50 protein-coding genes and 2 pseudogenes (2 of these 52 running past the window's edge) are annotated in these 57671 nt (G+C 62.6%); 24 read left to right on the forward strand and 28 right to left on the reverse strand.

What is annotated here, in order from left to right; genetic code table 11:
* Both AC5O5R_RS15680 and AC5O5R_RS15685 read right to left on the reverse strand, forming a co-directional pair.
* A pseudogene (locus tag AC5O5R_RS15680) lies at positions 1 to 62 on the reverse strand (manganese catalase family protein) (its annotated part extends 52 nt beyond the left edge of the window); the annotation flags it as partial.
* A gap of 55 nt (positions 63 to 117) precedes the next feature.
* Positions 118 to 354, reverse strand: a pseudogene (locus tag AC5O5R_RS15685) (PLD nuclease N-terminal domain-containing protein).
* Positions 355 to 404: 50 nt separating this feature from the next.
* Here AC5O5R_RS15685 and AC5O5R_RS15690 point away from each other — a divergent pair.
* From AC5O5R_RS15690 to AC5O5R_RS15705, 4 genes are all read left to right on the forward strand, one after another.
* Positions 405 to 911, forward strand: coding sequence for a hypothetical protein (locus tag AC5O5R_RS15690; protein ID WP_172227203.1), 507 nt, complete (start codon positions 405 to 407; stop codon positions 909 to 911).
* Positions 912 to 920: 9 nt separating this feature from the next.
* Positions 921 to 1364, forward strand: coding sequence for a DUF421 domain-containing protein (locus AC5O5R_RS15695; RefSeq protein WP_172227201.1), 444 nt, complete (start codon positions 921 to 923; stop codon positions 1362 to 1364).
* A gap of 263 nt (positions 1365 to 1627) precedes the next feature.
* Positions 1628 to 3382, forward strand: coding sequence for a glycoside hydrolase family 15 protein (locus AC5O5R_RS15700; RefSeq protein ID WP_172227212.1), 1755 nt, complete (start codon positions 1628 to 1630; stop codon positions 3380 to 3382).
* Positions 3383 to 3519: 137 nt separating this feature from the next.
* On the forward strand, positions 3520 to 3768 hold the full coding sequence (locus AC5O5R_RS15705; RefSeq protein ID WP_172227199.1) for a hypothetical protein: 249 nt from the start codon (positions 3520 to 3522) through the stop codon (positions 3766 to 3768).
* 14 nt (positions 3769 to 3782) lie between these two features.
* On the opposite strand, the gene AC5O5R_RS15710 is transcribed toward AC5O5R_RS15705, so the two are convergent.
* The 3 genes from AC5O5R_RS15710 to AC5O5R_RS15720 form a co-directional block, all read right to left on the reverse strand.
* Positions 3783 to 4835, reverse strand: a complete 1053-nt coding sequence (locus AC5O5R_RS15710; RefSeq protein ID WP_172227197.1) for a zinc-binding metallopeptidase family protein — start codon at positions 4833 to 4835, stop codon at positions 3783 to 3785.
* Between the two features lie 239 nt (positions 4836 to 5074).
* Positions 5075 to 5302 (reverse strand): hypothetical protein, encoded by a 228-nt coding sequence (locus AC5O5R_RS15715; protein ID WP_172227195.1) that lies wholly within the window; start codon positions 5300 to 5302, stop codon positions 5075 to 5077.
* Between the two features lie 70 nt (positions 5303 to 5372).
* Positions 5373 to 6086, reverse strand: a complete 714-nt coding sequence (locus AC5O5R_RS15720; RefSeq protein WP_172227194.1) for a DUF72 domain-containing protein — start codon at positions 6084 to 6086, stop codon at positions 5373 to 5375.
* A gap of 133 nt (positions 6087 to 6219) precedes the next feature.
* Here AC5O5R_RS15720 and AC5O5R_RS15725 point away from each other — a divergent pair, with 133 nt between their 5' ends.
* The 3 genes from AC5O5R_RS15725 to AC5O5R_RS15735 all read left to right on the forward strand — a co-directional run bounded on the left by AC5O5R_RS15725 (position 6220) and on the right by AC5O5R_RS15735 (position 9904).
* Positions 6220 to 6363, forward strand: a complete 144-nt coding sequence (locus tag AC5O5R_RS15725; protein WP_172227192.1) for a hypothetical protein — start codon at positions 6220 to 6222, stop codon at positions 6361 to 6363.
* A gap of 705 nt (positions 6364 to 7068) precedes the next feature.
* On the forward strand, positions 7069 to 8859 hold the full coding sequence (locus AC5O5R_RS15730; RefSeq protein WP_494514523.1) for a thiamine pyrophosphate-requiring protein: 1791 nt from the start codon (positions 7069 to 7071) through the stop codon (positions 8857 to 8859).
* A gap of 187 nt (positions 8860 to 9046) precedes the next feature.
* Positions 9047 to 9904 (forward strand): SDR family oxidoreductase, encoded by an 858-nt coding sequence (locus AC5O5R_RS15735; RefSeq protein ID WP_172232394.1) that lies wholly within the window; start codon positions 9047 to 9049, stop codon positions 9902 to 9904.
* 118 nt (positions 9905 to 10022) lie between these two features.
* On the opposite strand, the gene AC5O5R_RS15740 is transcribed toward AC5O5R_RS15735, so the two are convergent.
* From AC5O5R_RS15740 to AC5O5R_RS15775, 8 genes are all read right to left on the reverse strand, one after another.
* On the reverse strand, positions 10023 to 11276 hold the full coding sequence (locus AC5O5R_RS15740) for a PucR family transcriptional regulator (protein WP_494514524.1): 1254 nt from the start codon (positions 11274 to 11276) through the stop codon (positions 10023 to 10025).
* A gap of 12 nt (positions 11277 to 11288) precedes the next feature.
* Positions 11289 to 12272: a WD40/YVTN/BNR-like repeat-containing protein gene (locus AC5O5R_RS15745; protein WP_172231135.1), complete on the reverse strand. Its 984-nt coding sequence runs from the start codon at positions 12270 to 12272 to the stop codon at positions 11289 to 11291.
* Positions 12273 to 12282: 10 nt separating this feature from the next.
* Positions 12283 to 14697 (reverse strand): efflux RND transporter permease subunit, encoded by a 2415-nt coding sequence (locus tag AC5O5R_RS15750; protein WP_172231138.1) that lies wholly within the window; start codon positions 14695 to 14697, stop codon positions 12283 to 12285.
* Between the two features lie 8 nt (positions 14698 to 14705).
* Positions 14706 to 16352, reverse strand: a complete 1647-nt coding sequence (locus AC5O5R_RS15755; RefSeq protein ID WP_494514525.1) for a DUF1302 domain-containing protein — start codon at positions 16350 to 16352, stop codon at positions 14706 to 14708.
* Positions 16353 to 16376: 24 nt separating this feature from the next.
* Positions 16377 to 17798 (reverse strand): DUF1329 domain-containing protein, encoded by a 1422-nt coding sequence (locus AC5O5R_RS15760; RefSeq protein WP_172230349.1) that lies wholly within the window; start codon positions 17796 to 17798, stop codon positions 16377 to 16379.
* A gap of 488 nt (positions 17799 to 18286) precedes the next feature.
* Positions 18287 to 18949 (reverse strand): hypothetical protein, encoded by a 663-nt coding sequence (locus AC5O5R_RS15765; protein ID WP_172230350.1) that lies wholly within the window; start codon positions 18947 to 18949, stop codon positions 18287 to 18289.
* A gap of 74 nt (positions 18950 to 19023) precedes the next feature.
* Positions 19024 to 20391: an NAD(P)/FAD-dependent oxidoreductase gene (locus AC5O5R_RS15770; protein ID WP_172230351.1), complete on the reverse strand. Its 1368-nt coding sequence runs from the start codon at positions 20389 to 20391 to the stop codon at positions 19024 to 19026.
* Between the two features lie 66 nt (positions 20392 to 20457).
* Entirely contained in the window at positions 20458 to 21345 is an 888-nt protein-coding gene (locus AC5O5R_RS15775; RefSeq protein WP_172230352.1) for a phytanoyl-CoA dioxygenase family protein, read from the reverse strand.
* A 302-nt stretch (positions 21346 to 21647) separates the two neighbouring features.
* Here AC5O5R_RS15775 and AC5O5R_RS15780 point away from each other — a divergent pair, with 302 nt between their 5' ends.
* The 7 genes from AC5O5R_RS15780 (at position 21648) to AC5O5R_RS15810 (ending at position 30464) form a co-directional block, all read left to right on the forward strand.
* Entirely contained in the window at positions 21648 to 22229 is a 582-nt protein-coding gene (locus AC5O5R_RS15780; RefSeq protein WP_172230353.1) for a TetR/AcrR family transcriptional regulator, read from the forward strand.
* Between the two features lie 320 nt (positions 22230 to 22549).
* Positions 22550 to 24076: a flavin-containing monooxygenase gene (locus AC5O5R_RS15785; RefSeq protein ID WP_172227090.1), complete on the forward strand. Its 1527-nt coding sequence runs from the start codon at positions 22550 to 22552 to the stop codon at positions 24074 to 24076.
* Positions 24073 to 24948, forward strand: coding sequence for an alpha/beta fold hydrolase (locus tag AC5O5R_RS15790; RefSeq protein ID WP_494514526.1), 876 nt, complete (start codon positions 24073 to 24075; stop codon positions 24946 to 24948). The genes AC5O5R_RS15785 and AC5O5R_RS15790 overlap by 4 nt, the downstream gene beginning before the upstream one ends.
* A gap of 219 nt (positions 24949 to 25167) precedes the next feature.
* Positions 25168 to 26325, forward strand: coding sequence for an iron-containing alcohol dehydrogenase (locus AC5O5R_RS15795; RefSeq protein WP_172227096.1), 1158 nt, complete (start codon positions 25168 to 25170; stop codon positions 26323 to 26325).
* A 12-nt stretch (positions 26326 to 26337) separates the two neighbouring features.
* Positions 26338 to 27669 carry an APC family permease gene (locus tag AC5O5R_RS15800; RefSeq protein WP_172227099.1) on the forward strand — a complete coding sequence of 444 codons (1332 nt, stop codon included), beginning with the start codon at positions 26338 to 26340 and terminating at the stop codon, positions 27667 to 27669.
* A gap of 80 nt (positions 27670 to 27749) precedes the next feature.
* Positions 27750 to 29174, forward strand: a complete 1425-nt coding sequence (locus AC5O5R_RS15805; protein WP_494514527.1) for a gamma-aminobutyraldehyde dehydrogenase — start codon at positions 27750 to 27752, stop codon at positions 29172 to 29174.
* A 36-nt stretch (positions 29175 to 29210) separates the two neighbouring features.
* Positions 29211 to 30464 (forward strand): aspartate aminotransferase family protein, encoded by a 1254-nt coding sequence (locus tag AC5O5R_RS15810; RefSeq protein ID WP_172227102.1) that lies wholly within the window; start codon positions 29211 to 29213, stop codon positions 30462 to 30464.
* Between the two features lie 243 nt (positions 30465 to 30707).
* On the opposite strand, the gene AC5O5R_RS15815 is transcribed toward AC5O5R_RS15810, so the two are convergent.
* From AC5O5R_RS15815 to AC5O5R_RS15845, 7 genes are all read right to left on the reverse strand, one after another.
* Complete coding sequence (locus AC5O5R_RS15815) at positions 30708 to 32366, reverse strand: cation acetate symporter (protein ID WP_172227104.1); 1659 nt, start codon at positions 32364 to 32366, stop codon at positions 30708 to 30710.
* A complete protein-coding gene (locus tag AC5O5R_RS15820) occupies positions 32363 to 32686 on the reverse strand; it encodes a DUF485 domain-containing protein (RefSeq protein WP_172227107.1) in 324 nt (107 codons plus the stop codon). Before AC5O5R_RS15820 ends, AC5O5R_RS15815 begins: the two co-directional genes overlap by 4 nt.
* 56 nt (positions 32687 to 32742) lie before the next feature.
* On the reverse strand, positions 32743 to 34395 hold the full coding sequence (locus AC5O5R_RS15825; RefSeq protein WP_218584531.1) for an acyl-CoA synthetase: 1653 nt from the start codon (positions 34393 to 34395) through the stop codon (positions 32743 to 32745).
* A gap of 96 nt (positions 34396 to 34491) precedes the next feature.
* Positions 34492 to 35259 carry an SDR family NAD(P)-dependent oxidoreductase gene (locus AC5O5R_RS15830; protein ID WP_172227110.1) on the reverse strand — a complete coding sequence of 256 codons (768 nt, stop codon included), beginning with the start codon at positions 35257 to 35259 and terminating at the stop codon, positions 34492 to 34494.
* On the reverse strand, positions 35259 to 36431 hold the full coding sequence (locus AC5O5R_RS15835; protein WP_494514528.1) for an acyl-CoA dehydrogenase family protein: 1173 nt from the start codon (positions 36429 to 36431) through the stop codon (positions 35259 to 35261). Before AC5O5R_RS15835 ends, AC5O5R_RS15830 begins: the two co-directional genes overlap by 1 nt.
* Before the next feature lie 49 nt (positions 36432 to 36480).
* Positions 36481 to 36837, reverse strand: a complete 357-nt coding sequence (locus AC5O5R_RS15840; RefSeq protein WP_172232986.1) for a DUF6285 domain-containing protein — start codon at positions 36835 to 36837, stop codon at positions 36481 to 36483.
* On the reverse strand, positions 36834 to 37892 hold the full coding sequence (locus tag AC5O5R_RS15845) for a phosphotransferase family protein (protein ID WP_256678567.1): 1059 nt from the start codon (positions 37890 to 37892) through the stop codon (positions 36834 to 36836). The genes AC5O5R_RS15840 and AC5O5R_RS15845 overlap by 4 nt, the downstream gene beginning before the upstream one ends.
* Before the next feature lie 199 nt (positions 37893 to 38091).
* On the opposite strand from AC5O5R_RS15845, the gene prpR reads away from it, so the two are divergent.
* The gene (prpR, locus tag AC5O5R_RS15850; protein WP_494514529.1) at positions 38092 to 40038 is read left to right on the forward strand and encodes a propionate catabolism operon regulatory protein PrpR; all 1947 of its coding nucleotides are present in this window, start codon (positions 38092 to 38094) and stop codon (positions 40036 to 40038) included.
* A 179-nt stretch (positions 40039 to 40217) separates the two neighbouring features.
* On the opposite strand, the gene AC5O5R_RS15855 is transcribed toward prpR, so the two are convergent.
* The 3 genes from AC5O5R_RS15855 to AC5O5R_RS15865 all read right to left on the reverse strand — a co-directional run bounded on the left by AC5O5R_RS15855 (position 40218) and on the right by AC5O5R_RS15865 (position 44203).
* Positions 40218 to 41588: an MFS family transporter gene (locus AC5O5R_RS15855; RefSeq protein WP_172227362.1), complete on the reverse strand. Its 1371-nt coding sequence runs from the start codon at positions 41586 to 41588 to the stop codon at positions 40218 to 40220.
* 280 nt (positions 41589 to 41868) lie between these two features.
* Entirely contained in the window at positions 41869 to 42792 is a 924-nt protein-coding gene (locus AC5O5R_RS15860) for a LysR family transcriptional regulator (protein ID WP_172227360.1), read from the reverse strand.
* 118 nt (positions 42793 to 42910) lie between these two features.
* On the reverse strand, positions 42911 to 44203 hold the full coding sequence (locus AC5O5R_RS15865) for a dicarboxylate/amino acid:cation symporter (RefSeq protein WP_172227358.1): 1293 nt from the start codon (positions 44201 to 44203) through the stop codon (positions 42911 to 42913).
* Positions 44204 to 44691: 488 nt separating this feature from the next.
* On the opposite strand from AC5O5R_RS15865, the gene AC5O5R_RS15870 reads away from it, so the two are divergent.
* The 9 genes from AC5O5R_RS15870 (at position 44692) to AC5O5R_RS15910 (ending at position 52446) form a co-directional block, all read left to right on the forward strand.
* Positions 44692 to 45222 carry a thiamine pyrophosphate-binding protein gene (locus AC5O5R_RS15870; protein ID WP_110744360.1) on the forward strand — a complete coding sequence of 177 codons (531 nt, stop codon included), beginning with the start codon at positions 44692 to 44694 and terminating at the stop codon, positions 45220 to 45222.
* Positions 45210 to 45806, forward strand: a complete 597-nt coding sequence (locus AC5O5R_RS15875) for a thiamine pyrophosphate-dependent enzyme (protein WP_172227356.1) — start codon at positions 45210 to 45212, stop codon at positions 45804 to 45806. The genes AC5O5R_RS15870 and AC5O5R_RS15875 overlap by 13 nt, the downstream gene beginning before the upstream one ends.
* A gap of 71 nt (positions 45807 to 45877) precedes the next feature.
* A complete protein-coding gene (locus AC5O5R_RS15880; protein ID WP_172227354.1) occupies positions 45878 to 47041 on the forward strand; it encodes an acyl-CoA dehydrogenase family protein in 1164 nt (387 codons plus the stop codon).
* A gap of 56 nt (positions 47042 to 47097) precedes the next feature.
* The gene (locus tag AC5O5R_RS15885) at positions 47098 to 48294 is read left to right on the forward strand and encodes a CaiB/BaiF CoA transferase family protein (protein ID WP_172227352.1); all 1197 of its coding nucleotides are present in this window, start codon (positions 47098 to 47100) and stop codon (positions 48292 to 48294) included.
* Positions 48295 to 48344: 50 nt separating this feature from the next.
* Complete coding sequence (locus AC5O5R_RS15890; protein WP_172227350.1) at positions 48345 to 49094, forward strand: electron transfer flavoprotein subunit beta/FixA family protein; 750 nt, start codon at positions 48345 to 48347, stop codon at positions 49092 to 49094.
* Positions 49094 to 50023 carry an electron transfer flavoprotein subunit alpha/FixB family protein gene (locus AC5O5R_RS15895; RefSeq protein WP_172227348.1) on the forward strand — a complete coding sequence of 310 codons (930 nt, stop codon included), beginning with the start codon at positions 49094 to 49096 and terminating at the stop codon, positions 50021 to 50023. The genes AC5O5R_RS15890 and AC5O5R_RS15895 overlap by 1 nt, the downstream gene beginning before the upstream one ends.
* A 14-nt stretch (positions 50024 to 50037) precedes the next feature.
* A complete protein-coding gene (locus AC5O5R_RS15900; protein ID WP_172227346.1) occupies positions 50038 to 50880 on the forward strand; it encodes an HTD2 family dehydratase in 843 nt (280 codons plus the stop codon).
* Entirely contained in the window at positions 50877 to 51692 is an 816-nt protein-coding gene (locus AC5O5R_RS15905) for an HpcH/HpaI aldolase/citrate lyase family protein (RefSeq protein ID WP_172227345.1), read from the forward strand. Before AC5O5R_RS15900 ends, AC5O5R_RS15905 begins: the two co-directional genes overlap by 4 nt.
* 184 nt (positions 51693 to 51876) lie before the next feature.
* Positions 51877 to 52446, forward strand: a complete 570-nt coding sequence (locus AC5O5R_RS15910) for a TetR/AcrR family transcriptional regulator (protein WP_172232676.1) — start codon at positions 51877 to 51879, stop codon at positions 52444 to 52446.
* 52 nt (positions 52447 to 52498) lie between these two features.
* Here AC5O5R_RS15910 and AC5O5R_RS15915 read toward each other — a convergent pair whose 3' ends face one another.
* The 5 genes from AC5O5R_RS15915 to AC5O5R_RS15935 all read right to left on the reverse strand — a co-directional run.
* A complete protein-coding gene (locus AC5O5R_RS15915) occupies positions 52499 to 53542 on the reverse strand; it encodes a hydroxyacid dehydrogenase (protein ID WP_172232673.1) in 1044 nt (347 codons plus the stop codon).
* Positions 53543 to 53554: 12 nt separating this feature from the next.
* On the reverse strand, positions 53555 to 54910 hold the full coding sequence (locus AC5O5R_RS15920) for an MFS family transporter (protein WP_494514530.1): 1356 nt from the start codon (positions 54908 to 54910) through the stop codon (positions 53555 to 53557).
* 126 nt (positions 54911 to 55036) lie between these two features.
* The gene (locus tag AC5O5R_RS15925) at positions 55037 to 55693 is read right to left on the reverse strand and encodes an alpha/beta hydrolase (RefSeq protein WP_172224682.1); all 657 of its coding nucleotides are present in this window, start codon (positions 55691 to 55693) and stop codon (positions 55037 to 55039) included.
* 27 nt (positions 55694 to 55720) lie between these two features.
* Positions 55721 to 56833: an MFS transporter gene (locus AC5O5R_RS15930; RefSeq protein ID WP_172224679.1), complete on the reverse strand. Its 1113-nt coding sequence runs from the start codon at positions 56831 to 56833 to the stop codon at positions 55721 to 55723.
* A 296-nt stretch (positions 56834 to 57129) separates the two neighbouring features.
* On the reverse strand, positions 57130 to 57671 hold the 3' portion of the coding sequence (locus AC5O5R_RS15935; protein ID WP_172224676.1) for an RraA family protein. Its footprint extends 121 nt past the window's final position; the window shows 542 of its 663 coding nt (coding positions 122-663); its start codon lies off the right edge, out of view — the gene reads right to left on this strand; it ends in the stop codon at positions 57130 to 57132.

Consider the following 57671-nt stretch of genomic DNA (forward strand, 5'->3'; position numbering starts at 1 on the left):
ATGGCTTTTAATGCCGCGAGATCGGCGGCGGACGGTTCAACCGAAGCAGTTCCGTCACCACCCGTCAATAGATGACGATGAAAGAAGCACTGAGAAAAGTTCCAATTGGTTGATTACCTACCCCTTACTGTGTTCAGGAGATGTCGGCCCGGTATCGCGTTTGATGCCACGAGGACCGGCCACACCCCATATGCCGAGACCGATAACGGGCAAGACCACCAGAATCAGCGACCACATCACTTTCGTCACGTCGGACTTGTCGCTACGGAACACACTGACTATTGCTCACAGGTCAAGCAATACAATGATCGCTACCAGTGCGTGACGGCCGGGCGCAAAGTGCGCTGAACCAATCACACGGGATTGCGTCCACCGGTAAACAACAAGCGAGATGTCCGAAGATCATGTCCGAAGAGGAAATGGTGTCCAGGCGTCATCCTGTTCAGGAAGACATGCCGATGCAGCAGCGCGTCTGGCGCTTCGAGCGGCTCGGCTGGTATGCGCTGGTCATTATCGTGCTGTCAGGTATGGCAGGGCTATTCGGCAATGGGCCATTAAGCGATGCCGAGGTGACAAGCCATGATGGACGGCTGAAGGTCGAATACCAACGACTCAGTCGCAGTGGCACAACCGACAGCCTTTTCATCACGGTGCAAGGCACTCCAGGCCAGCCCGTGATGTTGCAGCTTGAGGGATCTCTGCTTCGCCAAGCCAGCATCGAGACGCTACAGCCGCAACCACAAGTCTCGATGTCTCATGCCGCGGCGCTGCTATTGCAGTTGGGCACCAGCAGCGACGGCATGGCCACCCTCTACCTGACGCTGCGAAGCGACCATGTGGGCCTGTTGGAGGGGAGCGTCAGCGCCGGCTCCAACCGTGCCGTGCACTTTTCCACCTTCCTGTTCCCATAGGAGAGCATCATGGATTCGGTCCTCCGTGCAGCCGGCATGTATGTAGCCCTGATGCTGCTGTTTCGTGTAGCCGGTAGAAGGTCGCTGGCTGACCTGACAACATTCGACTTCGTACTGCTGCTGATCATCGGCGAGGCCACCCAGCAGGCTTTGCTAGGAGATGACTTTTCATTCACCAACGCGATGCTGGTCATTGCCACGCTGATCGTTGTGGATGTCGGCCTTTCGCTCGCCAAGCTCAACTCGAAGCCTTTGGCGCGCCTTCTGGATGGGCACGCCACCTTGGTCGTTGAAAACGGAAAGTTCCTGCACCATCGCATGCGTCGGGCGCGCCTCACCGAGGACGACATCCTGGAGTCGGCACGGGATAGCCAAGGGATTGAGAAGATCGAGCAAATCAAATTTGCCATTGTCGAGCGCAATGGCAAGATTTCAGTCATACCTGCCGATTAAACCATCCAGATGACCTCGCTGCGGTCGATGGCGGGAACCGGTTCCAGATCCCGTTGAGCTGCGAGCCAATCTCGCATCAGACCAGTATCGGAAATCTGCCACGGCATCATTTGGTTCCGTCCGTTATACCGGGCCTAGCCAAGCCGAACTACGCCCTTCGACAGTGTGTCCCAAACAAAACACGCCAAGAGGGGCATGCGATGGAACAAGACCTGACGGAGCGAACGCAACAAGGAGCACCTCAGCGTGATGAGGGCGGCTGGTTGCCACTGGAGCAATACGGCGCGTTGGGAGATGGCCGTTCCGTAGCCCTGATTGGTCTCGATGGATCCATCGATTGGTGGTGTGTACCGCATATGGATTCCCCTCCCCTGTTCGACAAGTTGCTTGCCCCGCGAACAGGCGGTTTCTTCTCCGTGAAGCCCACTGAAGCATTTACTGCTCAGCGGCGGTACTTACTTGGCAGTAACGTTCTCGAAACGACTTTCATTACGTCGCAAGGACGCGCGAGGCTGACGGAATCCCTTAACAGCGGGCCGGCAGGCCGACTGCCCTGGGCCGAACTCGCCCGCCGCATCGAAGGCGTAGAGGGTAAAGTCGACTTTGAGATCGCCATTGATTTCGGTACGCAGGCAGATACGGTGAGCCCCTACGTATCGCCAAATGACAACGCCTGCGTTTTTCATGCAGGCCGAATCCTCGGCATTTTCCTGCACGACAAACACGTGCAGATTCAGCGCAAGGACGACATGGGCGTGCGTGCAACAGTGAGCATCGTTGCTGGGCACCGCTCGGTGGTGGCCATTGTCGCCGGTCGGGATGAACCGTTGGTAGTACCGCCGTTGGCGCTGATCGATGACCGTATCGACGGCTCGCACCGGGAATGGTGCCAATGGTCGAAGGGCCTGATCTACGAAGGCCCGTATAAGCCCCTGGTCGTTCGCAATGCCCTGGCGCTCAAGCTGCTGCTGTCCTCCCCGAGCGGCTCGATCATGGCGGCAGCAACTTCGTCCTTACCCGAGCGGATTGGCGGCAACAAAAATTTCGACTACCGATTCGCCTGGATACGCGACGCTGGTTACACCATCGAGGCCTTCCTCGCTATCGGGGCTCAGCCTGAAGCCAAAGCTGCCTTCACCTGGCTTTTGAATCGGCTGGGCGAGCATGGCACAAAGGTGTTCTACACGCTCGATGGGGCACTCGGCGATTGCACGCGCCCGGTTGACCTACCTGGCTACAAGAACTCCCCACCGGTGGTGGGCAACGACGCGCGTGACCAACTCCAACATGGCGTCTTCGGTGACATCTTCGAGACCGCTCGCTGCTTCATTGACAGCGGCAACATTCTGGATGCTCCCAGTGCGATGATCCTTTCCGGCCTCGCCGACCAATGCGCCGATTGCTGGAGGCAGGCCGACGCAGGGATGTGGGAATTGCACGACACGCGTCATTACACGATGTCCAAGATCAGCTGCTGGCAGGCTTTGAGCCGGGCCATCGAACTCGCTGATGGCGGGCACCTTCCCACAACCTGTCGAGAACGATGGAATCGAGAACGGCAACGCATCCAGGGATGGATCGAGGAGAACTGCTGGAGTGAAAAACGCCAGGCCTACGTCTTCTACCCTGGCGCAGATCGCCTCGACGCCTCTGTAGCGCTTGCCGTGCGTATCGGCTATCCCTCGGACAAACGCCTGCGAAGCACCTTGGAAGCCGTGCAGACCGAGCTGGGCGCGGGAGCGTTCCACTACCGGTACAGCCAAGCCCATGAAGAGGAAGGCTGCTTTCTGGCTTGCACCTTCTGGATCATCGAGGCCTGGGCGCTGCTTGGCCAGCGTGAACGGGCCGAATCAGCGTTCCACGCCGCTGTAAAGGGACTTCATCATGGTGTAGGGATCTACTCCGAAATGATCGATCCACGCACCGGAGACTTCCTCGGCAATTTGCCGCAAGGGCTGACTCATCTTGCCGCGTTGCGCGCCGCGCTGGCCATCGGCGGTTACGGCCCCGAGCGCTGACCGGGCACGGCAGTATTTGATGTGGAACCCAGTGCTGTTGGGGGACTCCAAATCCCAAGAGGATTCTGGCAACCGGGCAGCTGGGCTAACCGCCACACAATGGCACTGAATTCAATGAACACAGTTGGAATGATTTGATGGAACACTGGATTGGATTGCTGGAATGGCCTGCGATGGCGATTACCGTATTGGCAGCTTGGTGGATTGGTTCGCGGCGCCCCGGGCGGCGAAAAATAGGCTTCTGTTGCTTCATCACAAGTAACGTTTTATGGGCTGTCTGGGGGTGGCACGCCCAGGCGTGGGCGTTGATTGTGCTGCAAGTGGTGCTGTGTCTCATGAACCTCAGGGGCTGGAAAAAGAACACAGCGGTTGAGGTGCAGTCGTGATCAACCCGGAACAGTCAGCCTGACGGGTTGATCAGATATTCCATGAGCGTGGCCGAGCAGGCTGATATTCCCTGCGAATGGATCAACTCGAACCCATGCGTGTTTTCGGTTGGAATGGCTATGCAGCCAGCGCGGGCGCAGACGCCTGCGCTCATCACGGCACTTGCATCCGAGGCGAAATCCACCAGTAAAGCAGCCTGGGGTTCGTAGCCCGCGCGGCGGGTAGCCTGAAGCAAGCCGTGGATCACCGACCGGCTGTAATAGCCCTTCTGGTCGCCCGTATTGATGATCGGATCGGCGCAGAGCCGCGTACCGTATTCGCCCAGCACAGGCCCCACTTCAACCGCAATGGTGGTGTTTCCCGGCAACGTTCGGGCGGCGTACATGGCACCAGCGTTGGACTCCTCCTCGAGTGTGGTCAACACCATCCAGACATCCTGCCTGAGCAAATGCCGACGCTCGCTGAGCAAGGCGGCGCAGTGAATCACGGCGGTCACCGGCGCTCTGTCGTCGAGGAAATGCGCCGCAATGCTGTCGTTGACGCTGAATGGCTTGCGCCAATGTTGGCTGAGCACCACTCTCGACCCGGGCCGGATACCCGCCTCTTCCAAGGCCGCTTTGGTCAGGCGGGTAATGACGTGCACATCATTCCAGTGGACGTCGCCGGCCAATACATCCCTGCCAGTTGGGGTGCTGCCACTGTTGTGCATCGAGCCGTAAGAAAGAACGCCCGGAAGCGTTGTTCGGTCACCCAGCAGGTCGACCGGGCAAGCGCCGAAGCAGATCGGCTGAGCACCGCCGAGCGCAACGACCCTGAGCGTCCCGTCAGCCTCGACCTTTTTCACGATCATGGCGATTTCATCCAGGTGCGCCATGACCCTGATTGCCTCACCAGGATCGCTGTCTTGCGCGGCCTTGATCAGGCCTATGACGTTCCCCGCCTTGTCTACCTTTACCGCATCACAGACTGCAGTGAGCTCGCGCAGACAAATCGAACGTACCTCATCTTCCTGCCCACCGGGGCCACGCGCCATCAACAGCTCTGTCAGCAGCGGCTCGACTTCCATGACTACCCTCCAAAGCAAAGTTGTCTCGGCACCGCGCCCCATCCCGAACAGCCAATTCGCACACCTCGCTCCTTTGCAGCCGCATGGCTACCGATTGCCCTTCAACGAAGACAACGCTGGCTGCAACTGGACTCAAACGAAATCGGGAATGATGACAGCAACTCCGTTACGCAAGCGCAGTGCTCAACCCTGAACGCATCAATCAATCTGCCAATGGCTGAATGCCAGGGCCGGTTCGATCAAGGCATCTTCTTTTCGGCCTCGGCAAGATGCTGATTAATCTGGCGGGTCTGTTCTTCCTGTTTCTTGATGGAGGTAGGCGTAATCACCTTGTCCACTGCCTCGGTATTGCGGTCCGGGCGCTCGAGCACCGGATTTGGGGTTCGCTCGCCTTGCTGCGCCTCTTCAGAAGAAAGCACCCGCGGGACCTTATCACCATCGCCAGTCTTGCCATCGTCATGTTTCATGGGCTGCTCCTCACATTGCAAAGTGTTCTCAGAAGAGCCCGACGGCAGCAAAAAGTTTGATCCGATTGCGTCAACGCAGATACCGCTCGAGCCTCAGCGCGTTACCCAATGCCGCCCCGGAGGCCGTATTGTCAAACACGCACCAGGTCGCTGCACCTGCAGCGTGGCTGTGCTGCAGCCGCTCAGCCAGCTGTTGCAGGTAGTGCTGCGAATACTCGCTGTGGTAGATCCTCGGTTCGCCGTGCAGTCGCCAGTAAACCAACCCAGGCCAGCCAGCAGGTTGCGCATCGGCAGCGAAGCGTGAAGGGCTCGCCGCCACCTGGGCAATACGCAAGTCGATCAGCATCGGCTGCGCCGCTTGCCAACTGGCGTGCCTTGGCTCTACCGCCACCGGCCCGGCATGGCGTTGGCGCAGGCGTTCAAAGAAACGCCGGTCTCGGCTGGCATCATGGGCCAGCGATGGCGGCAGCTGTACGAGCAGGCAGCCCAGGCGGTCACCCAATTGCTGGCATTGGCCAAGAAACACATCCAGCGCAACCTCACAGCCTTCCAGACGCAGCTCGTGGGTGATGATCCTGGGCAGCTTGACGGCGAAGCGGAAATACTCCGGTACCGAGTGAGCCCAGCGGGCGTAAGTGGTAGGCAGGTGCGGCCGATAGAACGAGGTGTTGATCTCCACGGCACCAAACCGCGCAGCATAGCGCTGCAAGTGGCTACCCGACTGCTGGAACTCATCGGCGTACTGACGGGACAAGCTCCAGCCCGCGCATCCCACGTGGATCATCATGGCACTCCTAGGCACGCTGTTGCTGCAATGGAGTCGCCACGGCCGGTTGTCGTTCCGTTCACGCAATCGGATGGAACAGCCACTTCATCAGGGCGACCTAAGCGGGGTAACCACCGTAGAGGATCCCGCCATGATTGACCCTGACCGCCCCGACCCTTACATCGACGAGGTACTACATAACCCCGGCGAGCCGGCCCCCAGGCCTGAACCGGAGCAAGAGGCACCAGACTGGCCCGACGGCCAGGTTCCACCGGAGGAACAGTCCGACGGTTGATCCCCTCGATGACCTGACAAGTCGGCCCGTCCGTCGACCGCATTGCACGGACCACTCTTCCCCCTGGCCGAACGCTAGGCAATTACCGCAAACAGGAGATTCATCATGAAGATAATGAAGCCTCATACATGGCTACTGGCGCTGTGCCTGGGCGCAAGCGCCCCCATTGTGCTGGCGGCTACCAACATGAACGATCAGCGGGCCCCTGGCACACAGACACAAGACGATGGCCAGATGAACGGCGGCGCCAGCGGGTCTGGTACACCGGGTGATGGCATGGGTACCGGGTCAGGCGGTACCGGTAGCAACGGCACTGACAATACCGGCGGAGATGGCACTACCGATGGCTCGGGCAGTGGCAGCGGGATGGGCGGTTCGGATAGCAGCGGCACAGGGACTGGCACGGGCACTGGTTCAGGTAGCGGAAGTGGAGGTTCGGGCGGTGGTGGCACGGGAGGTGGCGGTTCAGGGGGATGATGCCCGCTGACCCGCGCGAAACTGACGCGATGTCTGTGGGGCGGCAATCCCGCGCCCACAGCGGGGTAAAGCATCCCAGCCGACACCTTGCGCATGCTCTTGCGCGATGAAGGCCTTGAGAAGCCATACCCATCAGAGGTTCCTGCAGGCTGACCACGTACAACCTGTTGAAACTTTCCACTTTGCGGCCCAGTCCAGACCCTATCGATCACAGACAGGGAAAAGACGATGACAACGACAGTAGGCGACTTCCTGGTCGAGCGTCTGTACCAGTGGGGCGTTCGACGAATCTTCGGCTATCCCGGGGATGGCATCAATGGCGTATTTGGTGCATTGAGCCGCGCCAACGGCAAGATTGAATTCATTCAGGCCCGCCATGAAGAGATGGCCGCGTTCATGGCCAGCGCTCACGCCAAGTTCACCGGCGAGCTCGGCGTGTGCATCGCCACTTCCGGCCCCGGCGCCTCACACCTGCTGACCGGCCTCTACGATGCTCGCATGGATCACCAACCGGTACTGGCCATCGTCGGGCAGCAAGCGCGTGCGGCGCTTGGCGGGCATTACCAGCAAGAACTCGACCTGTTGTCGATGTTCAAGGATGTGGCCGGCGCCTTCGTGCAGCAGGCATCGACCCCGGAGCAGGTGCGGCACCTGCTCGACCGCGCAGTGCGGACGGCCGTCGGCGAACGCCGGGTCACCGCCATCATCCTGCCCAATGACGTACAGGACCTGCCCTATCAGGAGCCGGCAAGGGCACACGGCACGGTGCATTCGGGCGTTGGCTACAGCAAGCCCAAGGTCGTGCCGTTCGACGCTGACCTGCAACGGGCGGCCGAAGTGCTCAATGCCGGGCGAAAGGTGGCAATCCTGGTCGGTGCCGGCGCCTTGCAAGCGACCGAGCAGGTCGTAGCCGTGGCCGAAAAGCTCGGTGCCGGCGTGGCCAAGGCGCTGCTCGGCAAGGCCGTGCTGCCTGACGATTTGCCCTGGGTCACCGGCGCCATCGGCCTGCTCGGTACTGAACCGAGCTACCAGTTGATGAACGAGTGCGACACCTTGCTGATGATCGGCTCCGGCTTCCCCTATGCCGAGTTCCTGCCCAAGGAAGGCCAGGCCCGTGGGGTGCAGATCGACTTGCAACCAGACATGCTCAGCCTGCGCTATCCAATGGAAGTCAACCTGGTGGGCGATGCCGCCGAAACCCTGCGCGCCCTGCTGCCGCTGCTCGAGCGCAAAAGCGAGCGACGCTGGCGCGACAAGGTCGTAAGCTGGCGCGCGCACTGGGACAAGACCCTGGAGAAACGCGCGCTGGTCAAAGCCGACCCGATCAACCCGCAACGCGTGGTGCATGAACTCTCCCCTCGCCTGCCTGATCAGGCCATCGTCACCAGCGACTCGGGGTCATGCGCCAACTGGTTTGCCCGCGATCTGCAGATCCGCCAGGGCATGCAGTGCTCGCTGTCCGGCGGACTGGCGAGCATGGGCGCGGCGGTGCCCTATGCCATCGCCGCCAAATTCGCCCACCCGCAGCGAAGCGTGGTGGCGTTGGTAGGTGACGGTGCGATGCAGATGAACAACCTGGCCGAACTGATCACCGTGGCCAAGTACTGGCGCCAGTGGGATAACCCGAAGTGGATCTGCGCGGTGTTCAACAATGAAGACCTCAACCAGGTCACCTGGGAACAACGCGTGATGGAAGGCGACCCCAAGTTCGAGGCGTCACAGTCGATCCCCGACGTGCCCTACCACTTGTTCGCCATTTCCATCGGTTTGCAGGGCATCTATGTGGAGCGGGAGGAAGACATTGCCGGCGCTTGGGAACGCGCGCTGGCGGCTGACCGGCCGGTGTTGATCGAATTCAAGACCGACCCGAACGTGCCTCCCCTTCCCCCGCACATCAAGCTGGAACAGGCAAAGAAATTCGCCAGCACCTTGCTCAAGGGCGACCCGGATGAAGCCGGGGTCATCGTGCAGACAGCCAAGCAGGTCCTGAGCTCAGTACTGCCCGGCAAAAAACAGTGATAGCAGCAGCCCGCGCGCAGGCGCGGGTTAAGCTTTACGCGGCGTGCTTCAATATCGTTCGCAGTGGCGGTACCGCCACGCGCCGCAGCGTGCACCGCTCGTCGAACCAATCACACATTCAACCCAACGCGCAGCAAGCCGCTGGCTCGAAACGGTAAGAGCGTTCTCAACTGCAGGAGCTTCTACCATGCGCGACTTTCCTACTCCGCCGTTTCCGTCCCAACCGCAAAGCGTACCCGGTTCACAACGCAAGATGGAGCCCTACCCAGACTGCGGAGAGCAGTCGTATACCGGACGCAACCGCCTGGAAGGCAAGACTGCGCTGATCACCGGTGCTGACAGTGGTATCGGGCGCGCGGTTGCCATCGCCTATGCACGCGAGGGTGCTGACGTTGCCATCGCTTATCTGAATGAGCATGAAGACGCGCAGGAAACTGCGCGCTGGGTAGAAGCAGCTGGCCGACGGTGCCTGCTGCTACCCGGCGATCTGGCGCAGAAACAGCACTGCATTAACATCGTCGGTAAAACCGTCGAACAGTTCGGGCGCATCGATATCCTGGTCAATAACGCCGCCTTCCAGATGTCACATGAGAGCCTGGAGGAAATCGACGATGACGAATGGGTGAAAACCTTCGATACCAACATCACCGCTATCTTCAGGATCTGCAAGGCAGCATTGCCTTCCATGCCTAAGGGCAGTTCGATCATCAATACCAGCTCGGTAAACTCCGACGATCCGTCTCCAAGCCTACTGGCGTATGCCGCCACCAAAGGTGCCATCGCCAACTTCACGGCGGGGTTGGCTCAGCTTCTGGGGAAAAAGGGAATCAGGGTGAATAGCGTCGCGCCTGGCCCCATCTGGACGCCTCTGATCCCGGCCACCATGCCCGATGAGGCCGTGAAAAACTTCGGCTCCAGCTACCCTATGGGGCGGCCAGGGCAGCCGGTGGAGGTCGCGCCAATCTATGTACTGCTGGGCTCCGATGAGGCCAGCTACATCAGCGGTTCCCGGTACGCTGTCACTGGCGGTAAACCGATCCTTTGACGTGGCTACCAATAGACGAATACGGTGCGCTCGAAGGCGGGCGCTCCGTTGCGCTCATCAGCCTGGACGGATGTTCCGGGCATCGGTGCGCAGCCAGAAGCCAAGTCTGCCTTCACCTCTATTTCTCGTCGTTTGCTAATGGGGTATTCCAGATCACCAGTTCGAGTGCGGCAGCGATCTGGATGCGATGGTCGGCAAACGGGATAGGCAGCAGGTCCTGTGCGCGCTCGAGCCGGCGCAGCAAGGTATTGCGATGGGTACCCAGCACCTCCGCGGTCTGGGTGACGTTGCAGCCATTGGCCAGAAAGGCGTGCAACGAATGCTGAAGCACCGAGGGCTCGGTCGCCAGGCGCCCCAGCGTGCTCAAGACGAACTGCCTGGCTGCGCGGGCATCCTGTGTCATCAACGACACCATCCTCACCTGATCGATCGTGGCGACTGCGGGTGAACCCGCCAAACGCCCCATCAACCGCTGGGTGGTCAAGGCTTCCAGGTGCGAGCGCCGGAAGCCATTCACCCCCGCGCCCGCCGAACCGATCGCCGCGCGAATCTTCGGAAATTGCCGGGCGACGCCTTGCAGCAGGTTCAGATCCAGCGGCTTTGCCGCATTGCTCCAGGCCCACAGGGTCGCTGGGCCCGCGAATACGATCAGAGGCGCTAGCGTGCCCGTGAGCTGCGCCAGGGCGCGCGCCATATCCTCCAGAGGACCAATCTCGGCGTCCGGGATTTCGCTCCAGACGAGGCAGGCATGGTGCCTCTGAGCCAGGCTGTAGCCCAGTCGTCTGCCTAACTGCTCCGCATCCACATCCCTGCCATCGAGCAGCCGAGTGACCAGGCTGCGTTTGTCGATCGGATCGTCATGCGCCTGGGCGCTCTTTACTTCCAGAACAATCTGGGTCACCACACGCATGTTGCTGTCGATGAATTCCGAGATCGACCGCGACGAAACCTCCAGGAACTCCTCGAGCTCCAGTGGATCCTGTGTCAGGCTGAACGCCATCTTCATCCACAGCTCCCAGGCTGCGTTTTGTGTCGACCTTGCCACATTCATCAGCAGTTCGGCCCCCCCCCTGCGGGCAAGCTCCCTGGCCGTGTCCACCATATCAGCAGACACGTAGGGCTCCACCGGCTCTCCAGGGCGCTGCAGATTGGCGTTTGCCCAATGCAGCAACTCTGCCCGGTTGGCGCGCCGGCATGCCGCGAGGATGACCGGGTCCTCCAGCAGTTTGGCATCTTCCGCTGAAGAGAAAAGCGCCTGATTGAGGCGCTCGACCCACTCCGAGGGCAGCGCCTGAGCGAGTTCGGCGCCTTTGCGCATGAGCGCGCGAACGGCTTCCGAGGGGCGTGGCCAGGGCGATGGTGTGCTGGTCATGGGCAGGGCAAATCACTCAAAATCGTCTGGTAAATGGTGCTGTTCAGGCATTACCCCTCGGCGTGAAAACAATACAGGCACGCCTTCGGCGTTGAACAACGCCGCCGTCAGTGAGAGGCCATCAGCGCTCTGCGTTTCCTGGAAACTGTGCCCGCCATCGTTGCTCTTGACGCTCAGCCCATCCAGCCCGACCGCCAGCACACCAGAGCCGGCTACCGCGACGCAAGTGACAGAGCCCTTGCTTTGCGTTGGCACTCGGCGAAAGCCCTTGCCGTCCGCTGAACCCAGCAACAGGGTACCGCGCTGGCCACCCAGCAGCAGACGTCCATCGGCCATTACCGCGCCTGACCACAGTGTGCCTTCGTAGCCAGTATCCAGGTAACGCCAGTTTGTCCCCTCGTCCTCGGAGTACAGTACCTGCCCATGCTCGGCCGGGGCGTACAGCGTGCCGCGACTGTCGGCAAAAAGCCCCATCAGGTTGAGGTCGGCCCGCTTGGCCCCAGGGGGGGCCTGCACCGGCTGCTCGGCCCACGTCTGGCCTCCATCCATGGTGGTCAGCACCAACGACCAGAGGCCTACCGCCACACCCTGCCGGGCATTGAAGAAGTGCACCGCGAACAGTGGCCGGTCTTCTTCGGTGGCCAGGCGCTGGACCTGCCAGGACTCCCCACCATCGGTGGTGGCCAGGATCGCGCCCCAGTGGCCAACCGCCCAACCACGTTTGGCATCCACGAAAGACACGCCCGTCAACGGTGTGGACAGCGGTACCGACCTTGCCTGGCGCCACTGCATGCCGTGATCGTCGGACAACAGCACGACACCGTGGTCGCCAACGGCCACCATGCGCCCTCCCGCCAAGCCGGCGGCCAGCATGGTGGCCTGCGTGGCATTGCTCACCTGTATGGCCGGCACGGCCTGCAACGGCGCGGCCTGAAGCGACATCAGCGGCAATGCGGCTGCGAGCAAGGCCGCGGTTAATGAAACCCTGAACTTCATGCTTCTCTCCTCAGTGCACCAGCGCACCGATCATGCGCACAGGGCGCTTACGTGGGAATACCCGTTCCAGCCAGACGGCGAAGGCCGGCAGCACGGTCATGGCCATGACCATGTTGACGATGAACATGAAGGCCAGCAGCTTGCCCATGTCGGCCTGAAACTTGAGGTCCGAGAACGCCCAGGTGGCCACGCCCACGGCCAGGGTGATGGCGGTGAAGATCGTGGCGACGCCCACCTCGAGCAAGGCGTGCTCGACCGCCTTGGTAATCGGCTGGCCGTGGGCCAGGTGCAATTGCAGGCGGTTGTAGATGTAGAAGGCGTAGTCGACACCAATGCCCACGGCCAACACCATCACCGGCAAGGTGGCAATGGTCAGGCCGATCTGCAGCTCTTTCATGAACCAATAGCCAATGAAGGTGCCGATGGTCAGCGGCAGGCAGCACACCAGCACCGCCCGCAGGTCGCGGTAGACGGCGAACACCAGCAGCGCGATCGCGGCATAGACGTAGAGCAGCATGGGGGTTTCGCTCTTCTCCACTTCCTCGTTGATGGCGGCCAGGACACCGGCGTTGCCCGAGGCGAGGCGGATCGACAGGCCGGGCTGCGGATACTCGCTGCGGAACGCCTTGGCGGCCTCCACCACCCGGTTGATGGTCGTGGCCTTGTGGTCGGCCAGATACAGGTGCACGGCGGACATGCTGCAGTCGGTGCGCACCAGCCCGGGCGTACGCGCCACCTCGGTGGCCAGCGCGGCGTAGTTCATAGGGTCGATGGGCACCGCGGCCATCTTGGGATTACCCTCGTTGTACCCTTCGTTGAACTGACGCATGTTGCTGGAGAACGAAGCCACCGACAGCACTCCGGGCACACCCTGCATGGCCCAGACGAAACGATCCTGGTATTGACCCGCCGCGACATCCTCGCAGGCCGCCGCCCCGCCTTCACCAGAGGCCCCCTGGCCGGCTTCGAAAACCACGCTGAGCCAGTCCAGGCCAATGTCGTAGCTAGTGGCGATGGAGACGGCATCGCGATTGAAGCGCGAGTCCTCACGCAACTCCGGGGCCCCCGCCTGCAACGAGCCGACGACCCGGTCGTGGCTTTGCCAGATCGCCACCAGAAAGATCGCCAGGGCCACGCCAAGCACCCACTGTGCGTTACGCCACTCGGCGAGCCGGGACAGGCCTCGCAGCCAGCGGGTACGGCGCTGCCGGGAAACTTCCTGGGTAGCCGCATAGCGGTCATCGACCCGCAGCATGGAAGCCAGCAAAGGCAGCATCAGCAGGTTGGTAATGATTTTGTACGCCACGCCCAGCGAGGCCGTGATGGCCAGCTCCCGCACCATCGGGATAGGAATCAGCAGCAGCGTCACGAACGACACCAGTGCAGTCACCAGGGCCAGCGTTCCCGGGATCAGCAAACCGGTGAAGCTCGAACGCGCCGCCGCTTCTGCGCTCTTGCCAACCGCTATCTCGCGTACGATGAAGTTGATCTGCTGCACCCCATGGGACACCCCGATGGCGAACACCAGAAAAGGTACCAGCACCGCCAGCGGATCAAGGCCGAAGCCCAGCAAGCGCAGGCTGCCGAACTGCCAGACCAGCGAGGCCAGTGAACACACCAGCGCCAGCAGCGTGAAGCGCAGCGAGTGGCAATACCAATAAACCGCAGCGGCGGTCAGCAACAGTGCCAGCAGGCAGAACTCCAGCACGGCTGAAGCGCCATCGGCAATGTCGCCGATCTGCTTGGCGAAGCCGATGATCTGGATTTCGAAGTCGCCGTCCTCGAACTGCTGACGAATCGCTTGCTCCAGCCGATGATTGAACGCGACATAATCAAGGTGGGTGCCATCAGCCTCATACTCATTGAGCTCCGCCGTGATCATCGCACTGCGCTGGTCACGGGACACCAGCGTGCCAATAAAGCCCCCTTGCGAGGTGGAGCTGGCGATCGCCCCGATGACCTGGTCGTTCAAGTGCTCGGGAGAAACCGTTCCCGGCACCAACGGATCGGCGCGAAAACCTTCTTCGGTGATCTCGTTGACGAAGGCATTGGGCGTCCACAACGAACGCACACTGCTGCGGGAAACCCCTGGCAGGAAGCTCACCGCCTGGGTCACGTCATACAGCCGCTTCAGGCCTGGGGCGCTCCAGATATCACCTGTGCGCGACCTCACCACGAGGGTCAGCCGGTTGGCGCCCATCAGGTCATTGCGGTACGTCTGGAATGTGTCGATGTATTCATGGCCGACCGGCAGCTGCTTTTCGAAGCCGGCATCCATGCGCAGCTGCACAGCGAACCACGCCATGACCAGGGTGAACACGGCCAGGCTCGCCAGCACCAGCCGACGATGCCCGAACAGGACACGCTCGACGCGCGGCAGCACGCCTCGCGCCTGGATTTCAGTGAGTTTCACGGAACCGTTCACGGCAGGCCTCACAAGGTGCGGGAGATCGCGACGCCGACATAATCGCGGTCACGGTACAGCTGGTCGTAAGGGGTATCGCCGCCCATGAACTTGGCGTAGTTGAGGGAAATCTGCCAACTGGCCGGGTTGCGCACGAAGTTCAGGTACAGGTTCATGCTGCTCGCATCTTCGGTGAAGGTGGCAGTGAGGTTCGGCGTGCGCCCGCCTAGCGACCGCGCGTAGAAGATGCCCGGGGTGACCTGCCAGCCCGGCAACAATGTGCCGTCGTAGGTCATGCTGAAATCCAGGTTGATACCCGATGAGGTCTTGTCGCCTCGCGGCTTCGGCGCGGTTGCAGGGTCCAGCTGCCAGGTATTGAGCCCCGCAGCCAATGGCTCGCCATTCACTTCGTCATGCAGCCCCGGGTACCTGATGACCACCAGCTCGGTCACCAAGGTGCCCGAGCTGGCCCCGCTGAAATCGAGCAGCGTGGGGGAGTTGGAAGGTGTGAAGCTGTACAGGCCGGTCAGGTGCCACTGGAATTTCTTTTCGTCCTTCCAGCACTTGCCGTCATTGCTCGCACACAGGTCGACGACCGGGTTGAGCATGACCGAATCCTTCGGCCGGTACGAAAGCTCCGTCCCCACCGCCCAGTCGCCGATCGGCATGTTGGCGCTGATGCCGTACATCATCCGGTCTTCCTGGTAGCGCCAAGTCGGTACCGCCGCGAAGGTGTCCGGGTCAAGAATATCCACGCGCAAAGACGGCAACTTGTCGTGATAGCGCATCACATAGAAGCCATAGTTAACGTCGCTGTCCTCGGGTTGCCAACGCAGCGAAAGCCCCCACTGGCCGCTGTCCTTGGCCTTTTTCTCAGAGTACCCGTAGTCTCCCCTGCCCTCGCCGAGGGCGTTGGTGGTGGACCAGTAGCTGCCCACTGGCGGCAGCTCGCTCTTGTTCCAGCGGAACTGGTAGTAGGCCTCGACATTGACCCCAGCACCCAGGCCCGAGGCAACACTGAGCATCGGTGCCGGCAACACGGCCTCCTTGAGCTGCACGCCGGGGCGCGCCAAGGCCTGATAGTCGTAGGCATTGGTGTTGTTGATACCGCCCGCCACGAACAGGCTCTCGCCCCAGTTGATCACCTGATTGCCCAAGCGCGCCCGTACCCGCTGCCCGCCCACGTCGAAGCTTTTGCTCACCCAGAGGTCCAGCAGACGTGCCTTGAAAGCGAGGTCGTCACGGGCGTTGTCGCTGAGCCCGTTGCTGCCGACACTCTCAGGGGTGTTGAACGACAGCGTGCCGGTGGTATCGGTGGCGGCGAAGTCGCGGATCCAGGTGCCACGCGCCATGAAGGTGACGTCCTCGGGCATCTTCAGCAACAGCTCGTGGGTGCCCTTGAGGTAGTTGGTGAACATATCGCCGCGGTCGTAGTTCAGGTCGCCCTGATCCGCCACGCCCGAGCTCTGCGCCAGGCAGCCGGAGGGCACATTGTGCCCGGTCGGTCCCTGGTTGATCAGGTTGCAGCCGCGCGACTCGGTACGCAGGCCCATGCCTGCGGTGATGGTGGAGTCGAACGAGCCATGAAGGGTTTCGGTTTCGAAGGTGAACCCCATTGCCAATGGGGTCGCGCACACGATGACAAGGCCTGATGCTTTGCTAATTATTTTTTTCATGCTGGCTCTCGATCTGACGTCGTTTTAGCGTTCGCTGATGGCTCGCAGGTTGTCGGAGGTGAAGAAATCGCGTTTGAGGCGGGGGCTGCTACCGTCCTCGGTGAGCCAGCGGATATCGTTCTTGCCCGCGCCGATCGAGCTCATGTCGAACAGATAACGGCCATCGACCAGGTTGTACTGGACCTGGGCCTGCACATCGCAAGCACCTGTCTCGTACACGGGGATAGAGAAGCCTTCACGCACCTTCCAGATCTGCCCTTGCTTGTCGTAGTCGACAGCCAGCAGGGGGTTCCAGCTGTCCTCATCGATGTAGAACATGCGCTTGGGCGCTTGGTGGCGCATGCCCTCGCGGACCTTGGCCTCGACCACCCAGACGCGGTGCAGCTCGTAGCGGCGCGACTGCGGCGCAAGCGAATCGTTGCCCGCGAAGGTCTCTGCCTTGGCGCTGGTGTCATAGGCGCCGAAGGCGTTGTACGGCACCAGCAGCTCCTGCTTGCCGACCAGTTTCCAGTCGAAGCGGTCCATGGTGCCGAAGAACACATTCGCCTCGTCGACGTTGTACTGGTTATCCAGCCCGATCTGCGGCGCGTCGTAGGAATACGACGGCATGCGCCGCACGCGCCGCTGGCCGGGGAAGTAGTAGAAAGTCGTCGCCTGCTCGCCGGCCACGGCCGTCTGCACTGCAGCCTGGCCGGCCAGTGCGGCGGGCTCCAGGTAACTGAAGAAACCGGCGTTCTCCAGACGGCCAACGGATGAGAACAGCGTGCTGCCTTTTTTGCCCCAGGGCGTATAGAAGATGAGGTCGGTGGACTGGCGCAGCCACTCCCCGCCTTTGCGCGGGGAAATGCCCGAGATGCTTTTTGGCAGTTCAACGCCAACGCCGCGGTAGCGCATCTTCATGTTCCACATCACCTCGGCGCCGCTGCTCGGCAAAGGAAACGGCGCACCCGGCAAATGGGCTTCCTCCAGCGCCAGTCCAGTGCCATCGAGTTTGGCGAAACCCACGTTCTGCCGAGTGTTCTGCGCCACGAAATTCGGCGCGTCGCAGGTGCGGCGGGTCGGGTAGACGTCCATCCGGTAGCCCGGAATCTTCTTGAACAGTTCCAGCTGGGCGGGGGCAAGCTTGCTCGCGTGCTGCGCCACATTGCTCGAGTCGATGCTGTACAGAGGTTTGTCGCCCTTGAATTTCCAATGCTCCCCTCGTACCTGGCCATAGCTCCAGCCCGCCCCTTGCGGCCCCGGCGCTGTCCAAGCCGGAATATCGCCGCTTGGGCTGGCGGCGACCTCCCCGCCCAGTGGCGTCAGCTTCGAACCCAGCGCCTCGGCCCCCTGGGGCGCGGCCTGCACCGAACAGATGGCGGCCGATGCCGCCAGGGTAACCAGCAGCTGCCTGAAAATACGGCGGGCGGAAACTTCACCTTCCGGCCGTGCAGTGACTTCTTTCATAAGGGGTTCCTCGAACATAGGGCTTGGGCCGGCTGCTCGATCTTTCCGGGCGGAAAAATCGGTGCCTGGCACATCTTGATCATCCGACATGGTCATCTGACCATGTCGGATGATCAACACGCAAACCACATGCCATAATGCTTGACAGGTGGATTACATCAGGTAAATCAGCTAGTTAACATTGGTGGTCGTTTAATACGTGCCAGGCGCCTGCCCTTTACTGGGAATTAAAGAAACATGTGTTACCGAAAGATGCTCGTTTATAATGCACCGCCTGAACACTTCGCCAACTAGCGCGCCCGCACACCCTAGGCACGCCGCTTATCCAGGCTCATTATCAATACGAATGGATCACCCATAAAAAAACCGCCCCGAGGGGCGGCAAAAAAGCAGGCCTACGGCCCGCCATGGAGTAACCGCGAGTCCCGAAAAACATACCCTGCACACACGGAAACCATCTTCAAAAAGATAGGGCGCTGCTGCTGATATCAATTGGAGTGAGACATGGCCTGGGCGGAAGCTTTAGTGGAACGCTGAAGTGCACGGTAGGCATAGAACAACTGGGCCATGGAATAAGACCAGACCAGAAACGCGCTGGTCATGAATATCATCTTCGTCTCATCCCCCGGAATCGGGAAGAAATCGTACCGTAGCGCTATGGTCAGCCCCGCGACCGCGCCCAGGAGCGTGGCCAGCGCGTGCCGAAACTCGCCCGCCCGCGCCAGCCGCCACATGAAGTAGAGCAGGTACAGCGTGGCGAGCAACCACATCAGTACATAGAAATAGGGAAGCCAGGCTTTGAATGCCGACGACATGAAATAGATAGCCGTAGAAATAAAAGCCGCCAAAAACAATAGGACATCCTTCGTCGGCGACGGTTTGTAATTATGCGTCACGGCCATCAAACCGAGTGTGACAATAATCGGCACGCCGACCCCGCGGGAAAACGCATCGAGAAAAATGGCAATATTATAATTAGCCTGCCACCCCGTCGCGATAAACGCCGTAAAGTTCGTTGCAGAAATACCCACAATCAAGAACTCCACACCCAGCAGATAATTTTTGCGCCTGATAAATGCTGTGCCATAACCCAAGCCACACACCACCAGCAACACGCATGAGATCAACGCGAATACGTCTATGAGTTCCACAATAACAGCCTCTGTCAAAAGGGGCGCGCCGTAGTTTTAAAATGCCGGGCATAGAACAAGCACAGCAAATGCAATCAGCCCTTATTGGCGTTGCTTTTACGCACTTTTCTATCGGTCCAGTCATCCAGCAACTTGGCTGCCGCAAAGCCAGAGTGGATGACGCACCATTGCAAGGGTTCAGGCAACATGGAGGGCGTTTTGTGTTGCAATGCCGCCAGCAGTTCAGGCGCCTTGCCGTTGATTTGCTCGGCAAAGAGCTTCCCGATCAAGGATTGAGTGCCCAGTCCGTGGCCCGAGCAGCCAGTGGTGTAGTAAATATTCTGTGTCGCGCCCATGGTGCCGATCACCGGCAGGAAGTCGTAGGCGCCACTGACATAACCACTCCAACAGTGCTTCACACCAAGGCCTTGCAGTGCCGGATAGCGCTCGCGCAGCACCTGGGCCAATGCCGCGTAGGCGGTATGGTCAGGGATATTGGGCGTGTTCGAACCGTAGGCATAACCGAGTTTCTTGACGGTCAGTACCATCGTGCCGTGCGCCGTCAGGCGGTGGCTCTCCATGGTGTAATGCGGGGTGATGATCCCTTCCCGTCCTTGCCAGCCCAGATCAGCCAACTGCTGCGTCGACAACGGTTGAGTTTCGATTGCCGACACCCGAATCGCCGCGACCTTGTTGCGCAACACCCCCAACTGTGGCGTATAGGCGTTGGTTGCCAGCACCATCACCGGGGCGCTCGCACTGCCCTGCGCGGTTTTGCAGGTAATGACCGGCCCTTCGCTGAAGGACTGCAGCGGTGTGCGTTCGTAAAGCTTCACCCCTGCCTCGATGGCCGCACGCCGCAGGCCGGCGACGTACTTACCTGGGTTCAAGGTGCCGCCACACTGCTCGGCGGCAAATAGAAAGGCGGGGGGGATACCCCGCGCGCGCATCTCGACACCGTCCACAAAGCGGCTCACCGCGCCCAGCTTGCGACCCAGCGCCATGCTTTGCAGCAAGCGCTTCTCCTGGCTGCGATGAACACATGCCCGGAGCACGCCCGAAGGGTTGTAGTCGCAGTCGATACCCAGCGTCTTGAATCGGCCTTCCACGTAGGGCACAGCCTCGTCATAGAACCTGACGAATTGCGTTGCCTGCTCCATGCCCACGCGCTTGACGAACATATCGTACTCAATCCCCATGCTGCCCAGCAGGTAGCCCGCATTGCGGCCACTGGCCCCGAAGCCGGCGAACTCCTGTTCCAGCACGATGACATCCGCGCCGAGCGCCCTCAGCTCCAACGCGGTCGACAGGCCGGCAAAGCCGGCGCCGACCACGATGACATCGGCCTGCGCCTGCCCTTGGAGCGTCGGCTGCAAATCGCCTGGCCGCTCCACCCATCCACCCAGGCTACGAAACGTCAACGGTGCTGCATTGCCCTGGGCTGCTTTGTTCAACGCATTCATTTACATGGCTCCCGGAAAATCGACTGTGGCTTGCCCCCTGAGCCGCCACATGGCGGCCCAGAAGCGTCAGAACCCTTTGCCCGGTTCGGTGAAGTCCGCCATGCCCAGCAACTCTTGCGGGTCGCGCATCTGGCCATCGATTTCCACCCACCCCAGCAATGTGGAGCTCGCACTCCAGCCCAGCAGGCGTTGCATTTCTGCAGGCAACTGGCGCACGCGCTCAATGGGAATGGACAGGAAGTGATTCTCTTCAAGGCGCAGGAAGGCCAGGTCGTAGGCCATCGTCAGGCCGGTGCGTGGAGCGTCGGACGTGTTGGCACCGCCGCCGTGATACACCGACCCCATCCAGAGCAACACCGAGCCGGCCTTCATTTGCGCGGCAACAGTCTCTTCCTGAGTCGGCATACGCTCGTCATCCCACAAATGACTACCGGGGATGACCCGGGTCGCACCGTTCTCTTCGGTGAAATCCGAGATGGCCAGCATCATCTGCAGCCGCGCCTCACGCCCGTACTGGGGGTGGCGCCACAGCGAAGTCGCATCGTCACGGTGCAGGGGCTGGAGACCTTGGCCCGGCCCGATCTGGATGGCCTGGGTAATGCTGAGTTGAATATCAGGCGCGATCTCCATGCGGTCGCTCCCTACCCAGACGTGAGTAGGTGTCTGCAGGATCTGCCGGGCCGCGCCGATGAACAGCGGGTTCAGCGCCACCTCCACCGCCGTGTCGCTGCGCCCGATGATACGGGCGACACGCCGGGTCTGCGTGCCTGCGAAGTAGGGGTCGACACCGCAAGGCGTGGCCTTCAAGCAGGTGTCCAGCTCTTCGGTGAGGGACTTCAGTGTGGCGGGCGAGACGAAGTCGGAAATGATGACCCCACCGTCACGCCGGATGATCTCCACCACTTGCTCGACCGAGGCATCGCTGCCGACCGTCGAGAGTTTTCGTGTATCCATCTGCGTTCTACCTGTCTGGTTTTGTCGTTGTTCTGTCCAGTGAGCCTCGGCCACCCGGCTTAGCCCACCGGTGCCAACCACAGTGTTCGCGACCTTCGTCCAGCGATGCCACGGTGGAGAACTCATCATTACCGAACATGGTCAGCTGATCAAGTCGTTTGATTAAACTAATTTTCGTGCTGTGCTATCCCTAGGGCATGGGATTGCATCGACGCATGGATCCAGACATGACCTTGCGATAGCATTCGTCACCGCCGACACCCGACCAAGGGCTGGCGGCACTACCGAATAGGGAGAACTCAATGGCTCGGATTGGCGCTGAAGAGCGCAGGCAGGACTTCATCGAGGCCACCGTCAAGGTGATCGCGGAACATGGCGTGGCCAACGCCACCACCCGGCGTATCGCAGCGGCGGCAGACTCGCCTCTGGCGTCGTTGCACTATGTCTTCCACACCAAGGACGAGTTGTTTTATGCGGTCTACGAGTCCTTGATCAACATGCCGCAACAATCGTTGCAACACGTGCCCACAGGCGCCACGGCAGCGGAATCGGTCGGCGAGATGTTGCGCCAGTTGGTCAACTGGTTCACGGCTCACCCGGAAATGGCCACCACCCAGTTCGAACTGTTTTGCTGGAACCTGCGCAACAACCCGCAGATGGCGACCAAGATCTATGCCGTTTCCCTCGACGCGGCCCAGCAGGCCATCGTGAAAGTCACCGACGGCGCGCTGGATCAAACCGCACTGACCACCATCAGCCGCTTACTGATCAACCTGTTCGACGGCTTGATGCTCGCCTGGTCCGCCCACGGCGACCGCGCGCGCCTGGAGGCCGAAACCGACACGGCCTGCCAGGCGGTCAAGCTGCTGGTGGCCAGTTACTGAGGCACCTTGCGGATGCGCTGTGCTGCAACCAGGCGCGGCGCATCCGAGAGGTTTGTGACAATTCACCAGCGAGCATGCCGCTCACCGCCCTGCCCGCGAATACATCCACCCCTCATGGAACAAATCGTAAATCTCTGATTCAACGGGGTCCCGGGACATCCCGAAAGTCAGCGCTCCGCCGCCCACGAATGTGCAAATCATCCTAAAACGATGGCGCCCTGGTGCATTTTGCACCTTGTCGCGCATTGTTGGCCGTCCTATTCTGGTCACTTGATCAAGTCATAAGATCAGTCTCTACAACACAATAATCAGGAGGCGAGATGTCCTCTCACACTGCTCTTCCGGTTGAGCCGCTCGATATTTTGATCATTGGGGCCGGTGTGTCTGGCATTGGCGCGGCGGCCTACCTGCGACGCAATCAACCGAACAAGACCTTTGCCATTCTCGAGTCCCGCGAGCGCATGGGGGGTACCTGGGACCTGTTCCGTTACCCCGGCATCCGCTCCGACTCGGACCTGTACACCTTCGGCTTCGACTTCAAGCCTTGGACCAAGGCCAAGTCGCTGGCGGACGCCGCGGATATTCTCGAGTACCTGGGCGAAGCCATCGACGAGCACCAGTTGGCCCCCTTCATCCAGTACCAGCAGAAAGTCGTCTCGGCCAACTGGCAAAGTGAAAAGGGCCTGTGGGCGGTGCGCATCGAAGAGGGTCAAACGGCGCAGGTGCGCACCCTCGAGTGCCGCTGGCTGTTCAGCGCAGGTGGCTACTACCGCTACGACCAAGGTTTCACCCCTCGCTTCGAGGGCTCGGAACAGTTCAAAGGCCAGATCATCCATCCGCAACACTGGCCGGAAAACCTCGACTACAGCGGCAAGCGCGTCGTGGTCATCGGCAGTGGCGCAACTGCGGTAACCCTGATTCCGGCCATGGCCGACAAGGTCGCCAGCATCACCATGCTGCAGCGCACGCCCTCATACATCATCAACCAGCCGGCCAATGATGGGGTGGCAGCGTTCCTGCGCAAGATCCTGCCCGCGCAAACCGCCTATTCCCTGACGCGCTACAAGAACGCCAAGATCACCCTGGCTTTCTGGGGCTTCTGCCAGCGCTTCCCCAAGCTTTCAAAAAAACTGCTGCTGTGGCTGACCCGCAAGGAGCTGCCAAAAGACTACCCGGTCGACGAGCATTTCAACCCGCCCTACAACCCTTGGGACCAGCGCCTGTGCTCGGTGCCCGAAGGCGATCTGTTCAAAGCCATCAGCGCGGGCAAAGCCGATATCGTCACCGATCATATTGAGCGGTTCACCGAGTTCGGTGTATTGCTCAAGTCAGGCAAGATGCTCAAGGCCGACATCATCGTCACCGCCACGGGGCTGAACGTGCAACTTTTCGGTGGCATCAGCCTGCACAAGGACGGCAAGCCGGTGGTGTTGAGCGAGACCCTGGCCTACAAAGGCATGATGCTTTCCGGCGTACCCAATTTCGCGTTCGCAGTGGGCTACACCAACTCGTCCTGGACCCTGAAAGTCTGCCTGCTGTGCGACCACTTCTGCCGCTTGCTGGGTTTGATGGAGCGCGAAGGCTACAACGTCTGCGAACCCCGGGCGCCGGATGGCATCGAAACCCGCCCCTTGCTCGACTTTGGTGCCGGGTACGTGCAGCGCGCGTTGGACAGCATGCCGCGCCAGGGCCCGTGCGAACCCTGGGTGATGTCGATGGATTACTTCCGGGACGTCAAACTGCTGCGCCGCGGCACAGTGGCCGACAAGTGCCTGAAGTTCACTGCAGTACCCAATGCGCACTCGCACGCCGATGTTCAATTGCAGCAGCAAGGTAGCCGCCGATGAGCACCGACCGCTTCTGCGAGCTGGCGGGCACGCGCAAGCTCTGCTATCGCAGCCATGGCGACGAAACCGCCCCGGCAGTCGTGCTCATCGTCGGCCTCGGGCTGCAGCTGACCTACTGGCCACAACCGCTTATCGACGGGCTGGTCGCGCAAGGCTTGCGGGTCATCACGCTGGACAACCGTGACGCGGGCCGCTCGTTCTTCACGGATGTGGTGCCCCCCACGAGCCTGCAGCAGTTCCTGCGCAAGCGCACACCCGGCTATGACCTGGGTGATATGGCCAACGACGTGATCGGGCTTATGGACAGCTTGAAGCTGGAAACGGCACATGTGGTGGGGATGTCGATGGGCGGCATGATCGCCCAGACCCTCGCTGCACGTTACCCCGAACGCGTCCGCACCCTGACCTCGATCTTCTCTACCACGGGTTCGCTGCGTGTCGGCCAGCCGGCGCTCAAAGCCCTGCTCCAGCTCCTGCGCCGCCCACCGCGCAACCAGCACGAAAGCGTTCGCGACTACCTGGACATCATGGGGCTGATCGGTTCGCGGCTGGAGTGGAACGAGCCGGCCTTGCGTGACTATGCCACGCAGGCCTGGCCGCGCGGTGGCGGTGAGGCCAGCAATCTCGGCACCGCCAGGCAGATCGGCGCGATCATCAACTCCGGTGACCGTACCCAGGAGTTGCAGCGGATTCGCTGCCCCACGCTGGTCATTCATGGCGACAAAGACCTCATGGTCGCCACCAACGGCGGGTTTGCCACGGCGTCAGCGATCCGCGGCGCCAACCTGGTGCTGCTGCCCGGGATGGGGCATGACTTGCCGACGTGCCTGTCGGGCACGCTGCTGTCCCTGCTGACGGGACACATGCGATAGCACAGATTTTCTTTTAGGGGCCCGTCGCTTGGTCGCCCCTCTTTTTATTCCGCTGGACCCTTTTCGCAACTGGTTTACGCAAGACCCAAAACAACAACATTCCGGCCCGTGCCTAACCGCCAGGCCCACATTACACGCCCGAGCCGTTAAACACGGCCAGGCGCGGATGCTCCTCCACTGCCCTTTCGACAATGACAACAATTTGAGCAAGAGGTACGTATGGAATTCAAGTTTTTACTCCCCAGCAAAATCGTGATGGAACCGGGCCTGCGCGAGCGCACCGGTGAACACCTGCGGCAACTCGGCCTGGCCCGCGTGTTGATCGTGACCGATGCCGGGGTCAAGGCCGCAGGCCTGCTGGACAGCGTCTACGCCAGCCTCGACAGGGCCGGCATCGCCTACGAGGAAGTGGCGGACATCAAGGCCAACCCGCGCAGCGAAGACATCAACCACACCGCCCAGCGCTATCGGGGCACGGGTATCGACGGCCTGCTGGCCGTGGGAGGCGGCAGCGCGATGGATGCGGCCAAGGCCATCAGCCTGCTGCTCACCCACGACGGCCGTATCGAAGACTACGAAGGGTCGTTCACCCTCACCCATGCCATCGCGCCTATCGTCGCCATTCCCACCACGGCCGGCACCGGTAGCGAGGTGACCTGCTTCTCGGTGATCACCGACACCGCCCGCCACTTCAAGATGAACGTGCTGGATTACCGCATCGGCCCGGTACTGGCCCTGCTCGATTCCCACATCACCGACACGCTGCCATCGTCGATTGCCGCCGCGACCGGCATGGATGCCCTGACCCATGCCATCGAAGCCTACACCTGCCGCGTGGCCAACCCGATCAGCGACGGCTTGGCGCTGCATGCCATCCGCCTGATCAGCCAGCACCTCAAGGCGGCCGTGCAGGAGCCCGACAACCAGGCGGCCCGGGAGCAGATGCTGGTGGCCAGCCTGATCGCCGGCATGGCCTTCGGCAACGCCGACGTCGGCAGCGTGCACTGCATTTCCGAAGCCATCGGCGGCATGTACGACACGCCCCACGGTGTGGGCAACGCGATCTTCCTGCCCTTCGTGTTCGGCCACAACCGTGATGCCGATATCGTCCGCCATGCCCAGGTCGCCTACGCATTGGGGGTCGACCCCAGGCTGTCGCCGGTCGACGCTGCCGAGGCCGCTGTGGCCCATCTGTTCAAGATGAGCAAGGAGCTGGGCATCCCCCGATTCGCTGAGGTCAAGGGCGTGCGCGAGGACGACTTCCTGACCATCGCCGAAAAGTCCAAGCAAAACTTCTCGGATGCCAGCAATGCCAAGGCGATGTCCGTAGCGGCCTACCACGACATCATCACCACCGCTTACCACTCCGTCGCGTAAGGGGGCACCGTCATGAGTCAGTCAACCTCCGGCGCCTCGTTGAGGCGCACCCTGGGGCCGTTTTCCGTGCTGCTTTTCGGCCTGGCATTCCTGGCCCCGCTGATTGTCTTCGGCACCTACGGCGTGATCACGCAGGCCAGCGGCAACACCACGGCAATGGCCTACCTGATTGCAGCCACCGGCGTGGTGTTCACGGCCTTGAGCTATGGCCGACTGGTCAGGGTGTTCCCGGTGGCAGGTTCGGCCTACACCTACACCCGCAAGATGCTCAATGCCAACCTCGGTTTCATGGTGGGCTGGGCCGCCCTGCTCGACTACTTCTTCATCCCGATGCTGATCTGGCTGCTCGGCGCCAGCTACCTCAACATGGCGTTCCCTGAGGTGCCCCAGTGGGTGTGGATCACCGGCTTCATCGTCTCCACCTCGCTGCTCAATGTGCTCGGCATCCAGGTGGCCAACCGCTTCAACGTGCTGTTGATGGTGGTGCAACTGGTCATCATCGTCGTGTTCATCGGCCTGTGCGCGCACTACATCGTAGCTGCCAACGGCCCTGGCGGGCTGCTGTCGGCCAAGCCGTTCTTCAACCAGGACGTGCCCTTCGCCACCAGCATGGCCGGCGCCGCCATTGCCGCGTACTCGTTCCTGGGCTTTGACGCGCTGTCCACCCTGAGCGAGGAAACCCGCGACCCTGGCCGCACGCTACCGCGCGCCATCCTGCTGGTTGCCTTGATCGGCGGCTCGGTCTACGTCGGTTCCTCGTACTTCATGTACCTGGCGCACCCCTCCCCCACGTTCGAACGGGTGGACGGGGCCGCCTTCGAGATTGCCCGGATGATCGGCGGCGACCTGTTCTTCGCCGTGGTCCTGGCCGGGATCATCGTCGCCCACTTCGCGGCGGGAATGTCGTTCCAGGCCAGCGTGGGCCGGCTGCTCTACGCCCTTGGCCGGGACAACCAACTGCCCCGCCGGTTGTTCGGCGCGCTGCACCCTCGCTACAAGACCCCGGCATTCAACATCCTGCTGTGCGGTGTGTTCGGCACCGCCGGTTTTGGCCTGACGATCGCCACCGCGACCTCCCTGGTCAACTTCGGCGCGTTTCTCGCCTTCACTGCCGTCAACCTGTGCGCCTTGCGGCTCACCTTCGATGCGCGCGTCAAGGACGGGGCCGGGTTGCTGCGCGGCGTGGCGTTCCCGCTCATCGGCCTGGTCACGGCCGGGTGGATGCTGGCCAGCCTGGACAAAGACGCGCTGATCATGGGCAGTTGCTGGCTCGGCCTCGGGCTGGTCTACCTCGCCTGCCGCACCAGCCTGTTCCGTAACCCGGTCCCCGACGCCCTGGCGTAGCGCCCCTCCTTTCCATCGAACCCTCTGACGACAATCCCAAGGCAGGCCACAGGCCTTGCCGTTCAAACACGAGAATCGACATGCAAACAAAGCTCCTGATCAATGGCGCCCTGGTGGCCGGCGAAGGCGACGAGCTGGCGGTATACAACCCGTCCCTGGGCAGCGTCCTGGTACAGACCCACGAGGCCAGCCGTGCCCAGGTGAATGCCGCGGTGCAGTGCGCGGATGCGGCCTTCGAAGCCTGGTCGCAAACACCACCCAAGGACCGTGCGGCACTGCTGCTCAAACTTGCTGATAGCATCGACGCCCAGGCACCGGTGTTCGCCCGCCTGGAAGCAGATAACTGCGGCAAACCCTTCACGGCCGTGCTACAGGACGAACTGCCCGCCGTCTCGGACGTGTTCCGCTTTTTTGCCGGCGCCGTTCGCTGCCTGCAAGGCTCGGCGGCGGGCGAGTACATCCCGGGGCACACCTCGATGATCCGCCGCGACGCGATCGGTGTCGTCGCTTCCATCGCGCCGTGGAACTATCCGTTGCTGATGGCGGCATGGAAGCTCGGCCCGGCCTTGGCCGGCGGCAACACCGTGGTCCTGAAACCCTCCGAGCACACCCCGATGAGCACCTTGAAACTGGGGGAGCTGCTCGCCGACATCTTCCCCGCCGGTGTGGTCAACATCGTCCATGGCCGCGGCGCCACGGTAGGTGAACCGCTGACCAGCCACGCCCAGGTGCGCATGGTGTCGCTGACCGGCTCCGTGCGTACCGGCAGCCGCATCATCGAAGGCACGGCCGACAGCGTGAAACGGATGCACATGGAGCTCGGTGGCAAGGCACCGGTGATTATCTTCGACGATGCCGACATCGATGCCGCCGTCGAGGGCATCCGCGCCTTCGGCTTCTACAACGCCGGCCAGGACTGTACCGCCGCGTGTCGCCTCTATGTGCAGAAGGAGGTCTACCCGGAATTCGTTCGCAAGCTTGGCCACGCCGTGTCCAGCATCAAATGCGGGTTGCAGGATGACCCGGCAACCGAAATGGGCCCGCTGATCACCCAAGAGCATCTGCAGCGTGTCGAGGGCTTCGTGAACCGTGCCCGGGAGCTGCCCCATATCGAGGTCGTCACCGGCGGCAAGCGCGCCTCAGGGGGCGGGTTCTTCTTCGAGCCCACGGTCCTGGCCGGCACCCGCCAGGAAGACGAGGTGGTGTGCCGTGAAATCTTCGGGCCGGTGGTTACGGTCTCTTCCTTCGAGGACGAGGCCCAGGTACTGGCGTGGGCCAATGAGTCGGACTACGGCCTGGCCTCTTCGGTGTGGACCGCCGACGTGGGGCGGGCACATCGCCTGGCCGCCCGCCTGCAATACGGCTGCACCTGGGTCAACACCCACTTCATGCTGGTGAGCGAAATGCCCCATGGCGGCGTGAAGCTGTCGGGGTACGGCAAGGACCTGTCCATGTACGGCCTGGAAGACTACACCGTGGTCCGCCACGTGATGTTCAAGCACTGACGCCCCACGACACCCCATCATTGCCAGAGGTTATGCATGAACAACATCGAAACGTTCGAAAGGCTCGAGTCCAATGTGCGGATGTACTGCCGCGACTTGCCGCTGGTGTTCGATACCGCCCAGGGCAGCAAGATCCGCGGCGAAGATGGCCGCGAGTACCTGGACTTCTTCGCCGGCGCAGGCGCCCTGAACTATGGCCACAACGACCCGCGCATGCGCGATGCCTTGATCGCCTACCTGTCGGCCAACGGCGTGACCCACGCCCTCGATCTGCACACCTCCACCAAGCGCCAGTTCCTGGAGTCGATCGAACGTGACCTGTTCCAGCCACGCGGCTGGGACTACAAAGTGCAGTTCACCGGCCCGACCGGCGCCGACGCTGTCGAGGCGGCATTGAAGCTGGCGCGCAAGGTGACGGGGCGCACCAAGGTCGTCTCCTTCTACGGGGCCTACCACGGCATGACGGCCGGCGCCCTGGCGGTCACCGGCAACCGGACCCGCCGAGGCCCCGGGCTGTCCAACGACGTGGTGTTCGTACCGTACGAAGACAGCCCTTACGGTGAGTTCGACAGCATTGGTTTCCTTGAGCGCCTGGCCAACGACCAGGGCAGCGGATCGGAACTGCCGGCCGCCGTGATCGTCGAGTCGGTGCAGATCCAGGCCGGTGTCTACCCGGCTTCCAACCTGTGGTTGCAGCGCTTGCGCCAATGGACCCGCGATCACGGCGTCGTGCTCATCTGCGACGAGATCCAGGCCGGCTGTGGCCGCACGGGCGATTTCTTCGGTTTCGAGCGCTCCGGGATCGTGCCGGACCTGATCACCTGCGCGAAATCCATCGGCGGCTTTGGCCTGCCGATGGCGATCGTGTTGATCCGCGCCGGGCTGGATGCCTGGGAACCAGGCGATCACATCGGCACCTTCCGCGGCAACCAGCTGGCCTTCCTGACCGCGCAGATCGCGCTCGGCTATTGGCGCGACGAGCAGTTCTTGAAGCTGCTGGCCGACAACAGCGCGGCCATGACCCGTGCGGTTGCCGGTTTCGCAGAGATCCCGGGCGTGGCGTCCGCACGCTCGCGCGGCATGATCGCCGGCATCGATTTCGGCCGCGGCAACGTGGCCTTGGCCAAAGATGCCCAGCAGCGCGTACTGCAAGCGGGCGTACTGGTCGACCGCTGCGGACCGAACGGCGAAATCATCAAGCTGATGCCACCGTTGAATACCCCGACCGACCAACTGGAGGAAGGCCTGAAAGCCTTTGGTGAATCGGTCGCGGCAGCGCTGCGCCAGTAAATGCAGGGGCCTGCTGTGCGGCCTGTATCGATGCAGGTGCCGCACGCAGGCCCATCGTATGCAACGGCGTGCGGGTCTTCGACCCGGTGTGCAAGGTTGTGCAGCGCGCGGCGGCGATGGGCTACGGCGACCAGGACATCGTGGCCACTACCAAGTCATGCGCCCGTGAACAGGAGCCAGGGCAAGGGGATACCAAGCAGGGAACGCGGCCGCAGGCACTCATCCGCCAGCGGCCGTTTTAAGTCAATGATCGACTGCACCGCTGGCACCGAGGCCGGTCTGGCCCCGTACGAACTGGTCGGCGAAAGCCGCCCTTTCCGCCTTGGCCCGTGCCGTCCGGTCCAGCCGGGAAACTGCGTAAGCCAGCAAAAACGCCAGCGGCATGGAGAACAGCGCAGGCTGTGTATAGGGGAACAGCGGCTCGGCGAAGTTCAACACATCCACCCACACCAGCTTGGAAAACACCACGAAGCCCATGGCACTGAGCAACCCGACGTAGCCACCGGCCAACGCACCACGGGTAGTCAGCCCCGACCAGAACATCGACAGGAACAGCACCGGGAAGTTGGCCGAAGCGGCAATACCAAAGGCCAGCGCAACCATGAACGCCACGTTGATGTTTTCGAATACCATACCCAAGGCTACCGCCACCAACCCAAGGCCCAGGGTAGCCAGCTTGGTCACCCGCAGTTCCTGCCGCTCGCTGGCCGCGCCTTTCATGATCACCCGCGCATACAGGTCATGGGCGATGGCGGACGCCCCGGCCAGGGCCAGGCCTGAAACCACGGCCAAAATGGTGGCGAAGGTCACTGCAGACAAGAAACCCAGCAGCAGGTTGCCGCCAACGGCCTGGGCCAGGTGCATGACCACCATGTTGCCCCCGCCCAGCAACTTGCCACCCACCTCCCCGCCCTCGAAGAATTGCGGCTGCTGACTGACGATCACGATCGACGCCAGGCCCAGCAGGAAAATGACGTTGAAGAAGTAGCCGATGAACCCGGTGGCATAGAGCACCGACTTGCGCGCCTCCCGGGCATCGCTGACAGTGAAGAAGCGCATCAGGATATGCGGTAGCCCGGCGGTGCCGAACACCAGCCCCAGGCTCAGCGACAGCGCGGTCAATGGGTCGGCCAACAGGCTGCCGGGCGCCAGCAGGCGTTCGCCCAGGGCATGGGTGTCCATGGCCTTGCTGACCAGTGTGTCATAGCTGAAGTCGAACTCGCGCATCGCCAGGAACAGCACCAGCGACCCGCCGACCAACAGCAGGAACGCCTTGATGATCTGCACCCAGGTGGTGGCCACCATGCCGCCGAAGGTCACATACAGCATCATCAGCGCACCGACGATCACCAAGGCGATGTGGTAGTCCAGGCCGAACAGCAGCCTGATCAACTGCCCAGCCCCGACCATCTGCGCCACCAGATAGAAACACACCACGGTCAGCGAGCCGATAGCGGCCATGGTGCGCACCTTGCCTTGGTTGAGGCGGTACGAGGTGATGTCGGCGAAGGTGAAGCGGCCAAGGTTGCGCAGTCGCTCGGTCATCAACAGCAGCAACACCGGCCAGCCTGCGAAGAAGGCGATGAGGTAAATGTAACCATCCATGCCGGAGGTGTAGATGAGCGCGGTGATCCCCAGCAGCGTCGAGGCGGACATATAGTCACCGGCCAGCGCCAGGCCATTCTGCCAGCCCAGTATGCCGCCACCGGCGCTGTAGAAGTCCGCCGTCGAGCGGGTGCGCCGCGCTGCCCACCAGGTGATGCACAGCGTGAACAACACGAACACCATGAACATGCCTATGGCATGCAGATTGAGCGGCTGACGCTGGCCCGCGTCGAGCGCAGGTGAAGCCAGCGACAGGCCCGAGTGCAGCAACAAAGCCAGAGGCAGTAGTTTCTTCATGCGCCCTGCTCCCCTTCCAGTCCGGCGACCAGCGCCTGCGTCAGGCGATCGAACTCGCCATTGGCCCGGTACACATAGAACGCCGACAACGCGCAGAAGAACACGAACAGGAAGGCGCCGGCCGCGACGCCGAAAGTCATGTTCGACCCCTCGGTCAGCCGCCTGGCGATCAGCTCGGGCCAGAGCGACACCAACGCGATGTAGCCATAGAACGTGGTCAGGATCAGCAGGAACAGGCTCAGGGTGAAGCGGTTTCTGCGCGCCACCAGTTGCTGGAACTGGGCACTGGCGCGAACACGCGCATATAACAGGCTGGACATGAGACACCTCGGTCAATGTACTTGTTGTTATGGGATGTGCAGGTGTTACAGCTCGATCAGTGCTCGGCGTCGGCGGTCGGCGCCTCCTGTTGCCGGGCCCACTCACGCAGGACGAACTTCTGGATCTTGCCGGTGGCGGTCTTGGGCAGTTCCGTGAGCGACACATGTCGCGGAGCCTTGAAATGCGCCAGACGTTCACGGCACCAGCGGATCAGGTCGCCTTCCGTGACCGTGGCGAGCCCATTCGAGCGCAGGGTGACAAACGCATGGGGTGTCTCGCCCCAGCGCGAATCCGGGCGCGCCACCACTGCGGCCTCGACCACCTCAGGGTGCTGGTACAGCACTTCTTCGATCTCCAGCGAGCTGATGTTCTCGCCGCCGGAAATGATGATGTCCTTGGACCGGTCCTTGATTTCCACATAGCCGTCCGGGTGCAGCACGGCCAGGTCGCCCGTGTGCAGCCAGCCATTGGCCAATGCGGCCCGGGTGGCCTCTGGATTGTGCAGGTAACCTTTCATCACGGTGTTGCCGCGCACCACCAGCTCGCCAAGGGTAAGGCCGTCGGCCGGGACCGGACGGCCGGTGTCGGTATCCAGCACCGTAGCCTCTTCAAGCATCGGGTGGGCGACGCCCTGGCGGCTCATGAACCGGGCGCGAGCCTTCAGAGGCAATTCGTCGACGCCCGGCTGCCACAGGCACAGGGTGCTGGGGCCGTAGCTTTCGGTCATGCCGTAGGCATGGGTGATGCTGAAGCCGCGTGCTTCCATCGCCGCGATCACCGCGCTGGGTGGCGCGGCGCCGCCGGTGATCACCGATACCGGCCCGCTCGGCGCGCCAGCGTGCTGGGCATGGATCAGCATCGACATCACCACCGGCGCGGCGCTCAAATGGGTCACACCATGCACGGCGATCGCGGTGTGGATCGCTTCGGGCTGGACCTTGCGCAGGCACACATGGGTGCCCCCGGACAAGGTCACCGCCCAGGTGTGGCTCCAACCGTTGCAGTGGAACATCGGCAAGGTCCACAGGTAGACGCTGCGCGGCCCCAGCTGGAAGATCAGCGCCCCGGCGCAGGCATTGAGGTAGGCGCCACGGTGATGCAGCACCACGCCCTTGGGGTCGCCGGTGGTGCCAGAGGTATAGTTGATGGCGATCGATTGCCATTCATTCTGCGGCGCGCTCAGCGGCCTGGCCGGATCGCCCTGGGCCAGGAATGCCTCGTACTCCAGGTCATCGGCCAGCTCGCCCGGCTCGGACGCGTCATCGTCGATGGCTACCAGCAATGGAGGCGTGTCGAGCATGGCCAGTGCCTGTTGCACCACCGCGCCAAACTCACGATCGCAGATCAGCACCTTGGCCGCGCAATGACGCAGGATGAAAGCGATGCTGCGCGCCTCCAGGCGGATATTGATGCACACCAGCACGGCGCCCGCACCGGGCACGCCATAGTGCGCCTCGAGCATTTCAGGGATGTTCGGCGCGAGTATCGCCACCCGCTCGCCCGGCTGCACGCCGACCCGCTCCAGCGCACTGGCCAGGGCACGGCTGCGCTTATGCAGCTGCTGGTAGCTGTAGCGCCGCTCGCCGTACACCACGGCATCACGCTGCGGGTACACCTGGGCGGCGCGTTTGAGGAACGACAACGGTGAAAGGGGCACATGGTTGGCTTCGTTGGGGGCAAGCTCATGCTCGAAGGTTGGGTGAATCATCACTGACACCCCATCGACAGGTTATCCAGGCATTGAAGGTACATACACATCTCCTGCTTATTGTTGTTCTCGCATCAGGGTTGTGGCCGGGTCAGATCACAGGCTGCTGCACAGGTGCCCGCCATCGACCACGATTTCGGTGCCGCTCATGGCCCGCCCGGCGTCGCTGGCCAGCAACAGCAAGGCGCCGTCCAGGTCCTGTGGCTGGCTGAAGCGCCGACTGGGGATACGCGAGCGCAGCTTCTCTCCGGCCTCGCCGGCCAGGAAGGCATCATTGAGCTCGGTCATCACGTAGCCCGGCGCCAAGGCGTTCACCCGGATGCCATGGCGCGCCAGTTCCAGGGCCATGGCGCGAGTCAGGTGGGCAAGCCCGGCCTTGGCCGCCAGATAGGGGCCGACGGCGCCAGCCACGCGGCTGGCGAGGATCGAGGTCACATTGATCAGGCTGCCGCCCTGCCCCGCGGCGACCATCCGCCGGGCGCACTCCTGGGCCACAGTCCAGGCGCCCTTGAGGTTGGTGTCGAGCACCCGGTCCCAGCTCTGGTCGTCGCAGGCCAGCAGCGACTGGCTGTCGCTCACCCCGGCGTTGTTGACCAGCACATCCAGCGGGCCGGCGGCATCGAGCACCCGGCATACATCGTCGCGGCAGGTCACATCCAGGGCCAGGGCCCGCGCGCGACCACCGGCCAGCTCGATAGACTCGACCAGGCTCTGCAGCGGCCCCAGGCGCCTGGCCGTCACCACCACCTCGGCACCGGCCGCCGCCAGGGTAGTGGCGAAATGTCGGCCAAGGCCGCTGGAGGCGCCGGTCACCAGGGCGCGCCGCCCATCAAGGGCGAACAGTCGGGCAACAGTCGGCTGCATCAGTGGGCTCCCGGGCGCTGGTCGAGGAGTTTCTTCGCCAGGCTCATGCGGTGCACTTCGCTTGGGCCGTCGTAGATGCGGAACGGGCGAATGTCGCGGAAGATCCGCTCCACCACGGTCTCCCCGGTCACGCCACGCCCGCCCAGCACCTGCACGCAGCGATCGACCACCCGCCACAGCGCCTCGGCGCTGATCACCTTGGCCATGCTCGAATCGACATTGGCGCGCTGGCCTTGGTCGAGCACCCAGGCGCAGTGCCAGACCGCCAGGCGCACCACATGCAGGTCCATCATGTTGTCGGCCAGCATGAAGCCTACGCCCTGATGCTCACCCAGCGGCTTGCCGAACGCATCGCGGGTGCGTGCGTAGTCACAGGCGATGTCATGGGCCCGTCGCGCGGCACCGAGCCAGCGCATGCAGTGGGTCAGGCGCGCCGGGGCCAGGCGTACCTGGGCATAGCGGAAGCCCTTGCCGATCTCGCCCAGCACATCGCTGGCCGGTACCCGCAGGTTGTCGAAACGCAGTTGCCCGTGGCCGCCGGTGAAGCAGCTGTCCAGGGTATCCAGCTGGCGCTCGTGGATGATCCCTTCGCGCTGCATGTCGGACAGGAACATGGTCGCCGAGCCATCCTCCATGCGCGCCATGATGATCGCGAACCCGGCGCCGTCGGCCCCGGTGATTAACCACTTGCGGCCGTTGATAAGGTAATCGTCGCCATCGCGGGTGGCGGTGGTGCGCAGCATCGACGGATCTGACCCCGAGCCCGGCGCCGGTTCGGTCATGGCGAAGCACGAGCGCATGTGCCCCTGGACCAAGGGCCGCAGCCAGCGGTCCTTTTGCGCTTCGGTGGCCACCACGTCCATCAGGTGGATGTTGCCTTCGTCCGGGGCATGGATGTTCAGCGCCACCGGGCCCAGGGGCGAGTAGCCGGCCTCTTCGAAGACGATGGCCTTGGCTGCATGGCTCAGGCCCAACCCGCCCATTTCGCGGCTGGCGTGGGGCGTCAGCAGGCCCGCTGCCTGGGCGCGGGCCTGCAGGTCCCGACGCAGGTCGTCGCTGGGGCCGTGGCCATCCTGGCGTGGGTCGTTCTCGAACGGGATGACCTGTTCGGCAATGAAAGTGCGGGTTCTGGCCTGCAGTTCGAGCAGTTCGTCTGGGAGGGTGAAGTTCATGAGGGTCCTTGTTGGTGCTTGTCGGTCTTGAAACAGGGGGGCGCCTCGCTCAGCGCACGGCCTTGGGGTTACTGATCGTCAGCCGGTCGAGCGTCACCTGGCGCAGCGTCTCGACCAGAGTGCGAGCGCTGTGCGGGGTATCGTGGTGACCTTGGCGAATCGCCCGTGCCAGCTGGCGTCGGGCTTCCTGCAATGAAGGGGCCGGCGCATCGATCAGCGCGGCCAGGTGCGCCTGCTCCTGAAGGCCGAGGACGGCGCCCAGGCGGTTTTCGCGGGCGGCGATGGCCATGGCGTTGGCGATCATCAGCGTCGGGTAGCGCAGCTCGCCGGGCAGAGCCGGCAATACCTGCTCCAGCAAGGTCTGGCGGGCGATTTCGAGTAATTGATGGGCGTGCGGCTGGGTCATGGCGCATCGGCTCCGGTCATGTTCAGGATGTCGAGTTCAAGCTCCGGCAGCAGGCGCGCGGTCAGTGCCAGCTCCAGGGAAGGCTCTTCGCCGGACAGATGGCGCTGCCCCTGCTGCAGCGCGATTACCGCCCAGCGCAGGGTCGCCATGACCTGCCAGTAGTGCAGTTGGTGGGGCTCAACCCACAGTGGCGATACCTGGTGGTAGCCACGCAGGAAGTCCGCCAGCTGGCCAATGCCGCCAGCTTCCAGGTCAGGGCGCGTGAACCGCCAGCACGGGGCGGTAAACCAGCCGAGGTCCTCGCAAGGGTCGCCCCAGCCGGTGAATTCCCAGTCCAGCACCGCTTCCAGCCCCTGCTCGCTGGCCAGGTAGTTGCCCGTGCGGTAGTCGCGGTGCAGCAGACACAGACGGCTGTCTCGCGGTGCATGCAGTTCGCACCAGCGCAGGCCCCACTCCAGTGCCGGGTAGGCATCGTCGAGGGTGTCGAGGTAACGCCGATAGGCATCGACGGTGGCCAGGGCAGGCGAACGCTGCGGCACGGGCAAGAAGTCCAATGCCGCACTCGGCGGGCGGATCTGATGCAGGCGCGCCAGGTTGGCGCCGAGCTGCTCCGCCAGCCGGGCCAGGCCCTGGGCGCCCGCTCCTGCGCTGAGCACCCGCCCGGCAGCGACACCCGACACATACTCCATCAGGAAGAACACCCGCCCGTGGACCTGCGTATCGCGGCACAGCCAGAGTGGCCGCGGAACTTTTACCCCGGCCTGGTGGGCCACCTGCAACACGGCGAACTCCTGGGCGCGGTCGAGGCTGGCCGGCAGCGCCGACAGCGCGTCGCTGCGCAACACCCAGCGCCGGGTACCGGCCCAGGGACCGCCCTCGATCAGCAGTTCGAGCAGCCAGTTTTCCTGGATGGCACCGCCGCTCAGACGCTTGCGGGCTTGAATCTCAACACGCGTTGCCGTTGCCTGCTCACGGATGAAGTCGACAAGGCGCTGCTCATCGGTCGCGACCGCGAGCATGTCGCCTGCCGGACAAGTCGTAGAGGAACTGATCATGAATCAATGGTCCTGCCTTCGGTTTGAAGTGGGCAGGTCAACTGGAGCAACCCCCGGGCCAACTTTCTCAGGATCATCTGCAAGCCCCGTCATGCCTGGCCTGCAGCGGCTCATGGGAAAGGCTGGCGAAGCGCGGAATTGCATAGATGAAACAAATTGGTTCAGGATGGAAACAATTCATTTCTGAACAGGCGCCGCCATGCATTCCCCCACCTCCCAGGTCGTCGTGCTGATCAGTCACCTGCAGCGCCCCCTGCAACGCAGCCGCCTCGCGCAAATGGTGGCCGCGCTCGCCGCGGACTACCCCGACACCCACATCGAAGTGCTCGACACCTCGGTGACCGAGGTACTGCAAGCCGCCCGCGAACTGGAATTGCGCGGAGAAGCCGACGTGTTCATCTGCGCCGGGGCCACTGCTGCCTACCTGCGTAAGCACCTGGCGCGCCCGGTACTGACGATGCGTGTGGGCGGCGGTGACCTGCTGCGGGCACTGGGGCAAGCGCGCGAGCATGCCTCGCAAGTGGCCTTGCTCAGCTACAACCGCATCGACCAGGGCCTTCAGGCCATGGCCGGGCTGTTCACCGTGCAGGTTCACCAGGCTGCCTACACCTCCCTGGAAGAAGCGCGCCAGGAAGTCGAACAGGCCGCACGGATGGGGTGTCGCAGCATCATCGGCTCATCGACGGTGGTGGAGCTGGCGGAACAGGCCGGCCTGCACGGCGTGCTGTCACTGAGCGAGGACACTGTGCGCAAGGCGCTCGAGGAGGCCGTGGGCATCCTTGATAGCCAACGGATCGAGATCGCCAAGCGCCGGCACTTGAACGCCGTGCTGCAACACATCCCCACCGGCGTGGCGGCGGTCGACAACCAGGGCGTGGTGCAGTCGCTCAATCCGGCCCTGGCTCAGCTGCTGGATTTGCCGCTCAGCGCGGCGCTGGGCCGTCCGCTGCAGCAGCTGTGCCCGGAACTGGACCTGCAGCAGGCGTTTGCAGAGGGCGGCGAAGAAAACCGGGTGATCCGGCTCGGCTCACATGCAGTGGTCAGCAACCTGCTGCCGATCCTCGAGAACGGCCAGCGCACCGGCCTGGTCCTGACCTGCCAGGACACCACCGCCGTGCAGCGGGCGGACCAGCGCATCCGTTCCACCCGCCGGCCCGGCGCCTTTACCGCCCGGTACCGCCTTGAGCAGCTCGACGGCAACAGCCGGGCCAACCGCGAAATGCTGCAGCTGGCCAGGCGTTTTGCCGCCAGCCAGTCAACCATCCTGATCACCGGTGAAAGCGGCACCGGCAAAGAGTTGCTGGCCCAGGGCATCCACAACGAGAGCCCGCGCCGACAAGGCCCCTTCGTCGCCATTAACTGCGCGGCGTTCCCGGAGACGCTGCTGGAAAGCGAACTGTTCGGCTACGAGGAAGGCGCCTTCAGCGGCTCACGCAAGGGCGGCAAGCCTGGCCTGTTCGAAGTGGCGCACCGGGGCACACTGTTTCTCGACGAGATCGGCGACATGCCCGTGCCGCTGCAAACGCGCCTGCTGCGTGTGCTGCAGGAGCGCGAAGTACTGCGCCTGGGCGGCACCGAGCCGATCGCGATCGATGTGCGCATCATCGCCGCTACCCATCAAGACCTGCGAAGCGCGATAGTCGATGGCGACTTCCGTACCGACCTGTATTACCGACTCAATATCCTGCGCCTGCAGACCACCCCTTTGCGCGAGCGCCCCGAGGATATTGCCCTGATCTGCCGGGGCATCAGCCAGCGCCTGCTGGTCCAAGGCCAGCCACCGGGCGCGGCGGACGTGCCAGGCGCCCTGTTGCCTTACCTGACACGCCATGGGTGGCCGGGCAATGTGCGTGAGCTGGAGAACGTAATCGAGCGGGCGATGCTCTCGGCCCGCGAGCTGCTGGGGGAGCATGGCGTAGACGAACAGTACTTGGCGCGGGTGCTGCCCGAGCTGTGCGAAGGGGTTACGCCAACCAGCCGTGCCAGGCCCTCCCGGGAGTCGGACCTGCACAGCATCGGCAAGGCCGCTCAGTTGCGCCATGTGCAGGAAACCCTGGACAACTGCCAGGGCAATCTCGACGAAGCGGCGCGGCAGCTGGGCATCAGCCGGACCACGTTATGGCGAAGGCTCAGGGCAGTGCGGTGAATCTGGTAGTTAGCCACCTGACGGCCGATTACCGACTCAGTATCTGCTCCGGGTCGATGGAAGACGTTCGTCACGAGCGCTCCAGTACGGGCCCGTACTGTCTCCAGACACTGCATCGAGACACTACAGGACCGGGCAGCATAGTGGTAAAGATACCCGGCGGCTGCCCGAGCCAGGATTCAGCCCCTCGCGTTGGAGTACGCAGCGCCGCCGCGCAAGCCGGTGTTCTCCTCCACCGCCCCGGTGCCGTCGAGGTAACCATGTTTGCGCAGGTCGGGCATGAGTACGGCAGCCAGCAGCGTAATGGCGCTCATGGCCGCCACGTAATAGTAGAAGTACGACTCCACCCCCGCGCCGCGCAATGACAGTGCCACGTACTCGGCCGTGCCGCCACACAACGCATTGCCCAGTGCGTAAGGTAAGCCTACTCCCAGCGCGCGAACGGTGGCGGGGTACAGGTCAGCCTTGAGCACGCCGGTCACTGGCGTATAGAACGCTGCAATCAGCAGCCCTAGCATCACCAGCGCAAAGGCCTCGTACGGGTTGCTGACGCTCTTCAGGCCCGTGAGCAATGGCACGATCAACACGCTCGACAGCAGGCCGAAGGCAATCATGCTGTTACGCGAGCCGATACGATCGGCCATCATCCCGAACACCGGCTGCAGACACATGAACACCACCAGCGCGGCGGTCATGATGAAGCTGACCGTCGAGGGATCGAAGCCGGCCGACACCACCAGGTATTTCTGCATATAGGTGGAGAAGGTGTAGAAATGGAGCGAGCAACCGGCCGTAATGGCGATGGTCAGCAACAGAGCCTTCTTGTGCTTCATCAGCGCTTTGATCGAGCCGGCTTCCTTGTGTTTCGCGCCCTGAGCATGGGCGGTCTCAAGCATTGAACGGCGCAGATATACCACCACCAGTGCGCTCACCGCACCGATGAAGAACGGAATACGCCAGCCCCAGGCCTTGAGCTCCTCGATCGGCAGCACGTTCTGCAGCACCACCACCGTGAGCAGCGCGAGCAGCTGGCCGGCGATGATGGTGAAATACTGGAACGAGCCAAAGAAGCAGCGCTTGCCCTTGCGGGAAATCTCGCTGATGTAGGTGGCTCCGGTGCCATATTCAGCACCGACCGAGAGCCCCTGCATCAGGCGGGCTATCAGCAGCAGCACAGGAGCTGCCATGCCTACGGACTCATAAGTGGGCAGCACGGCGATCATCAGCGAGCCGCCACACATCAGGAACACAGAGATGATCATGGAAAACTTGCGACCACGGGTGTCGGCCAGGTAACCGAAGATCCACCCGCCCAAGGGGCGCATGAAGAAGCCCACGGCGAAGATCCCGGCAGTCGCCAGCAACTGCGTGGTCTGGTCGCCCTGGGGGAAGAACAGGGCCGCGAAGTAGATCGAGGTATAGGCGTAGATGAAGAAGTCGTACCACTCCACCAGGTTGCCGGAGCAGGCACCGAGAATGGCGCGGATTCGTTGGCGGTTGGTCAGGTTGTGGATATCAGGCGCAGCGGGATTGTTATTGTTGGCGTGCATGGGGCAACTCCAGATCTAAGGCAAACGCAAGGCAGGAACGACAGCGTCGGTTTACGTTCGATTGGTCGGCTTGGAGTCGAGATGGGAAAAAGCGGGCGGCAAAACGCAAGGCGATGAAACGCGCATCATGAGGGGTACCTACTGGGATCTATTATTTTACAAGTCAGCGAAAGCGCACTGACTTTTATTCCCGAGCAAAGCTACGCCCTCGCTTGAATAGCGGCCAGACCCGCTACCCTCTAGCAGTTATGCCTCAATTGAATAGCTGACTGTGGTTGCGTCACAGCATATGCCCAGCCCAGATACCTTCGGCCACCAGCTCCGAGGCAATATCGACGAAGGTCTGGCCGACATAGCGGGTTGCCGGGCTCACCTGGCGATCGGCCGGCAGCACCAGCACCAGTTTGCGCATGGGCGTGGGGTCGACCAGCGGTGCGGCGCACAGAGTGCCGTCGTTCAAGCGCGAGTAGATCGACGCCAAGGGCAATGCGGTGTAGCCGAAGCCATTGCGCACCAGGTCGATCATTGCGCCGAATGAATCCGCCTCGACGCTGGTGGTGATCTTGAAGCCGCGCTCCAGGGCACATTGGTCCATGATCTTGCGCAGCCCATGACGGGGGCTGGGCAAGACCATCGGTTCACTGGCCAACTGTGCGAATGGTACCGCCGTATCGAGACCCAGCCCAGAATCGGGAGGGCCGACAAGCACCAGGTTTTCCATCATCACCGGTTCGATGCGCAGTGTATGCAGGGGCTGCGGATCGTAGGAGATCGCGAGTTCCAGTTCGCCGCGCTGCAACCAGTCCAGCAGGTAGCCGCTGAAGGCCGATGAAAAGCGGATGGACAGGTCCGGGTGGGTGTCGCTGATGCGCTTGACCAGCGGAACCGTGACGATCTCGGCGATGGTCGGCGTGGTGCCGATGGCGACCATGCCGCGAAACGCCGCGCGGCCGCCGGCCACCGAGGTACGAATGGATTCCAGCTCGTTCATGATGCGGGTGGCCCGCTCCAGCACCTCGAGCCCCGCTGCGGTGATTTCCATCCCACGGCCATGGCGCTCGAACAGATAGACGCCCAGCTCCTTTTCCAACTGCCGGATCTGCCGACTCAATGCCGGTTGCGCCACGTGCAGCCGGTCCGACGCCTTGCTCAAGCTGCCAAGTTCTGCCACGTGGATCAGGGTTTTAAGTTGCGTTACGTCCATCGTTAAGCCACTAGCAGGGAGAGGGGCGCCATTGGAGCGGCGTGTTTGACAGTCTAAAGACAGCCCGGGGCACCAGCTATAGAATTTGAGCATAGCAGTTAGAAGCCGAGCGCCTGGCTCAACCTATTGGCTTATCTGCTTGCGGGAGAGTAGCGCGTGGGGTTGGCTGCTCCACCTCCGGTTCCTGCAACTCCCCTTCCCATTTGGCCACCACCGCAGTGGCGATCGAGTTACCCACGGCATTGGTGGCCGAACGCCCCATGTCGAGGAAGGTGTCTATGCCCAAAATCAGCAGCAGCCCCGCTTCGGGAATATCGAACTGAACCAGTGTTGCGGCAATCACCACCAACGATGCCCGAGGCACCCCTGCCAGCCCTTTGGAGGTCAGCATCAAGGTCAGCAGCATGAGGATCTGTGTGCCGAGGGTCATCTCTACACCGTAGGCCTGTGCGATGAACAGCACGGCAAAGGTGCAGTACATCATCGAGCCATCGAGGTTGAACGAGTAGCCCATTGGCATCACGAAACTGGAAATCTTGCGGCTGACCCCAAAGCGGTCCAGCGCCGCGAGGAGTTTCGGGTAGGCTGATTCCGAGCTGGCAGTGGCGAACGCCAGCAGAAACGCCTCCTTGATGAGTGCCAGCAAGGCGAACACCCGCCGGCCCAGGAACATCGCACCGGCCAGCACCAGCAACATCCACAGCAAGACCAAGCCCAGATAGAAGTCGCGCATGAACACGGCGAACGTGGCGAGGATCGACAAGCCATTGACTGCCACCGTGGCAGCCATCGCCGCCATGACGGCCAAGGGCGCCAGCTTCATGACGTAGCCGGTGATGAGCAGCATGGCCTGCGCCAGCTCATCGGCCAGGCGTACCAGGCCCTTGGCTTTTTCCCCCAGCGCCGCCAGGGCGACTCCGAAGAACAGCGAGAACACCACGATCTGCAGGATCTCGTTGTTGGCCAGTGCCTCGGCGAATGACCTGGGTACCAGGTGGGTGACAAAGGCCTTGAGGGTAAAGGCTGAGGTCTGCAGCGAAGTGGTTTCACTCACGTCCGGCAGTGGCAGTGCCAGGTGCAGCCCTGGTTGCAGGATGTTGGCCATCATCAAGCCTACCGCCAGCGACAGCAGCGAGGCCGTCAAGAACCACATCATGGCCTTGCCGAATACCCGCCCCACTGCACCGGCATCGCCCATGTGGGCGATGCCTACCACCAGGGTGGAAAACACAAGCGGCCCGATCAGCATCTTGATCAGCCTCAGGAACACGTCCGAGATCACCGAGATGTACCCGGCGGTATGGGCGGCAGCGGCTTTGTCCGGGCTGGTAAGAAAAATGACGTAGCCGATCATCACGCCGAGAAACATGGCCAGCAGTATCCAGCCCGCCAACGGTAGTTTGAGTCTCATTGAGCACCTGTATTCAAGCAATAGGATCCGTCACCGCCTGAGCAGTGCATTACGGAACGAAGTAGGACAGTGCAAGGTGCCGGAACCGGCAGGGCGAGGTTGGCGTATCGGCCAATGGCGGCTCGGCAATGAGCCACCCGGCGAGTGTGCGCAGGTAACGAAGCATCATGGACAACCCTCGATCTTATTGTTGTTTTGATTCGACAGCGGCGCGGCCGCAACCGAGTGGACAACCTAACGTCTTTGCCTGCGGCCCATAAGCGCTGCATGTGTCTATCAGCTATGCCCGCTTTCTATAGAGGCAGCCGCTCCTGCGCGAGCCAAGCCTGCCCCCATCCGGCAGCTGGCCACACCAAACGCCGACCCGCCATTCCATGGGCCAACCTATGCCGGCCCGGCATATCTCAAAGAAAAAAACGGTAGTCGTCGTGCACCTCAACTCCCCCCATCATGTGGAAAAACAAAAGCAGCACTGCCGGGAGATACGCATGTCATCGCAAGAAGCTGAACAGAACTGGCAAGAGGACGTGTTCCGTGTCCTCAAGGCCCACGACGTCAAGCACGTCGTGTTCGTCCCGGATGCCGGCCACTCGGCAGCCATCCGCATGTCCTACGCCGACCCCGATATCAAGGCCGTTGTGCTTACCACCGAAGAAGAAGGCATCGGCTACCTGGCCGGCGCCTGGCTGGGCGGCGAACGCGGCGCCCTGCTGATGCAGTCGAGCGGTGTCGGCAACTGCATCAACACCCTCGCCCTGCAGAACTGCGCCGGCTTCCCGCTGTTGATGGTGGTGACCATGCGTGGTGACTGGGCCGAGTTCAACGCCTGGCAGAACCCAATGGGCCAGGCCACCGAAGCGTCCCTGAACCTGATGAAGGTGATGACCTGGCGCGCCGACCAGCCAGAGGACGTCGCGCCCCTGCTGCATGGCGCCGCCACCATGGCCTTCAACGGTGATGCCGCCACTGCCCTGCTGCTCGGCCAGCGTCTGATCGGAGAAAAGAAATGGGTCAAGTGAGTGCCAACCACGTGCTGTGCCGCCGTGAAGTCGTCCGTTCCCTGCTCGCCGATCGCAACGATGTGCTGGTGGTCACCGGCCTGGGCTCGGCCTCGTACGATGTAATGGCCGCTGGCGATCATGCCAACAACTATTACCTTTGGGCCGCCATGGGCAGCGCCATCACTGTCGGTTTGGGCCTGGCCAATGCGCAACCGGACAAGAGCGTGGTGGTGATCACCGGCGACGGCGAACTGCTGATGGGCTTTGGCGCCCTGGCCACCGTTGCCCTGCAGCAGCCGAAGAACCTGACCATCGTGGTGCTGGATAACGGCCACTTCGGCGAGACAGGCATGCAGGTCAGCCACGCCGGGTTCGGCATCCAGCTCGAGCGGGTCGCCGATACCTGCGGTTTTGCCTGGACCCAGGAAATCCGTGAGATGGACGGCGTGCATGCTTTGCGCGAGCGTTTCGCCAACCGCGATGGCGTCAAGCTGGCTACGGTGAAAATCAAGGCCGAGAACCCTCCGCGCGTATTGCCGCCGCGCGATGGCCATTACGTCAAGAACCGCTTCCGCGCTGCCCTGGGCTTCCAGCCAATCTGACCGTGTTACAGGGTCGGCCGGCGGCCGAACCACGATGACGCTGCCGGCCCGGCCCACCTTGGAGAATGATGATGCACGACAACAATAACGAAGAACTCAAGGCCATTCGTGAGGGTGTCCGCGCCCTGTGTGGCGACTTCCCCGCCGAATACTGGCGCAAGATCGACGAGGAAAAGGGCTTCCCTGAAGCCTTCGTCAAGGCCATGACCGACGAGGGTTGGCTGTCGGCGATGATTCCGGAAGAGTTCGGCGGCTCCGGCCTGGGCCTGGCCGAGGCGTCGGTGATTCTCGAGGAGGTCAATGCATGCGGCGGCAACTCCGGCACCATCCATGGCCAGATGTACAACATGTTCACCTTGCTGCGTAACGGCAGCGAAGAGCAGAAGCGCTACTACCTGCCCAAACTGGCCAGCGGCGAGCTACGCCTGCAGTCGATGGCCGTGACCGAGCCGTCCACCGGCACCGACACCACCAAAATCAAGACCACCGCGGTTCGCCAAGGTGACAAGTATGTAATCAATGGCCAGAAGGTGTGGATCTCGCGTGTGCAGCACTCCGACCTGATGATCCTGCTGGCCCGCACCACCCCGCTCGCCGAGGTGATAAAAAAGGTCGATGGCATGTCGATCTTCCTGGTCGACCTGCGCGAGGCCATCGGCAACGGCCTGACCGTGCAGCCGATCGCCAACCTGGTGAACCACGAAACCAACGAGCTGTTCTTCGACAACCTGGAAATTCCCGCTAGCAGCTTGATTGGTGAAGAAGGCAAAGGCTTCCGCTACATCCTCGACGGTCTCAATGCAGAGCGCACCCTGATTGCCGCCGAATGCATCGGCGATGGCCGCTGGTTCGTCGAGAAAGCCAGCCAGTATGCCCGTGACCGCGAGGTGTTCGGCCGGCCGATCGGCAAGAACCAGGGTGTGCAGTTCCCCATCGCCGAGGCCCACATCGAGATCGAAGCCGCCGACCTGATGCGCTGGCGCGCTTGCGCCGAATACGACAGCGGGCGCAACGCCGGGGCGGCCGCCAACATGGCCAAGTACCTGGCGGCCAAGGCCAGCTGGGAAGCGGCCAACGCCTGCCTGCAGACCCACGGCGGCTTCGGCTTTGCCAATGAATACGACGTAGAGCGTAAATTCCGTGAAACCCGCCTGTACCAGGTGGCGCCGATCTCGACCAACCTGATCCTGTCCTACGTGGCCGAACACCTGCTGGAGCTGCCGCGCTCGTTCTGATCCGTACTACCCCCCTGTGCCGCACGGGGGCCTGTCATAACAAGAGAGACAACACCATGAGCCAGCCCATCCGCCCCCTTGACGGCATTACCGTCATCAGCCTTGAACACGCGATCGCGGCGCCCTTCTGCACCCGCCAGCTGGCCGATCTCGGCGCCCGCGTCATAAAGGTGGAGCGCCCCGGCAGTGGCGATTTCGCCCGGGGCTACGACCAGCGGGTCAACGGCCTGGCCTCGCATTTCGTGTGGACCAACCGCTCGAAAGAAAGCCTGGCCCTGGACCTCAAGCAGGAAGTCGCCAGCGACATCCTTGATCAGTTGCTGGAGCAGGCCGATGTGCTGGTGCAAAACCTGGCACCGGGTGCGGCCGCGCGCCTGGGGTTGAACTTCGAGGCGCTGCACGCGCGATTCCCGCGGCTGATCGTCTGCGATATCTCGGGCTACGGCGCGGGCGGCCCCTACGAACAGAAAAAGGCCTATGACCTGCTGATCCAGAGCGAAGGCGGTTTCCTGTCGGTCACCGGCGGGCCTGGCGAAGAAGGGATGGCCAAGGCCGGCAACTCGATCGCTGATATCGCCGCTGGCATGTATGCCTATACCGGTATCCTTTCGGCGGTCCTGTTGCGGGAAAAGACCGGCATCGGCAGCCAGGTGGAAGTGTCCATGCTCGAGGCCTTGGTAGAGTGGATGAACTACCCGCTCTACTACGCCTACGAGGGCGCCGCACCACCGCCACGTGCTGGCGCGGCGCACGCCACCATCTATCCGTATGGCCCCTTCCCGGTGGGCGACGGCAGCACCGTCATGCTGGGGCTGCAGAACGAGCGCGAGTGGCAGCTCTTCTGCGAACAGGTGCTGCAGCAACCGGAACTGGCCAGTGATGAGCGCTTCAGCGCCAATTTCACGCGCGTGACCAATCGCGATGCGCTGCGCGGACTGATCGTCGAGGCATTTGCTGCACTGGACTTCGACACTGTGATAGGGCGCCTCGATGGGGCCAGCATCGCCAATGCCAAGGTCAATGACATGCAGGGCGTCTGGGCCCACCCGCAACTGCAGGCCCGCGACCGCTGGCGGCGCATCGACACTGCCGCCGGCCCGGTGCCCAGCCTGTTGCCGCCGGCCACCAGCAACGCCTATGCGCCGCGCATGGACCCTGTCCCCGCCTTGGGCCAGCACAACGAAAGCATCCTTACCGAGCTCGGCCTGCCCCATGAACGTATTCAGCAACTGCGCACTGCAGGGGTCATCTGACCCCTCTTTTTTCACGCCGTTGCCAACGCTTAAACAGAGTATCCCTGCCTATGAAAGTGCTCGTCGCAATCAAACGAGTGGTCGACTACAACGTCAAGGTTCGCGTCAAAGCGGACAACTCCGGCGTCGACCTTGCTAACGTCAAGATGTCCATGAACCCCTTCTGCGAAATCGCTGTGGAAGAGGCCGTGCGCCTGAAGGAAAAAGGTGTTGTGACCGAGATCGTCGTGGTATCCGTCGGCCCGACTACTGCCCAGGAGCAACTGCGTACTGCCCTGGCCCTGGGTGCCGACCGGGCCATCCTGGTCGAAGCCGCTGACGAACTGAACTCCCTGGCCGTGGCCAAGGCGCTGAAAGCCGTTGTCGACAAGGAGCAGCCGCAGTTGGTGATACTCGGTAAACAGGCCATCGACAGTGACAACAACCAGACCGGCCAGATGCTTGCCGCGCTGACCGGCTACGCCCAGGGCACCTTTGCCTCCAAGGTCGCCGTGGCGGCTGACAAGCTCGAGGTTACCCGTGAGATCGACGGCGGCCTGCAGACGGTGGCCCTGAACATGCCAGCCATCGTCACCACCGACCTGCGTCTGAACGAGCCGCGCTATGCGTCACTGCCGAACATCATGAAGGCCAAGAAGAAGCCGCTGGAAATGGTCACTCCCGACGCGCTGGGCGTATCACTGGCCTCCACCAACAAGACCCTCAAGGTTGAAGCCCCGGCTGCCCGCAGCGCGGGCATCAAGGTCAAATCGGTGGCCGAACTGATCGAGAAGCTGAAAAACGAAGCGAAGGTGATTTGATGAGCATTCTGGTAGTTGCTGAACACGACAATCACACCCTCGCCGCCCCTACGCTGCACACCCTGGCCGCCGCCCGCCAGATCGGCGCCGACATCGCGCTGCTGGTAGCCGGCCAGGACGTGGCCGGTGTGGGGTTCGCCGCCGCGCAGTGCGCTGGGGTGACCAAAGTGCTGCTCGCAGACGATGCTGCCTACGCCCATCAGCTCCCGGAAAACGTGGCGCCGTTGGTGGCCAACCTGGGTCGCGACTTCAGCCATGTGCTGGCCCCGGCCACCAGCAACGGCAAGAACCTCTTGCCGCGGGTGGCCGCGCTGCTGGATGTCGACCAGATCTCAGAGATCATTTCGGTCGAGTCCGCAGACACCTTCAAGCGTCCGATCTACGCCGGCAATGCCATTGCCACGGTGCAATCCAGTGCTCCGGTCAAGGTCATCACCGTACGTTCCACCGGGTTTGAAGCCGCGCCGGCAGAAGGCGGCAGCGCGCCAATCGAGGCGCTGGCGGGGGCTGCAGATGCAGGTCTGTCGGCCTTTGTCGGCGAAGAGCTGGCCAAGTCCGAGCGCCCCGAACTGACCGCCGCCAAGATCGTGGTGTCCGGCGGCCGGGGCCTGGGCAACGGTGACAACTTCAAGCACCTGTACAGCCTGGCCGACAAGCTCGGCGCTGCGGTCGGTGCTTCGCGCGCCGCGGTGGACGCAGGCTTCGTGCCTAACGACATGCAGGTCGGGCAAACCGGCAAGATCGTGGCGCCGCAGCTGTACATCGCCGTGGGTATCTCCGGCGCTATCCAGCACCTGGCCGGCATGAAGGACTCCAAGGTCATTGTCGCTATCAACAAGGACGAAGAGGCACCTATCTTCCAGATAGCTGATTACGGCCTGGTCGGCGATCTGTTCGAGATCGTCCCGGCACTGACTTCGACGCTGTAAAGGACTATAAGAAAATGAGCTCACCCGCACTCCAAACATGGATCGGCCGCAGCGAGACCGTCCATGACCGCATCAGCCATAACCTCGTCAAGCGTATTGCCGCTACCTTGAGCGAGCCGGCTCCCGCCCCTGGCGACGCCTTGCCCGCGCTCTGGCACTGGGCGTTTTTCCAGGAGCCGGTCGAAGCGGCCGGGCTGGGTGGCGACGGCCACCCAGCCCGGGGCGGTTTTCTGCCGCCGGCGGACAACCGCAACCGCATGTGGGCCGGGGGGCGCATGGAGTTCATGCGCCCGCTGCGGGTCGATGCCCAGGTATCCCGCCGCTCGACCATCCTCAATGTCGAGGAAAAGCACGGGCGCACCGGCTCCCTGCTGTTCGTCACCGTGCAGCATGAGTACGTGCAGGATGGGCAGCGGGCCCTGGTCGAAGAACAGGACATCGTCTACCGCGAGCCCTCGCCACCCAAGCTTGGCGGCACCGAGCCGATGCCCCACGGCGATTGGAGTGAAAACGTTCAACCAGATCCTACCCTGCTGTTCCGCTATTCGGCGGTGACCTTCAACGGTCATCGCATCCATTACGACTGGCCATATGTCACCGAAACCGAAGGTTACCCGGGGCTGGTGGTTCACGGTCCGCTGATCGCCACGCTGAACCTTCGCGCCTTCGTGCGGGCCAATCCGCAGTTGAGCGTACGCCGTTTCAGCTATCGGGGTGTGCGCCCGCTGATCTGCCCGGATGCGTTCGAGGTCGGCGGACGGCTGACCGGCGACGGCAAAGCGCAGCTCTGGGCGGGCAATCCGGCAGGCCAGGCGCAGGTAGGCGAAATTGAATTCGTCCAGAGGGCACGCTCATGAATACAGAAATCGTACGCAGCGCGCTGTTTGTACCGGCCACCCGCCCAGAGCGCATTCCCAAGGCCCTGGCCAGCGGCGCCGACCGCGTCATCGTCGATCTCGAGGATGCCGTTGAAGAAGCGCTCAAGGAACAAGCGCGCGACAACCTTGAGCTGTTTCTCCGCGACCAATCCCAAGCCCAGGTGCTGGTGCGCGTCAACGCGCCAGGCCACTGGGCCCATGAGGCCGACCTGGCGCTGTGCCAGCGCCACGCCGGGGTCGTCGGCATCTTGCTGCCAAAGGCCGAAACCGTCGGCCAGATCGAGCGCGTGCATGCCACCGGCAAAGCGGTGTGGCCGATTATCGAAAGTGCCAAGGGCCTGGCTGCCCTGCCCGTCCTGGCGGCTGCAGCAGGCGTCGATCGGCTGTCGTTCGGCAGCCTGGACCTGGGCTTGGACCTCGGGCTGAACACCGGCAGCGCCGCTGCCGAACAGGTGCTGGGCCATGCCCGCTACGCGGTGCTGCTGCACAGCCGGGTCGCCGGGCTGGCCGCGCCGCTGGACGGCGTGTTCCCGGCCATTCAGGACACCGACGGGCTGCAGCGCCAGGTGCGTTTCGCCCGGGACATGGGCTTTGCCGGCGCTCTGTGCATCCATCCTGGCCAGGTCAACGTGATTCACGCCGCGCTCAAGCCCTCGGCAGCCGAGCTGGACTGGGCGCAGCGGGTGGTTGAACACGCTGAAACTGGCGCCGGCGTATTCACCCTCGATGGCCAGATGGTCGACGCCCCCGTGATCCTTCGCGCCCGGGCCATGCTGCTCCAAGCCGGCTGAAGCCTCCGTTATCGCTCCCGGCACCGCACACCACCTCTGTTCTGACGCGCAGCGGTGAGCGGTACCGGGGGCACCTATCCAGAGAGGTGCCACATGTGTCTGCTCACTGGTACACCCCGGCCCCGGCGCCACTGCAAACGCCTGCTCTGCCAGGTGCTGCGAGCACTTTCGAGGTTGCCGGCCTATGCTTGAAGCCGCCCGTGCCTGTCCCTCCTCCCTGACCCAGGCTGCAACCGAACTGATGGTCGAGATTGGCTATACCGCCATGACCATGAGAAAGCTGGCCCTGCGCGTCGGCATTCTTCCCGGCAGCCTTTACCATCACGTCGATTGCAAACAGGATCTGCTGCTCAATGTGGTGCTGGAGATCATCGAACGCCGCAAGCAGGCCTGGGAAAACGGCGCCCAACCTCAATCTCTGCATGCTTATGTGCGTTTTGCGCTGGCACGGCAAGTGGCCCTTCCCCAGGAGGAGATGGTCCTTCGTCACGAAGTCAGGCACCTGGACGACCGCCACCGGCTCTGGCTGGAGCGGGCAATGGGGCAACTGGCCGAGCCACTCCGCCAGATTATCGAGGGGGGGTGCGCTCTAGGCCTGTACCGCGTGAGCGACCCTGCCCGAACTGTCGTTGCCATCTTGGCGATCATCGAGAGCGGCAACAGTCTGCGGGTTGGCAATACGGTCTTCGATGAAAATTGGATCGAGCAGCACATCTTGCGGATGTGCAATGCCTTGCTACAGCCCGATCACTGACCTAAGCCGTCTCTGGCGGAACAGCGCCCGCCAGAGCACGCTGCAAGCGGTACTAGGTATCGCGATGATCCTTGCCCCTTAGCCGTTGCCGGAACGCTTCAAACGCCTGCGGATTGACCATGCGTGGCCCCGGCTCCCCGCGCAGCAACTGCAGAATCTGCTCTGCCGCCCACGCGCCCATGCGCTTGCGCGCCTCGCGCGTGACGCCTGCGGTGTGATACAGGCCGACCACGTTTTCAAGGCCAAGCAAAGGATGATCCAGCGCAGGCGGCTCTTGGTCCCAAACGTCGATTCCCGCAGCGCCAAGATGGCCGCAGGCCAACGCGTCATAAAGGGCGACCTCGTCATGCAAGCCGCCACGTGCAGTGTTGATGAATACAGCCCCTTTGCGCATCGCTGCGAAAGCCGACGCGTTCATGAGGTTCAAGGTCGAGGCCAGACGTGGGCAATGCAGCGAGACTACATCACTGTGCTGCAACAGGCTCTGCAACGTGCAACTGGTAGCGCCCCGTTGGCCGATCTGTTCCGCGCTCAGCAGGGGATCATGGGCCAGGACCTGCATGCCCAGGGCCTGGGCTATGCACGCGACACGTGTACCAATCTCACCGATACCGATGAGACCCAAGCTTTTGCCGCACAACTCGCTACCCATCAGGTCTTCGCGAGAAAAGCCGCGATCCCGGCGCAAGCGCCGGTCCGATTCGCTGATCCGCCGCGCGCAATCGATCATCAACCCCACCGTGGCTTCGGCCACCGATTGGGCGTTGGCGCCCGATTGGTTGACGACCAGGACACCCGCGCGAGTGCAGGCTTCGACATCCACCGTGTCAAAGCCTGCACCATTGGTAGAGACACAAAGCAGGTCAGGCAACTGCCCGAGCAGCGCCTCGGTAATACGCCACTGCGGTGGGAGCTCGTCCCGCGCCGAGGGTATCTGAAACACCTGGCAACTGCGCAGCGCCTGCAGGATGACGCCAGGCGACTGGTCACGGGCAACGGTTTGCAGCACGACACCTGGCGAAGCCTCGAACGTCTGGGCCATCACCGGGTGATACCAGACGTCGAAGCGCACGATCTTTTTCCTTTCAGCAGTCATGCTCGCCTCGCCTCAATGGCTGGGGTGGGTAGGGAGGGATTTACGCCCCATGAACTTGCGTACGCCGATGTTCTCCTCAACCTTGCCGTCGCCATCGAGATAACCATGCTTGCCCAGGTCTGGCATCAACAAGGCCGACACCAGGGTGATGGCGCCGATGGCCGCCACGTACAGGTAGAAGTACTGCTCCATTCCCACAGAGCGGAAGGACAGCGCCACATACTCGGCCGAACCGCCGAACATCGCGGCCCCTACGGCGTAAGGCAGGCCCACACCCAGTGCGCGCACAGTCGGTGGATAGAAGTCGGCCTTGAGCACCCCGGTGACCGGTGTATAGAAAGCTGCAATCAGCAAACCGGCGAGCACCAGCCCAAACGCTGCGAGCGGGTCCTGCACTGTCTTGATCGCGGACAGCAACGGGATAACCAGGAAAGTGGACAGCAGGCCGAACAAGATCATGTTGCGGCGCACGCCGATTTTGTCTGCGAGCATGCCGAACACCGGCTGCGCCAGCATGAAGATCACCAATGCGCAAGCCATCATGATGCTGACCGTGGGGGCCGGAATGCCGACACTCACTACCAGGAACTTCTGCATGTACGCGGTAAAGGTATAGAAGTACAGCGAGCAGCCGATGGTGATGGTGAAGGTGAGCAGCACCGCGCGCCGGTGTTGCATCAGGCCCCGGAGCGAGCCGGATTCCTTGCTCTTCATCCCTGCTTCAGTGGCTGTCTCGCGCATGGTGCGGCGCAGGATGACCACCACGATCGAAGCCAGCGCGCCGATCAGGAACGGCACCCGCCAGCCCCAGGCCTTCAGGTCCTGTTCCGACAGCACCAGTTGAAGTACCGCTACCGTCAGCAGCGCCAGCAGTTGCCCGGCAATGATCGTCATGTACTGGAACGAGCCGTAGAACGAGCGCTTCCCGGCGCGGGATACCTCGCTGATGTAGGTGGCGCCAGTGCCGTACTCGGCGCCCACCGACAACCCTTGCATCAGCCGCGCGATCACCAGCAGCACCGGCGCGGCGACACCCACCGTGGCATACGTGGGCATCACCGCGATCATCAACGAGCCGCCGCACATCATGAACACCGAGATGATCATCGAGATCTTGCGCCCCCGGGTATCGGCGATATAGCCGAAGATCCAGCCGCCCAGCGGGCGCATGAAAAAGCCGACGGCAAAGATGCCGGCCGTCGCCAGCAGCTGGCTGGTCTGGTCGCCAGCGGGGAAGAACAGTGATGCGAAGTAGATGGAGGTGTAGGCATAGATGAAGAAGTCGTACCACTCCACCAGGTTGCCGGAACACACGCCCACAATTGCGGTTGTACGCTCTTTGCGCGTCAACGGACGTGCCGTGCTCATGTCTGCATTCATGATCGCTTACCCTTGTTGTTATTTTTGTGCCAACTCGGGTACAGCTTTGCATAGCTTCGTTTTGGGGGAAGAGGCGCCTCGGGTCTAACAGCTATGCCTGGCAGGCATGGCCATCTACACCGGGCTTTCGGGCAGTTTGTCCTGCAGATAGCGGCAGACTTCTTCTGCGACCCGGCTCAGGCAGCCTTTGAAGAAGTGGTCGGCGCCGGCGTACACCGATACGCGGCGGTGCTCGCCAGCGGCCCAGTCCATCAGGCTGACCAGGGGCGCCATCTGGTCACACTCGCCGTGCACCAGCAGGCAATCGTCGGGCAGGTCCGGCGCCGGGTAATGGCGGCCCCCCGGTACATCGCCGACCGGCAGCCCCAGCAGGGCCAAGGCGTCGAACTCTCCGACCGATGCGCAGGCCAGCCTTGCGAACACATGGGCGCCGAAAGAGAAACCGATCAAGGCGATGGGCCGCCCTGGCATGATTCCAGCCATGTGCTTGAGCACCGACTGGCTGTCCGCAGTCTCGCCGATGCCGCCATCATGACTGCCCTCGCTTGACCCCACCCCACGAAAACTCGGCCGCACCACCAGCCAGCCGCTGGCACACAACTGCCGGGCAAGGGTCACTGGCACGATGTGCCGGGGGCTGCCGCCCAACAGTGGTTGCGGATGGCTAACAATAGCCACCCCCTTCGCTGAGGTTGATGGATGATCGAGCAGCAGGTGGAGCTTGCCCACTGGGCCATCGATCAGCAGCTCTTCACGGTCCAATTGTGACATTGCAATTGTCTCCTCGATGGTTGGCGTTCACACGGGCCGGCCCGGCAGTGAGCGCATGACCAGCAGCACCAGCACGACATTGACGACGGCCAAGGCAGCGAGTGTTGCCAGCACAGCCATGGCGCCAAACTGCTGAAGCAGGTAGCCACCGACCAGCGGCGTCAGCGCCTGACCGATCAGCGAAGGCCGCGACATCTTGCCCATCAGCGCCACGTACTGCGCCGGCGGCAGCAGCGCCAGAGGCAGCAAACCCCGGACGATGGCCCGCAGGCCGTTGCCGCAGCCGTAGAGCAACAACCCCAGTGCCGTTGCGCCAGGCGCCAGGGCAACCAGTGCCACGCCCACCGCCACTAATACTGAAGACACCAGGGCGGTCCAGATCGGGTGTCGTTTGCGGGCGACGATCTGCAGCACGCGCGAAGCCACTTGGCTGGGCCCCAATAGCGCACTCAGCGCGATTGCCGTGGCCAGGCTATGGCCCAACCCCTGCAGCACTGCCACCAGTTGCACCGAAACAGCGGTCATGATGATCGCACCGAACGCGAAGATCCACATGAGCAACAGGTACAAACGCCGGTCGACGCTGACGTCGGTCGCCGCCGCCACAGGCTTGCTTGTGGCCCCGTGCGGGCCCGCAGGCAGTACCCAGAGGTAAAGCGGCGCGACCGCGACAATCAGCATAAGTGCATAGGCGGTACAGGTGACCCGCCAGCCGAACTGGTCGATGGCGTACGCCACCAGCGGCCAAGTGATCGTGGTGGCAAAACCGGAAATCAAGGTGATGCCAGTGATCGCCCTGCCCGCCCGCTCGGCATACAAGGCGCCGAGGGTGGCAAACAGGGCTTCGTAAAGACCAATGGCCATGCCGACGCCAATCACCACCCAGGCCAGCAGGAACACTTGCAGGCTGTGTGCGTTGGCGACGAGCAACAGCCCCGCCCCCACCACGACTCCACTCGCGGCCAACTGCCGGCGCCCACCGTAGCGCGCGACCAAGCGGCTCGACAGTGGCGCCAGCAGTGCAGACACCATCAAGCCCAGCGACAGCGCGCCGTAGACCCAATGGCCATCCCACCCGGTCTCGCGCAGGATCGGCTCGCCCATGACTGCCAGAAGAAAGAAAGACCCACCCCAGACCATGATCTGGAGTACCCCCAGGCAAAGGATGCCGATGGGTCCGGGGAGACATAGAGCAGCGTTCACAAACGGCCTTCATGTGCGCAGGAGATCGACGTCGGTGCTTACCGTCGCCAACGTGTAGAGGGGCACTGATGCGCGCAAAACGCATAGTGCGGCTGCGCAAGTCTAATGGTATGGGCAAACGGCTGCTATTGAATCCGGGCATTTCAGCCATGCCGGAAAGAGCGGTGATGCGGCGTTCAATAGCGGCCAATCCAGCAGGCCCGCTTCGCGCGAAGCGGGCCTGCCAAAGGCGCTTAACCTTTGCGCTGCAGGGTGTGGTAACCGAGGTCCTCGCGGGCCTGCTTCAAGGTCTTGCCCTGGCTGATGGCGGCGCGGATATCGGCCTCCACGGCTTCGATCTGGCGGGCAAGCTGGGCGACATCACCGGCACGCCCGCGTGGCACCACCACTACGCCATTGGCGTCGGCCACGATGATATCCCGAGCGCAGACCCGCGCCTGACCGATGGACACCGGCTCGTTGACCGCGCCAACCTCGACCCGGTCCTTGCCGGTACGCATGAAACGGCCCTTGGTGAACAGCGGGTAGCCGTCACCCAGAGCCTTGCTGACATCGCGGCAGACGCCATCGATCACTGTCGCGGCGATCTTTCGCGAGCCGGCGTACTGGGTCATGATGTCGCCCCAGACGGTGCAATCGGTGCGGCCGTCATTGTCGATCACCACCACATCGCCTTCGCTCACCTCTTCGATGAAGTCACCCACGGTACCGGGAGGTACGCTAGCGGACACATAGCGGACGGTGAATGCAGGGCCGACCACGACTTGCTTGTAAT

It is taken from the genome of Pseudomonas sp. 8_5_2, assembly GCF_059295255.1.

Coding starts and splice junctions, on each gene's coding strand:
- AC5O5R_RS15840 (WP_172232986.1), bottom strand. CDS start 36,837: ATGACCCAGCCGCACGCCCATCAATTACTCGAAATCGCCCGCCAGACC.
- AC5O5R_RS15695 (WP_172227201.1), top strand. CDS start 921: ATGGATTCGGTCCTCCGTGCAGCCGGCATGTATGTAGCCCTGATGCTG.
- AC5O5R_RS15740 (WP_494514524.1), bottom strand. CDS start 11,276: ATGACCAGCACACCATCGCCCTGGCCACGCCCCTCGGAAGCCGTTCGC.
- AC5O5R_RS15820 (WP_172227107.1), bottom strand. CDS start 32,686: ATGTCCAGCCTGTTATATGCGCGTGTTCGCGCCAGTGCCCAGTTCCAG.
- AC5O5R_RS15890 (WP_172227350.1), top strand. CDS start 48,345: ATGAAAGTGCTCGTCGCAATCAAACGAGTGGTCGACTACAACGTCAAG.
- AC5O5R_RS15860 (WP_172227360.1), bottom strand. CDS start 42,792: ATGGACGTAACGCAACTTAAAACCCTGATCCACGTGGCAGAACTTGGC.
- AC5O5R_RS15855 (WP_172227362.1), bottom strand. CDS start 41,588: ATGCACGCCAACAATAACAATCCCGCTGCGCCTGATATCCACAACCTG.
- AC5O5R_RS15825 (WP_218584531.1), bottom strand. CDS start 34,395: ATGATTCACCCAACCTTCGAGCATGAGCTTGCCCCCAACGAAGCCAAC.
- AC5O5R_RS15880 (WP_172227354.1), top strand. CDS start 45,878: ATGCACGACAACAATAACGAAGAACTCAAGGCCATTCGTGAGGGTGTC.
- AC5O5R_RS15870 (WP_110744360.1), top strand. CDS start 44,692: ATGTCATCGCAAGAAGCTGAACAGAACTGGCAAGAGGACGTGTTCCGT.
- AC5O5R_RS15920 (WP_494514530.1), bottom strand. CDS start 54,910: ATGAGCACGGCACGTCCGTTGACGCGCAAAGAGCGTACAACCGCAATT.
- AC5O5R_RS15730 (WP_494514523.1), top strand. CDS start 7,069: ATGACAACGACAGTAGGCGACTTCCTGGTCGAGCGTCTGTACCAGTGG.
- AC5O5R_RS15895 (WP_172227348.1), top strand. CDS start 49,094: ATGAGCATTCTGGTAGTTGCTGAACACGACAATCACACCCTCGCCGCC.
- AC5O5R_RS15785 (WP_172227090.1), top strand. CDS start 22,550: ATGTCCTCTCACACTGCTCTTCCGGTTGAGCCGCTCGATATTTTGATC.
- AC5O5R_RS15910 (WP_172232676.1), top strand. CDS start 51,877: ATGCTTGAAGCCGCCCGTGCCTGTCCCTCCTCCCTGACCCAGGCTGCA.
- AC5O5R_RS15900 (WP_172227346.1), top strand. CDS start 50,038: ATGAGCTCACCCGCACTCCAAACATGGATCGGCCGCAGCGAGACCGTC.
- AC5O5R_RS15885 (WP_172227352.1), top strand. CDS start 47,098: ATGAGCCAGCCCATCCGCCCCCTTGACGGCATTACCGTCATCAGCCTT.
- prpR (WP_494514529.1), top strand. CDS start 38,092: ATGCATTCCCCCACCTCCCAGGTCGTCGTGCTGATCAGTCACCTGCAG.
- AC5O5R_RS15770 (WP_172230351.1), bottom strand. CDS start 20,391: ATGAATGCGTTGAACAAAGCAGCCCAGGGCAATGCAGCACCGTTGACG.
- AC5O5R_RS15795 (WP_172227096.1), top strand. CDS start 25,168: ATGGAATTCAAGTTTTTACTCCCCAGCAAAATCGTGATGGAACCGGGC.
- AC5O5R_RS15720 (WP_172227194.1), bottom strand. CDS start 6,086: ATGATCCACGTGGGATGCGCGGGCTGGAGCTTGTCCCGTCAGTACGCC.
- AC5O5R_RS15775 (WP_172230352.1), bottom strand. CDS start 21,345: ATGGATACACGAAAACTCTCGACGGTCGGCAGCGATGCCTCGGTCGAG.
- AC5O5R_RS15810 (WP_172227102.1), top strand. CDS start 29,211: ATGAACAACATCGAAACGTTCGAAAGGCTCGAGTCCAATGTGCGGATG.
- AC5O5R_RS15805 (WP_494514527.1), top strand. CDS start 27,750: ATGCAAACAAAGCTCCTGATCAATGGCGCCCTGGTGGCCGGCGAAGGC.
- AC5O5R_RS15925 (WP_172224682.1), bottom strand. CDS start 55,693: ATGTCACAATTGGACCGTGAAGAGCTGCTGATCGATGGCCCAGTGGGC.
- AC5O5R_RS15875 (WP_172227356.1), top strand. CDS start 45,210: ATGGGTCAAGTGAGTGCCAACCACGTGCTGTGCCGCCGTGAAGTCGTC.
- AC5O5R_RS15830 (WP_172227110.1), bottom strand. CDS start 35,259: ATGCAGCCGACTGTTGCCCGACTGTTCGCCCTTGATGGGCGGCGCGCC.
- AC5O5R_RS15800 (WP_172227099.1), top strand. CDS start 26,338: ATGAGTCAGTCAACCTCCGGCGCCTCGTTGAGGCGCACCCTGGGGCCG.
- AC5O5R_RS15835 (WP_494514528.1), bottom strand. CDS start 36,431: ATGAACTTCACCCTCCCAGACGAACTGCTCGAACTGCAGGCCAGAACC.
- AC5O5R_RS15705 (WP_172227199.1), top strand. CDS start 3,520: ATGGAACACTGGATTGGATTGCTGGAATGGCCTGCGATGGCGATTACC.
- AC5O5R_RS15930 (WP_172224679.1), bottom strand. CDS start 56,833: ATGGTCTGGGGTGGGTCTTTCTTTCTTCTGGCAGTCATGGGCGAGCCG.
- AC5O5R_RS15690 (WP_172227203.1), top strand. CDS start 405: ATGTCCGAAGAGGAAATGGTGTCCAGGCGTCATCCTGTTCAGGAAGAC.
- AC5O5R_RS15760 (WP_172230349.1), bottom strand. CDS start 17,798: ATGAAAGAAGTCACTGCACGGCCGGAAGGTGAAGTTTCCGCCCGCCGT.
- AC5O5R_RS15780 (WP_172230353.1), top strand. CDS start 21,648: ATGGCTCGGATTGGCGCTGAAGAGCGCAGGCAGGACTTCATCGAGGCC.
- AC5O5R_RS15845 (WP_256678567.1), bottom strand. CDS start 37,892: ATGATCAGTTCCTCTACGACTTGTCCGGCAGGCGACATGCTCGCGGTC.
- AC5O5R_RS15745 (WP_172231135.1), bottom strand. CDS start 12,272: ATGAAGTTCAGGGTTTCATTAACCGCGGCCTTGCTCGCAGCCGCATTG.
- AC5O5R_RS15710 (WP_172227197.1), bottom strand. CDS start 4,835: ATGGAAGTCGAGCCGCTGCTGACAGAGCTGTTGATGGCGCGTGGCCCC.
- AC5O5R_RS15735 (WP_172232394.1), top strand. CDS start 9,047: ATGCGCGACTTTCCTACTCCGCCGTTTCCGTCCCAACCGCAAAGCGTA.
- AC5O5R_RS15755 (WP_494514525.1), bottom strand. CDS start 16,352: ATGAAAAAAATAATTAGCAAAGCATCAGGCCTTGTCATCGTGTGCGCG.
- AC5O5R_RS15815 (WP_172227104.1), bottom strand. CDS start 32,366: ATGAAGAAACTACTGCCTCTGGCTTTGTTGCTGCACTCGGGCCTGTCG.
- AC5O5R_RS15715 (WP_172227195.1), bottom strand. CDS start 5,302: ATGAAACATGACGATGGCAAGACTGGCGATGGTGATAAGGTCCCGCGG.
- AC5O5R_RS15905 (WP_172227345.1), top strand. CDS start 50,877: ATGAATACAGAAATCGTACGCAGCGCGCTGTTTGTACCGGCCACCCGC.
- AC5O5R_RS15865 (WP_172227358.1), bottom strand. CDS start 44,203: ATGAGACTCAAACTACCGTTGGCGGGCTGGATACTGCTGGCCATGTTT.
- AC5O5R_RS15725 (WP_172227192.1), top strand. CDS start 6,220: ATGATTGACCCTGACCGCCCCGACCCTTACATCGACGAGGTACTACAT.
- AC5O5R_RS15790 (WP_494514526.1), top strand. CDS start 24,073: ATGAGCACCGACCGCTTCTGCGAGCTGGCGGGCACGCGCAAGCTCTGC.
- AC5O5R_RS15915 (WP_172232673.1), bottom strand. CDS start 53,542: ATGACTGCTGAAAGGAAAAAGATCGTGCGCTTCGACGTCTGGTATCAC.